47 protein-coding genes (2 of these 47 cut by a window edge) are annotated in these 57,671 nt (G+C 67.3%); 36 read left to right on the top strand and 11 right to left on the bottom strand.

Annotated features, from left to right (window positions below; translation table 11 throughout):
- From AC2A1N_RS09530 to thrC, 5 genes are all read left to right on the top strand, one after another.
- On the top strand, positions 1–26 hold the end of the coding sequence (locus tag AC2A1N_RS09530) for a DMT family transporter (RefSeq protein ID WP_005416320.1). Its footprint begins 925 nt before the window's first position; only the last 26 of its 951 coding nucleotides appear in the window; its start codon lies beyond the left edge, outside the window; it ends in the stop codon at positions 24–26.
- Positions 27–164: 138 nt separating this feature from the next.
- Positions 165–302: a hypothetical protein gene (locus tag AC2A1N_RS09525; protein WP_162911581.1), complete on the top strand. Its 138-nt coding sequence runs from the start codon at positions 165–167 to the stop codon at positions 300–302.
- A gap of 83 nt (positions 303–385) precedes the next feature.
- Positions 386–2,890: a bifunctional aspartate kinase/homoserine dehydrogenase I gene (gene thrA, locus AC2A1N_RS09520; protein WP_134968648.1), complete on the top strand. Its 2,505-nt coding sequence runs from the start codon at positions 386–388 to the stop codon at positions 2,888–2,890.
- Entirely contained in the window at positions 2,887–3,801 is a 915-nt protein-coding gene (locus AC2A1N_RS09515; protein WP_111201725.1) for a homoserine kinase, read from the top strand. The genes thrA and AC2A1N_RS09515 overlap by 4 nt, the downstream gene beginning before the upstream one ends.
- 29 nt (positions 3,802–3,830) lie before the next feature.
- Positions 3,831–5,117, top strand: coding sequence for a threonine synthase (gene thrC, locus AC2A1N_RS09510; RefSeq protein ID WP_242891534.1), 1,287 nt, complete (start codon positions 3,831–3,833; stop codon positions 5,115–5,117).
- Between the two features lie 57 nt (positions 5,118–5,174).
- Here the strand turns inward: thrC and AC2A1N_RS09505 are convergent, their stop codons facing one another.
- Positions 5,175–5,927 (bottom strand): Crp/Fnr family transcriptional regulator, encoded by a 753-nt coding sequence (locus tag AC2A1N_RS09505; RefSeq protein ID WP_005416324.1) that lies wholly within the window; start codon positions 5,925–5,927, stop codon positions 5,175–5,177.
- 126 nt (positions 5,928–6,053) lie between these two features.
- Between AC2A1N_RS09505 and hisS the strand changes: the two genes are divergently transcribed.
- The 18 genes from hisS (at position 6,054) to cueR (ending at position 26,715) form a co-directional block, all read left to right on the top strand.
- Positions 6,054–7,448 (top strand): histidine--tRNA ligase, encoded by a 1,395-nt coding sequence (gene hisS, locus AC2A1N_RS09500; protein ID WP_188248188.1) that lies wholly within the window; start codon positions 6,054–6,056, stop codon positions 7,446–7,448.
- Positions 7,449–7,888: 440 nt separating this feature from the next.
- Positions 7,889–8,197 (top strand): YerC/YecD family TrpR-related protein, encoded by a 309-nt coding sequence (locus AC2A1N_RS09495; protein ID WP_088497315.1) that lies wholly within the window; start codon positions 7,889–7,891, stop codon positions 8,195–8,197.
- A 34-nt stretch (positions 8,198–8,231) separates the two neighbouring features.
- Positions 8,232–9,143, top strand: a complete 912-nt coding sequence (gene hisG, locus AC2A1N_RS09490) for an ATP phosphoribosyltransferase (protein WP_049438529.1) — start codon at positions 8,232–8,234, stop codon at positions 9,141–9,143.
- Entirely contained in the window at positions 9,140–10,435 is a 1,296-nt protein-coding gene (gene hisD, locus AC2A1N_RS09485; protein ID WP_242891536.1) for a histidinol dehydrogenase, read from the top strand. The genes hisG and hisD overlap by 4 nt, the downstream gene beginning before the upstream one ends.
- On the top strand, positions 10,432–11,526 hold the full coding sequence (gene hisC, locus AC2A1N_RS09480; RefSeq protein WP_242891538.1) for a histidinol-phosphate transaminase: 1,095 nt from the start codon (positions 10,432–10,434) through the stop codon (positions 11,524–11,526). The genes hisD and hisC overlap by 4 nt, the downstream gene beginning before the upstream one ends.
- Positions 11,523–12,596, top strand: a complete 1,074-nt coding sequence (gene hisB / locus AC2A1N_RS09475; protein ID WP_242891541.1) for a bifunctional histidinol-phosphatase/imidazoleglycerol-phosphate dehydratase HisB — start codon at positions 11,523–11,525, stop codon at positions 12,594–12,596. The genes hisC and hisB overlap by 4 nt, the downstream gene beginning before the upstream one ends.
- Positions 12,593–13,195, top strand: coding sequence for an imidazole glycerol phosphate synthase subunit HisH (gene hisH, locus AC2A1N_RS09470; protein ID WP_242891556.1), 603 nt, complete (start codon positions 12,593–12,595; stop codon positions 13,193–13,195). Before hisB ends, hisH begins: the two co-directional genes overlap by 4 nt.
- On the top strand, positions 13,192–13,926 hold the full coding sequence (gene hisA / locus AC2A1N_RS09465) for a 1-(5-phosphoribosyl)-5-[(5-phosphoribosylamino)methylideneamino]imidazole-4-carboxamide isomerase (RefSeq protein ID WP_061477830.1): 735 nt from the start codon (positions 13,192–13,194) through the stop codon (positions 13,924–13,926). Before hisH ends, hisA begins: the two co-directional genes overlap by 4 nt.
- Positions 13,920–14,696 carry an imidazole glycerol phosphate synthase subunit HisF gene (hisF, locus tag AC2A1N_RS09460; RefSeq protein ID WP_242891565.1) on the top strand — a complete coding sequence of 259 codons (777 nt, stop codon included), beginning with the start codon at positions 13,920–13,922 and terminating at the stop codon, positions 14,694–14,696. The genes hisA and hisF overlap by 7 nt, the downstream gene beginning before the upstream one ends.
- Positions 14,686–15,306, top strand: coding sequence for a bifunctional phosphoribosyl-AMP cyclohydrolase/phosphoribosyl-ATP diphosphatase HisIE (gene hisIE / locus AC2A1N_RS09455; RefSeq protein ID WP_242891574.1), 621 nt, complete (start codon positions 14,686–14,688; stop codon positions 15,304–15,306). The genes hisF and hisIE overlap by 11 nt, the downstream gene beginning before the upstream one ends.
- Before the next feature lie 127 nt (positions 15,307–15,433).
- On the top strand, positions 15,434–17,023 hold the full coding sequence (locus AC2A1N_RS09450) for a calcineurin-like phosphoesterase C-terminal domain-containing protein (protein WP_242891576.1): 1,590 nt from the start codon (positions 15,434–15,436) through the stop codon (positions 17,021–17,023).
- Between the two features lie 35 nt (positions 17,024–17,058).
- Positions 17,059–17,343 (top strand): hypothetical protein, encoded by a 285-nt coding sequence (locus AC2A1N_RS09445; RefSeq protein WP_005409434.1) that lies wholly within the window; start codon positions 17,059–17,061, stop codon positions 17,341–17,343.
- An 84-nt stretch (positions 17,344–17,427) separates the two neighbouring features.
- On the top strand, positions 17,428–18,450 hold the full coding sequence (locus AC2A1N_RS09440) for a glucokinase (RefSeq protein ID WP_061477826.1): 1,023 nt from the start codon (positions 17,428–17,430) through the stop codon (positions 18,448–18,450).
- 51 nt (positions 18,451–18,501) lie between these two features.
- Positions 18,502–19,500 carry a glycosylasparaginase gene (locus AC2A1N_RS09435; protein WP_242891578.1) on the top strand — a complete coding sequence of 333 codons (999 nt, stop codon included), beginning with the start codon at positions 18,502–18,504 and terminating at the stop codon, positions 19,498–19,500.
- Positions 19,497–20,234 carry a copper homeostasis protein CutC gene (locus tag AC2A1N_RS09430; RefSeq protein ID WP_242891580.1) on the top strand — a complete coding sequence of 246 codons (738 nt, stop codon included), beginning with the start codon at positions 19,497–19,499 and terminating at the stop codon, positions 20,232–20,234. Before AC2A1N_RS09435 ends, AC2A1N_RS09430 begins: the two co-directional genes overlap by 4 nt.
- A gap of 393 nt (positions 20,235–20,627) precedes the next feature.
- Positions 20,628–23,585, top strand: a complete 2,958-nt coding sequence (locus tag AC2A1N_RS09425; protein WP_484372096.1) for a TonB-dependent receptor plug domain-containing protein — start codon at positions 20,628–20,630, stop codon at positions 23,583–23,585.
- A 161-nt stretch (positions 23,586–23,746) separates the two neighbouring features.
- On the top strand, positions 23,747–26,248 hold the full coding sequence (locus AC2A1N_RS09420) for a heavy metal translocating P-type ATPase (protein ID WP_242891584.1): 2,502 nt from the start codon (positions 23,747–23,749) through the stop codon (positions 26,246–26,248).
- Positions 26,249–26,259: 11 nt separating this feature from the next.
- Entirely contained in the window at positions 26,260–26,715 is a 456-nt protein-coding gene (cueR, locus tag AC2A1N_RS09415) for a Cu(I)-responsive transcriptional regulator (RefSeq protein ID WP_242891593.1), read from the top strand.
- Between the two features lie 79 nt (positions 26,716–26,794).
- On the opposite strand, the gene AC2A1N_RS09410 is transcribed toward cueR, so the two are convergent.
- A complete protein-coding gene (locus tag AC2A1N_RS09410; protein ID WP_242891595.1) occupies positions 26,795–26,989 on the bottom strand; it encodes a heavy-metal-associated domain-containing protein in 195 nt (64 codons plus the stop codon).
- A 189-nt stretch (positions 26,990–27,178) separates the two neighbouring features.
- Complete coding sequence (locus tag AC2A1N_RS09405; RefSeq protein WP_242891597.1) at positions 27,179–30,253, bottom strand: TonB-dependent receptor; 3,075 nt, start codon at positions 30,251–30,253, stop codon at positions 27,179–27,181.
- A 1,130-nt stretch (positions 30,254–31,383) separates the two neighbouring features.
- Here AC2A1N_RS09405 and AC2A1N_RS09400 point away from each other — a divergent pair.
- From AC2A1N_RS09400 to AC2A1N_RS09375, 6 genes are all read left to right on the top strand, one after another.
- Complete coding sequence (locus AC2A1N_RS09400; RefSeq protein ID WP_242894319.1) at positions 31,384–33,849, top strand: GH92 family glycosyl hydrolase; 2,466 nt, start codon at positions 31,384–31,386, stop codon at positions 33,847–33,849.
- A 96-nt stretch (positions 33,850–33,945) separates the two neighbouring features.
- Positions 33,946–34,995: a LacI family DNA-binding transcriptional regulator gene (locus AC2A1N_RS09395; RefSeq protein WP_242894322.1), complete on the top strand. Its 1,050-nt coding sequence runs from the start codon at positions 33,946–33,948 to the stop codon at positions 34,993–34,995.
- Between the two features lie 60 nt (positions 34,996–35,055).
- Positions 35,056–36,369, top strand: coding sequence for an L-fucose:H+ symporter permease (fucP, locus tag AC2A1N_RS09390; protein ID WP_005416346.1), 1,314 nt, complete (start codon positions 35,056–35,058; stop codon positions 36,367–36,369).
- 7 nt (positions 36,370–36,376) lie between these two features.
- Positions 36,377–37,372, top strand: coding sequence for a carbohydrate kinase family protein (locus AC2A1N_RS09385; protein WP_061479248.1), 996 nt, complete (start codon positions 36,377–36,379; stop codon positions 37,370–37,372).
- Entirely contained in the window at positions 37,369–38,595 is a 1,227-nt protein-coding gene (locus tag AC2A1N_RS09380) for an AGE family epimerase/isomerase (RefSeq protein ID WP_061479249.1), read from the top strand. The genes AC2A1N_RS09385 and AC2A1N_RS09380 overlap by 4 nt, the downstream gene beginning before the upstream one ends.
- 102 nt (positions 38,596–38,697) lie before the next feature.
- Positions 38,698–41,316 (top strand): beta-mannosidase, encoded by a 2,619-nt coding sequence (locus tag AC2A1N_RS09375; protein ID WP_484372091.1) that lies wholly within the window; start codon positions 38,698–38,700, stop codon positions 41,314–41,316.
- Positions 41,317–41,440: 124 nt separating this feature from the next.
- Here AC2A1N_RS09375 and mtnC read toward each other — a convergent pair whose 3' ends face one another.
- From mtnC to AC2A1N_RS09350, 5 genes are all read right to left on the bottom strand, one after another.
- Positions 41,441–42,136, bottom strand: coding sequence for an acireductone synthase (gene mtnC, locus AC2A1N_RS09370; protein ID WP_231352695.1), 696 nt, complete (start codon positions 42,134–42,136; stop codon positions 41,441–41,443).
- Positions 42,137–42,139: 3 nt separating this feature from the next.
- The gene (locus AC2A1N_RS09365) at positions 42,140–42,697 is read right to left on the bottom strand and encodes a 1,2-dihydroxy-3-keto-5-methylthiopentene dioxygenase (RefSeq protein ID WP_065177596.1); all 558 of its coding nucleotides are present in this window, start codon (positions 42,695–42,697) and stop codon (positions 42,140–42,142) included.
- A gap of 92 nt (positions 42,698–42,789) precedes the next feature.
- Positions 42,790–43,431 carry a methylthioribulose 1-phosphate dehydratase gene (locus AC2A1N_RS09360; RefSeq protein WP_057497058.1) on the bottom strand — a complete coding sequence of 214 codons (642 nt, stop codon included), beginning with the start codon at positions 43,429–43,431 and terminating at the stop codon, positions 42,790–42,792.
- 553 nt (positions 43,432–43,984) lie between these two features.
- A complete protein-coding gene (locus AC2A1N_RS09355) occupies positions 43,985–45,412 on the bottom strand; it encodes an amino acid permease (RefSeq protein WP_053500013.1) in 1,428 nt (475 codons plus the stop codon).
- A gap of 80 nt (positions 45,413–45,492) precedes the next feature.
- Positions 45,493–46,968: an amino acid permease gene (locus tag AC2A1N_RS09350; protein ID WP_242894284.1), complete on the bottom strand. Its 1,476-nt coding sequence runs from the start codon at positions 46,966–46,968 to the stop codon at positions 45,493–45,495.
- 132 nt (positions 46,969–47,100) lie between these two features.
- Here AC2A1N_RS09350 and AC2A1N_RS09345 point away from each other — a divergent pair, with 132 nt between their 5' ends.
- Together AC2A1N_RS09345 and AC2A1N_RS09340 are read left to right on the top strand one after the other, a co-directional pair.
- Positions 47,101–47,715, top strand: coding sequence for an NUDIX hydrolase (locus AC2A1N_RS09345; protein WP_242894287.1), 615 nt, complete (start codon positions 47,101–47,103; stop codon positions 47,713–47,715).
- Positions 47,715–48,107 (top strand): hypothetical protein, encoded by a 393-nt coding sequence (locus AC2A1N_RS09340; protein ID WP_154350692.1) that lies wholly within the window; start codon positions 47,715–47,717, stop codon positions 48,105–48,107. Before AC2A1N_RS09345 ends, AC2A1N_RS09340 begins: the two co-directional genes overlap by 1 nt.
- 125 nt (positions 48,108–48,232) lie before the next feature.
- On the opposite strand, the gene serA is transcribed toward AC2A1N_RS09340, so the two are convergent.
- Positions 48,233–49,474, bottom strand: coding sequence for a phosphoglycerate dehydrogenase (serA, locus tag AC2A1N_RS09335; protein WP_005409458.1), 1,242 nt, complete (start codon positions 49,472–49,474; stop codon positions 48,233–48,235).
- Between the two features lie 169 nt (positions 49,475–49,643).
- Between serA and AC2A1N_RS09330 the strand changes: the two genes are divergently transcribed.
- The 3 genes from AC2A1N_RS09330 to AC2A1N_RS09320 all read left to right on the top strand — a co-directional run bounded on the left by AC2A1N_RS09330 (position 49,644) and on the right by AC2A1N_RS09320 (position 53,302).
- Positions 49,644–51,032 (top strand): FAD-binding oxidoreductase, encoded by a 1,389-nt coding sequence (locus tag AC2A1N_RS09330; RefSeq protein ID WP_061479255.1) that lies wholly within the window; start codon positions 49,644–49,646, stop codon positions 51,030–51,032.
- Between the two features lie 61 nt (positions 51,033–51,093).
- Entirely contained in the window at positions 51,094–51,393 is a 300-nt protein-coding gene (locus AC2A1N_RS09325; protein WP_049447145.1) for a DUF2388 domain-containing protein, read from the top strand.
- A 70-nt stretch (positions 51,394–51,463) separates the two neighbouring features.
- Complete coding sequence (locus tag AC2A1N_RS09320; RefSeq protein WP_278252531.1) at positions 51,464–53,302, top strand: DUF7844 domain-containing protein; 1,839 nt, start codon at positions 51,464–51,466, stop codon at positions 53,300–53,302.
- Here the strand turns inward: AC2A1N_RS09320 and AC2A1N_RS09315 are convergent.
- Positions 53,280–54,356 carry an ATP-binding protein gene (locus AC2A1N_RS09315; RefSeq protein WP_061479257.1) on the bottom strand — a complete coding sequence of 359 codons (1,077 nt, stop codon included), beginning with the start codon at positions 54,354–54,356 and terminating at the stop codon, positions 53,280–53,282. The two genes, AC2A1N_RS09320 and AC2A1N_RS09315, sit on opposite strands and share 23 nt — an antisense overlap.
- Complete coding sequence (locus AC2A1N_RS09310) at positions 54,356–55,072, bottom strand: response regulator (protein ID WP_005416361.1); 717 nt, start codon at positions 55,070–55,072, stop codon at positions 54,356–54,358. The genes AC2A1N_RS09315 and AC2A1N_RS09310 overlap by 1 nt, the downstream gene beginning before the upstream one ends.
- A gap of 129 nt (positions 55,073–55,201) precedes the next feature.
- Between AC2A1N_RS09310 and AC2A1N_RS09305 the strand changes: the two genes are divergently transcribed.
- Together AC2A1N_RS09305 and AC2A1N_RS09300 are read left to right on the top strand one after the other, a co-directional pair.
- Positions 55,202–56,350, top strand: coding sequence for an efflux RND transporter periplasmic adaptor subunit (locus AC2A1N_RS09305; protein ID WP_484372086.1), 1,149 nt, complete (start codon positions 55,202–55,204; stop codon positions 56,348–56,350).
- A gap of 36 nt (positions 56,351–56,386) precedes the next feature.
- Positions 56,387–57,671, top strand: the start of a protein-coding gene (locus AC2A1N_RS09300) for a multidrug efflux RND transporter permease subunit (protein WP_484372084.1). Its footprint extends 1,865 nt past the window's final position; the window shows 1,285 of its 3,150 coding nt (coding positions 1–1,285); the start codon lies at positions 56,387–56,389; its stop codon lies off the right edge, out of view.

Here is a 57,671-nt window from a genome sequence, read left to right as displayed (position 1 = left end):
GGGCGATCGCCGAACATGCCGGCTGAATGCGGTCGTCAAGCGTGCTGATGCCGGCTTGGTCTCAGATGCAACCAAATGCCGGCACGTTGGCCGATGATCGCTGCATCGATTTTCTGCATCGCAGCACTTGACAGCGGCCGGGCGCACGGTGTTTTCTGTGCGCCATGGTCCTTGATGCCGCCCACGCCAGCCTGATCGCCCCCGCCATTGCGGGCCGTTCGACTGCGCCGGTCGCGACCATCACCACCATTACCACCACCACCGTCACCACTGCCCTGGTGCGGCCCGTCGTCTTCGTGTAACTCCCGAAAACCACGGCCCCGCACCTACAGGTGGCGGGGAAACTCGACACCTGCATGCGACGGGGCCTCCTACCGAGGTCTGCATGTCTTCCCACGCTCCCGCTCATTCCGTTGCCCCGGCCGACCTGGCTGCACCGTCCACCGTCGTGCACAAGTTCGGCGGCACCTCGGTGGCCGATGCCGAACGCTATCGCCATGTGGGCGGCCTGCTGCTGGCCCGCCCCGAATCGCTGCAGGTCACTGTTGTCTCGGCGATGAAGGGCGTCACCGACGCGCTGATCGAACTGGCCCAGCTGGCGGCCAAGGGCGATCAAGGCTGGCGTGAGGCCTGGCATGCCCTGCGCGCACGCCATCGCGGCGCTGCCGTGGCGCTGCTGGGCGAGCAGGTGGGCGAGACGGTTGAATGGATCGACGCCCGCTTCGATCAGTTGGCCGAAGTGCTGGCCGCGCTGGCAGTGATCGGCGAGCTGCCGCGCGAGGTGCTGGACCGTGTGCAGGGCTTGGGCGAAGTGTTTTCCGCACAGCTGCTTGGTACCCACCTGCGCGCGCTGGGCGAAGACTGCGCGGTACTCGACGCGCGCGATGTGCTTGTGGTCGGGCATGGCGAACTCGGCGTGGATGTCGACTGGGAAGCCAGTGCCGACCGCCTGGCCAAGTGGCGCCTGCAGCATCCGCAGCCGCGCCTGGTTGCCACCGGATTCGTCGCACGCGATCGCGATGACCGCATCACCACCCTCGGCCGCAACGGCAGCGACTATTCCGGTGCGATCTTTGCCGCGCTGTTCAACGCTGACGAGCTGCACATCTGGACCGATGTCGATGGCGTGCTGTCGGCGGACCCACGGCTGGTGCCCGAGGCGGTGCAGCTGGAAGCGCTGAGCTACGACGAGGCCTGCGAACTGGCGTACTTCGGCGCCAAGGTGGTGCATCCGCAGACCATGTCGCCGGCGATCCGCCTCGGCCTGCCGATTTTCATCCGCAATACGTTCCAGCCGGCGCATCCGGGTACGCGGATCAGCGCCGAGCGCTCGCCGCGCGGGCCGGTGAAGGGCCTGACCCTGAGTCCCGGCCTGGCCCTGCTGAACCTGGAAGGCACCGGCCTGATCGGCGTGCCGGGTACCGCCGAGCGCGTGTTTGCCGCCCTGCGCCAGGCGCAGGTGTCGGTGGTGATGATCTCGCAGGGTTCCTCGGAACATTCAATCTGCTGCGTGGTGCGTGCTGCCGAAGCCGGCCGTGGCCGTGATGCACTGCTGCACGCCTTTGCGCACGAGTTGTCAGCGGGACAGGTGCAGCGCGTGCAGGTCAGTGAGGGCGTCAGCGTACTGGCTGCGGTCGGTGACGGCATGGCCGGGCAGCCAGGTGTGGCGGCGCGCCTGTTCGAGGCACTGGGGCGTGCGCAGGTGAACATCCTGGCGATCGCGCAGGGCTCGTCCGAGCGCAACATCTCGGTCGCCGTGGATAGTGCCGATGCCACCCGTGCGTTGCGCGCGGCGCATGCAGGCTTCTGGCTGTCGCCGCAGACCTTCGCGGTCGGTGTGATCGGGCCCGGCAACGTTGGCGCCGCACTGCTGGATCAGTTGCTGGCCGCGCGCCCGCAGCTGCTGGCCAAGGCCAATGTGGATCTTCGCCTGCGTGCGCTGGCCTCGCGTTCGCGCATGCGCCTGGAAGTGGACGGCCTGCATGCGGACTGGCGTGAGGCCCTGCGGGACGCGGGTGAATCCAGCGACCTTGATCGTTTCACCGAGCACCTGCTGGCTGCGCACCTGCCGCATGCGGTGGTGATCGACTGCAGTGGCAGTGCCGAGGTGGCCGAGCGCTACGAGGGCTGGTTGGCGGCGGGCATCCATGTGGTCACCCCGAACAAACAGGCGGGTGCCGGGCCGCTGCCGCGCTACCAGCGCATCCGCGCCGCCGCAGCGGCCAGTGGTGCGCGCTTCCGCTACGAGGCCACGGTGGGCGCGGGCCTGCCGGTGATCACCACGCTGCGCGACCTGGTCGATACCGGTGACGAGGTGCTGGCCATCGAGGGCATCTTCTCCGGCACGCTGGCCTGGCTGTTCAACCGCTTCGATGGCAGCCAGCCGTTCTCGCAGCTGGTCGCGCAGGCGCGGTCGATGGGCTATACCGAGCCGGACCCGCGCGATGATCTGTCCGGTGTGGACGTGGCACGCAAGCTGGTGATCCTTGCACGCGAGGCCGGCCACGCGCTCAGCCTGGAACAGGTACAGGTGGAAAGCCTGGTGCCGGCACTGCTGCGCGACGGCAGCGTGGATGACTTCATGGCGCGGCTGGGCGAGTCCGACGCCAGCCTGCTGCAGCGCCTGCAGGATGCGCGGGCGCGTGGCGCGGTGCTGCGCTACGTGGCACGGCTGGGCACCGACGGTGCCTCGGTGGGCCTGCAGGAACTGCCGGCCGACCATGCCTTCGCCAACCTGCGGCTGACCGACAACGTGGTGCAGTTCCGTACCCGCCGCTACTGCGACAACCCGCTGGTGGTGCAGGGACCGGGCGCTGGACCGGAAGTGACGGCGGCGGGCGTGTTCGCCGACCTGCTGCGGGTAGCCGCTGGCGAGGGAGCACGCCTGTGATCGCACGTGCATTTGCGCCCGCCTCGGTGGCCAATGTGGCGGTGGGCTTCGACATACTGGGGCATGCCATTGCAGGCGTTGGCGATACGGTGAGCGTGCGGCGTATCGATGAGCCGGTGGTGCGCATCGAGGCCATCCGTGGCAGTGCGGTCGAACTTCCACTGGAGGCGGCCGGAAACACGGCAGGTGCGGCGTTGATGTCGCTGCGCGCAGGGCTGGGCCTGCACTTCGGCTTCGCGGTGGAGATCGACAAGGGCATTCCATTCGGCTCCGGCATGGGGGGCTCGGCAGCCTCGTGCGTCGCTGCGCTGGTTGCTGCCAATGCATTGCTGGATGCGCCGCTCTCGCGCGAGGCGCTGTACCCGTTTGCGCTGGATGGCGAGGCCGTGGCCAGTGGGGGCCGCCATGGTGACAACGTGGGGCCGCTGCTGCTCGGCGGGCTGGCGTTGTGCACGGCTGACCGCCTGCTGCCGATCCCTGTGCCAGCCAGTTGGCACAGCCTGCTGGTGCACCCGCACGCGGTGCTGGAAACCCGTCTGGCACGCCAGGCGCTGCAAGGCAGCTATGCGCTGGGTGAATTCGTGGCGCAGAGTGCGAATCTTGCGCTGGTGCTCAGCGGCTGCCATCGCAGCGACGCGGCGCTGGTGCGCGCTGGCCTGCGCGATGTGCTGGTGGAGCCGCGACGGGCGGGACTGATCGGCGGCTTCGAGGCGGCTCGCGATGCGGCGTTGTCAGCCCGCGCAATGGGCGCAGGCATCTCCGGTGCCGGCCCCAGCGTGTTCGCCTGGTTCGAAGATGCCGACCAGGCCCACGCTGCCGCGGCGCCGGTGCAGGCCGCATTCGCTGCTGCCGGCTTTGACAGCGATGCCTGGGTGTCGCCTCTGGATACGCCGGGAGCCCGGCTGTGCTGAATCCTTCTCCCTCTTTGGATACTGAACCCATGCAATTCGTTTCGACCCGCGGCCGGTCCCCGGCCGTTGGCCTCAGCGCGGCCATTGCTGCAGGCTTGGCACCCGATGGTGGCCTGTACGTGCCCCAGGCACTGCCGGCGCCACGTGAGCTGGAAGCCGGTGCGACCCTGGCCGATACCGCCGCAGATCTACTGGCACCGTTCTTCGCCGGGGATGCGCTGGAGGCCGGATTACCGTCGATCTGCCGCGAGGCGTTCGACTTCCCGGTGCCGCTGCGCGCGCTCGGCGACGGTGACCACGTGCTGGAACTGTTCCATGGACCGACGGCGGCGTTCAAGGACATTGGTGCGCGTTTCCTGGCCGGTACGCTGTCGCGGCTCCAGGCCGGCAAGGACCGCGACCTGACCATTGTTGTCGCCACGTCTGGCGATACCGGCGCCGCCGTTGCTGCGGCGTTCCATCGCCAGCCGGGCGTGCGCGTGGTGGTGCTGTATCCCGATGGCCGCGTGTCACCGCGCCAGGCGCACCAGCTCGGCTGCTTCGGTGACAACATCCAGGCGCTGCGCGTGGCCGGTGCCTTCGACGACTGCCAGGCCATGGTCAAGCAGGCGCTGGCCGACCGCGAACTGCAGGCACAGGTGCCGCTGAGCTCGGCCAACAGCATCAGCCTCGGTCGCCTGCTGCCGCAGATGAGTTACTACGCACATACGGCACTGAGCCACTACGCCTTGCATCGTCGCCGGCTCAACCTGGTGGTGCCGACCGGCAACCTGGGCAACGCAATGGCCGCAGTGCTGGCCCGCGCGCTGGGCGTGCCGATCGGACAGATCGTGCTGGGCACCAATGCCAACGCCGTATTGCCGGCGTACTTCAACGGTGGCGAGTACTACCCGCAGGCCAGCGTGGCGACCGTGGCCAATGCCATGGATGTGGGGGCGCCCAGCAACTTCGAGCGCCTGCGCTGGCTCTACCAGGGCGACGATGCCGAACTGCGTGCTGCCTTCCGGGCGTTTGCGGTGGATGACGTGACCATCCGGGCCACCATTGCCGCCGCGCATGCCAGCAGGGGCGAGCTGTTCTGCCCGCATACGGCTACGGCGGTGAAGGTGCTGCAGGACCTGCGCGCCCGTGGTGCCAAGGGCGACTGGGCGGTGGTGGCCACCGCGCATCCGGCCAAGTTCGAGGCCGTGGTCGAGCCGTTGATCGGCGAACCTGTGGCCGTGCCGCCGGCATTGGATGCGTTGTTGCAACGGCCGGCGCACGCCGAACCGTTGGCCGCCGATTACGCGGCGTTGCGCCAGGTGTTGTTGCGTTGATCGGAGATGGATGTGGTTGCCGGCCGCTGGCCGGCAATCCCAGCAACCGCAGTGCGGTCAGATCAATCCTTCACCGGCCAGTGTGCGCAGCCCGTCCTCGTCGAGGATCTCCACTACGTTCAGGTGGGGCAGGGCAATCAGCCCTTGCTGGCGCAGCTTGGTGAAGGTGCGGCTGACCGTTTCCATGGTCAGGCCCAGATGGTCGGCGATGTCGCCTCGGCCCATCGGCAGCGACACGCGCAGGCCGTCGCCGCCCAGCCTGGCTTCACGCGCGGCCAGGCGCAGCAGGAAATCAGCCAGCTTCTCGGCCGGCTGCAGGCGTGCCAGCGCCAGTGCAGCGTCCTGCGCGGCATCCAGTTCCTGGCAGGCACGCTGCAGCAGCTTGCGCTCCAAGTGCGGGAAGCGGCTGCGGAGCGCCTTCATCTGTGGCAGCGCGACGCGGCAGACACGGCTGTCGGCGATGGCTTCGATGTCGTAACGGTGATGGTCGCTGCCGCTCAGGCCCAGGTAGTCGCCGGGCAGCACGAAGCCGTTGATCTGGCGGCGGCCGTCGGCCAGGGTGCGTACCAGGCGCAGTGCGCCGGCAGTCAATGTATAGACATGGTCGCGTTCTTCACCCGTGCGGGCCAGCGTGCTGCCCATGCTGACCTGCTGCGAAACGGTGACCTGTTCCAGCGCCTGCACTTCATCGGGCGACAGCGCCGAGCACACCGCAAGGTGGCGAACCGAGCAGTGCAGGCAGTCCAGCGTGGTGCAGGACGGCGAGGCGGGATCGTTGGTGGCGGGCGGAGCGCCGGAAGGCCGTGACATGTTGCGGGGGCGTATCGCGGGCGGGGAGGGCCTTATGATACTTCAAGCGGCCGTTCGACCCTGCCCGAGGCGGGGGCGCTAGAATGTCGCCCCCTCCCACGTCCCGTTCCAGCAGGAGTTCCGCCCGTGATCAAGCCCCGTACCCCGCCCGGCACCCTTGAACTGCTGCCGCGCGAGCAGATTGCGTTCCAGCGCATGCTGGACGTGATCCGCCGCAACTACGAGCGCTTCGGGTTCCTGCCGGTGGAGACGCCGGTGTTCGAGCTGTCCGACGTGCTGCTGACCAAGTCCGGCGGCGAGACCGAGCGCCAGGTGTACTTCGTGCAGTCCACCGGTGCGCTGGCCAATGCGGCCGAATCGGGCGACCGTTCGCTGCCGGAGATGGCGCTGCGCTTCGACCTGACCGTGCCGCTGGCACGCTACGTGGCCGAGCACGAACACGAACTCACCTTCCCGTTCCGTCGCTACCAGATGCAGCGCGTGTACCGCGGCGAGCGTGCCCAGCGCGGCCGTTTCCGCGAGTTCTACCAGTGCGACATCGACGTGATCGGCAAGGACAGCCTGAGCGTTCGCTATGATGCCGAAGTGCTGGCGGTCATCCACGCCGTGTTCTCGGAACTGCGCATCGGTGACTTCAGCATCCAGCTGAACAACCGCAAGCTCATGCGCGGCTTCTTCGAGAGCCTCGGCGTGGCCGAAGGCGAGCGCCAGCTGGCGGTGCTGCGTGAAGTGGACAAGCTGGACAAGCGCGGCGCCGATTACGTGCGCGAGACGCTGGTGGGCGAGGGCTTCAACATCCCGGCCGAGCAGGTCGAGAAGATCCTGGCATTCGTGGCCGTGCGTTCGCAGGGCCATGCCGATGCGCTGGCGCAGCTGGCAACGCTTGAAGCCGACGCCGGTTCTTCGGAGATCCTGCGTACCGGCGTGGCCGAACTGCGCGAAGTGCTGCAGCTGGTGCAGGCGCTGGGCGTGCCGGAAACCGCGTACTGCCTGAACTTCTCCATTGCGCGCGGCCTGGACTACTACACCGGCACCGTCTACGAGACAACGTTGACCGACCACCCGCAGATCGGCTCGATCTGCTCGGGCGGCCGCTACGAAGACCTGGCCAGCCACTACAGCAAGTCCAAGTTGCCGGGCGTGGGCATTTCCATCGGCCTGTCGCGCCTGTTCTGGCAGCTGCGCGAGGCCGGCTTGATCGATGGCATCGAGGCCAGCAGCGTGCAGGCGCTGGTGGCGCTGATGGACGAGCAGGGCATGCCGCAGTCGCTGGACATCGCGCGTCGGCTGCGCGCCGGTGGCATCAATACCGAAGTGCAGATGGAGCCGAAGAAGATCGGCAAGCAGTTCCAGTACGCCGCCAAGGCGGGCATCCGCTTCGTGGTGCTGGCCGGTGAGGACGAGCTGGCGCGCGGCGTGGTGGCGGTGAAGGACCTGGTGCGCGAGCAGCAGTTCGAAGTGTCGCGCGATGAACTGGCCAGCACCCTGCAGGTGGAGCTGGAGCAGTCCAAGGTGATGTAACGGCCACTGGCAGCATGCAACGCTTCAAGGAAACGCCCACCAACCGGTGGGCGTTTTCGTTTCCGGGCCCCGGCCGTCCCGACAGCTCGCGGCCAACTGTCGAAGGCGGGGTGGGTCCGGTTGAGGGGGCGTGAGCCGCATAAATGCGGCGACCGAGCTTACATGGGTGAGGGCGCTTTGCTTGCGAAGCACTGCTTCGCAAGCGCCCGAACGCACAGCCGCCAGCGGCTGGGCCGGGCCCCGGAGGGGTACTTGCAGCGCCCCCCTCAAGCGGATCCATCCCGCCAACCCTCGGAAACCAGCTTTGCTGTTGCTCTGGCTCTTGCCTCTGCGGGTGCAGGGCAGCAGCCCTGCCGTACCCCAACTGACGATTTGACGCACTGCGCAAGAATGCGCTAATGTACTAACGCGTTATTACATTGATGCATGGAAACAGCCCCGTGAAAGCCCGCCCCGAGATTGCCGCCAAAGACCCGAAGGCCGACCTGGAAGCCTTGGCCCTGGCCTTTGCCGCCCTGCGCGAGCCGGAGCAGGTGGAAGCCTTCCTGCGCGATCTGTGCACGCCGGCCGAACTGGAAGCCATGGCCGACCGCTGGAAAGTGGTGCCGTTGCTGCAGCAGGGCGTGCCGTATCGCGAGATCCACGAGCGCACCGGCGTGAGCGTGACCACCACCGGACGGGTGGCGCGCACGCTCGAGCATGGCCATCGAGGCTATGCCGCTGCCATCGACCGCCTTGCTTCGCGCTGATCCGCGCCCCGTTCCGAACTTCGAGACCTCCCCCATGAGTGCAACCCAGGCAGCGCCGGCAAGAGACCGGCTGCGTATCGCCATCCAGAAGAGTGGCCGGCTGGCCGAGCCCGCCCGCAACCTGCTCAGCGCCTGTGGCCTGAGCTGGCGCGAAAGCCGTGACAAGTTGTTCTGCTACGGTGAATCGCTGCCGGTAGACCTGCTGCTGGTGCGCGACGACGACATCCCCGGCCTGATCGCTGACGGCGTCTGCGACCTCGGCATCGTCGGCCGCAATGAACTGGACGAGCAGGCCGCGGCACGCCGCCAGATCGGCCTGCCTGACGCCTATCAGGCGCTGCGCGGGCTGGGCTTCGGCCAGTGCCGGCTGATGCTGGCGGTGCCGGAGGAATGGCAGTGGCAGGGTCCGGCGCAGCTGGCCGGTACCCGCATCGCCACCAGCTACCCGGCCATCCTCACGCAGTGGCTGGCGGAGCAGGGCGTGGACGCGCAGGTGGTCGAATTGTCCGGTTCGGTGGAAATCGCCCCACGCCTGGGCACTGCCGACCTGATCTGTGATCTGGTCTCCAGCGGTGCCACGCTGCGCGCCAACCAGTTGACCCCGGTACACAACCTGCTCGACAGCGAGGCGGTGCTGGCCGGTGCAGTAAGGGTGCCGGATGATGCACGGGCTTCGCTGCGCGCGATGCTGCTGCGCCGCCTCGATGGCGTGGTGCAGCGCCAGGACCGCAAGCTGCTGATGTTCCGCGCCAGCGAGGACCGCGTCGACGCGCTGGCGCAGTTGCTGGCCGATGCCGAGCCGCTGGTGCGGTTGCCGGCCGATGGCGGTGCGCTGCGCCTGCAGACCATGTGCCCTGGCCCGCTGAGCTGGCAGCGCATGGAGGAACTCGAGCGCGCGGGTGCGCAGGGCCTGATGGTACTGAGCGTGGAGCGGTCGCTGGCATGAACCGTCTGATCTGGTCCCGACTTGATGAGGCCGCGCGCAGCGCGGCATTGACCCGCCCGGTGCAGACCGTGGCGCAGCAGACCCGCGACGCGGTGGCGACGCTGATCGCACAGGTACGCACGCAGGGCGACGACGCGCTGCGTGCGATCACCGCACGCTTCGATGGTGTCGAACTGTCGTCCTTTGAAGTGAGCGAAGCCGAGTTCGCGGCGGCCGAGGCCGCTGTCCCCGCCGAACTGCGCCAGGCCATGGTGGACGCCGCCGAGCGCATCGCCCGCTTCCACGCCGCCGGCATGGGCAAGGGTTACGCGGTTGAAACTGCGCCGGGCGTAGTCTGCGAACGCATGCTGCGCCCGATCGGTCGGGTGGGCCTGTACGTGCCGGCCGGCAGCGCGCCGCTGCCGTCTACCGCGCTGATGCTGGGCGTTCCGGCACAGCTGGCCGGCTGCCCGCAGGTGGTGCTGTGCACGCCGCCGCGCGCCGATGGCAGCGCAGACCCGGCCGTACTGGTGGCGGCGCGGCTGACCGGCGTGCAGCGCGTGTTCAAGCTGGGCGGCGCGCAGGCGATCGCTGCCATGGCCTATGGCACCGCAAGCATTCCCGCCTGCGACAAGCTGTTCGGGCCGGGCAACAGCTTCGTGACCGAAGCGAAGCAGCAGGTCGCACAGGAGGGCGCCGCCGCCATCGACATGCCGGCCGGCCCGTCGGAAGTGCTGGTGATCGCCGATGCGGGTGCCAATCCGGCGTTCGTGGCTGCCGATCTGCTGTCGCAGGCCGAGCATGGCCCGGATTCGCAGGTGCTGCTGCTGACCGACGATGCCGCGATGCTGGCGGCGGTCGAGGCCGAAGTGGAGCGGCAGGTGGCCCTGCTGCCGCGCGAGCAGATCGCGCGCCAGGCGCTGTCGGCCTCGCGCCTGATCCAGGTCGATTCGCTGGAGGAAGCCTTCGCGATCAGCAACCGCTATGCGCCCGAGCACTTGATCCTGGCGCTGCGCCAGCCGCGCGACTGGCTGGACCAGGTGCAGGCGGCCGGCTCGGTGTTCCTGGGGGACTTCACCCCCGAAGCACTGGGCGACTACTGCAGCGGCACCAACCACGTACTGCCCACCGCCGGTGCCGCACGTGCCTACAGCGGCGTGAGTGTTGCCAGCTTCCAGAACCTGATCAGCGTGCAGAGCGCCAGTGCCGCCGGCCTGGCCGCGATCGGCGGCTGCGCGCGCATCATCGCCAGCGCCGAAGGCCTGGATGCCCACGAGCGTGCGGTTGCATTGCGCATGGAGTCCGCCGCATGAGCGCCGCCATTGATGACGTGCTGGCACTGGTGCGCCCGGATCTGCAGGCCTTCGCCGGCTACAGCTCGGCGCGCAGTGCGGTGGTGCAGGGCGAGGTCTGGTTGAATGCCAACGAGTCGGCCTGGGCCAATCCGGCCGATGCGGCTGGCAGCAGCCGGCGCTATCCGGAGCCGCAACCGTTGGCGTTGCGCGAAGGCTTGGCGGCGCTGTACGGCGTGACGCCGCAGCAGCTGCTGGTCGGCCGCGGCAGCGACGAGGCCATTGATCTGCTGGTACGCGCGCTGTGCGTGCCGGGTCGCGATGGCGTGCTGGTCACGCCGCCGGTGTTCGGCATGTACGCCGTCTGCGCGCGCCTGCAGGGTGCCGCATTGATTGAAGTGCCGCTGGTGGACAGCGAGGATGGCCTGCGCGCCGATCTGGATGCGGTGATCGATGCGGCCAAGGCGCAGGGTGCCAAGCTGGTGTTCCTGTGCGCACCGTCGAACCCGGCCGGCAGTGACATCGCCTTGGAAGAGGTCGAGCGTGTGGCGGTTGCGCTGCGCGGGCAGGCGCTGGTGGTGGTGGACGAGGCCTATGTGGAGTACGCGCAGCGCCCGTCGGCGACCACGCTGCTGGCCGCGAACCCGAATCTGGCGGTGCTGCGCACGCTGTCGAAGGCGCACGCTCTTGCTGCCGCGCGCATTGGAACCCTGATCGCCGCCCCGGAACTGATTGCTGTGCTGCGCCGCTGCCAGGCGCCGTACCCGGTGCCGACGCCGTGCGCGGAACTGGCAGTACAGGCGTTGCAACCCACCGCGCTGGCCCGGACCGCTGAACGCGTAGCCACGGTGATTGCCGAGCGCGAACGCCTGCGCGTGGCGCTGCTGGGCCTGCCCGGCGTGCGTCGCGTCTACGGCTCATCCGGCAACTACCTGCTGGTCCGCTTCGCCGATGCCCAGGCCGCGTTCGATACGCTGCTGGCTGCGGGCGTGGTGGTGCGTGACCAGCGCGCCGCGCCGCAGTTGGGTGATGCGCTGCGCATCAGCATCGGCAGCCCCGAAGAGAATGACCGCGTGCTTGCGACCCTGTCGGCGCGGAGGGCCGCAGCATGACCCCGATCCTGTTCATCGACCGCGACGGCACCCTCATCGAGGAGCCGTCCGATTTCCAGATCGATGCCTACGAGAAGCTGCGCTTCGTGCCGCAGGTGATCCCGGCGCTGCTGAAGCTGCGTGATGCCGGCTACCAGTTCGTGATTGTCACCAACCAGGACGGCCTGGGCAGCGACAGCTACCCGCGCGCCAGCTTCGATGGCCCGAACGACCTGATGCTGCAGATCTTCGAGAGCCAGGGCATCGCCTTCCGTGACGTGCTGATCGACTGCAGCTGGCCGCAGGACAATGCGCCGACCCGCAAGCCGGGCATCGGCCTGATGACTGGCTACCTGCAGGACCGCAGCATCGACTGGGCACGCTCGGCCATGGTTGGCGACCGCATCACCGACCTGCAGTTCGCCGACAACCTCAACATCCGGGGCTTCCAGTTGCGTACCGAACAGTTCGGTGGCGAGTGGGACTGGCCGGGCATCGCGCACGCGCTGGCCGACGCGCCGCGCACCGCCGTGGTCCAGCGCAACACCAAAGAAACGAAAATCCGCGTTGAGCTGGACCTGGATCGCGCCGGTGATGCGCGCATCGCCACCGGCCTGCCGTTCTTCGACCACATGCTCGAACAGATCGGCAAGCACGGCGGCTTCGCCCTCGACATCCAGGCCGAGGGTGACCTGCACATCGACGAGCACCACACCATCGAGGACACCGGGCTGGCCCTGGGCCAGGCCCTGCGCGAGGCGCTGGGCGACAAGCGCGGCATCGGCCGCTACGGCTTCACCCTGCCGATGGACGAGACCCTGGCCAGCGCCGCGCTGGACTTCAGCGGCCGCCCGTACTTCGTGTTCGAGGGCGAGTTCAAGCGCGAGCGGGTGGGCGACATGCCGACCGAGCTGGTGCCGCATTTCTTCCGCTCGCTGTGCGATGCCAGCGGCCTGAACCTCAACCTGCAGGTGCGCGGCGACAACGATCACCACAAGGTGGAGGCCTGCTTCAAGGCGCTGGCGCGCGCACTGCGCCCGGCGCTGGCCCGGCAGGGCACGGCACTGCCGAGCACCAAGGGGGCATTGTGAGCGACGTCGCGCTGATCGATGCCGGAGGTGCCAACCTGGGCTCGGTGCGCTACGCACTGGAGCGCCTGGGCGCGACGGTGCGGCTGGTGCACGACGCGGACGGCCTGATCGGCGCGCAGCGGGTGATCCTGCCCGGTGTCGGCGCCGCCGGTCCCGGCATGCAGCGCCTGCACGCGCAGGGCCTGGTGGAACCGCTGCAGCGACTGGAGGTACCGCTGATGGGCATCTGCCTCGGCATGCAATTGCTGTTCGAGCGCTCCGAGGAAGCGGGTGTGGAGACACTGGGGCTGATTCCCGGCGTGGTGCGCAAGCTGGTGCCGGCCTGCGGCATCCGCGTGCCACACATGGGCTGGAACCGGCTGCTGCCACTGCGCGAATCGCTGCTGCTGCGAGGCGTGCCGGAGCGTGCCAGCGCCTACTTCGTGCACAGCTATGCGGCGCCGCTCAATACCCACACCGTCGCTGCCTGCGACCACGGCGGCCTGTTCACTGCCGTGGTGGAGCAGGGGCGTTACTACGGCGCACAGTTCCACCCCGAGCGTTCCGGCGAAACCGGCTCGCTGATGCTGCGCAATTTCCTCGAGGGCACTGCTGCATGAGTTTCATCGTCTACCCCGCGCTGGATATCCGCGATGGCCGCGTGGTGCGGCTGCGCCAGGGCGACTACGCGCAGGAAACCTCCTACGGCGACGATCCGCTGCCGCGCGCGCAGGCGTTCGCCGCGCAGGGGGCGCAGTGGATGCATCTGGTCGACCTGGATGCTGCACGCGCCGGTGGCTATACGCTGGCGCCGCTGCTGGCGGCGATCCGCGCGCACACGCCGCTGCAGGTGCAGACCGGCGGTGGCGTGCGCGGCCGCGACGACGTGGCGCGCATCCTCGATGCCGGCGCCGGCCGCGTGGTGGTCGGTTCGCTGGCGGTGCGCCGCCCCGATGAAGTGGTGGGCTGGCTGGAGGAATTTGGCGCCGAGCGCATCACGATTGCGCTGGACGCGCGCCAGGACGCACAGGGGCAGTGGCAGCTGCCGGTGCACGGCTGGACCGAGAACGCCGGGGTGACCCTGGATGACCTGGCCCAGCGCTACGCGCGCGCTGGCATGCGCCACCTCTTGTGCACCGACATCGCCCGCGACGGCATGCTGGCCGGGCCCAATATCGGCCTCTACCAGCACCTGTCGGCATTGCTGCCAGGGGTGGCGGTGCAGGCGTCCGGCGGCATCCGTGACGTGGCCGATGTGGCCGAGGCGCGTGCCGCTGGCTGCGGCGGTGCGATCCTCGGCAAGGCGCTGCTGGAACAGCGCATGGACCTGGCGGAGGCACTGGCATGTTGAGCCGGCGCATCATTCCGTGCCTGGACGTGCGCGATGGCCGCGTGGTCAAGGGCGTGCGTTTCCGCGACCATGTCGACATGGGCGATATCGCCGAGCTGGCGCAGCGCTATCGCGACCAAGGGGCGGACGAGCTGGTGTTCTATGACATCGGCGCCAGCCCCGAGGCGCGTTCGGTCGACGTTGCCTGGATCGAGCGCATCGCGCGGCTGATCGACATTCCGTTCTGCGTGGCCGGGGGCATCGACAGCGTGGAAACCGCGCGTCGCGTGTTGTTCGCCGGTGCCGACAAGGTGTCGATCAACTCCCCCGCGCTGGGCCGCCCGGAACTGATCACTGAACTGGCCGACGAGTTCGGCGTGCAATGCGTGGTGGTCGGTGTCGATTCGGTGCGCGAAGCGGATGGCCAATGGCGGGTGCGCCGCTTCAGCGGAGACCCGGACAAGACCCAGGCGGTGCCACTGCGCACCCTGGACTGGATTGTCGAGGTGCAACGTCGGGGCGCCGGTGAGATCGTGCTGAACTGCATGGACAGCGATGGCGTGCGCCGCGGCTACGATGTCGCACAGTTGCAGCAGGCGCGGGCACTGTGCCAGGTGCCACTGATCGCCTCCGGTGGTGCCGGTGCGATGGAGCACTTCGCCGAAGCCTTTGACCAGGCCGACGTCGATGGTGCGCTGGCGGCGAGCGTGTTCCACAGCGGCGCCATCGCCATTCCAGAATTGAAGCGCTACCTGCGCGGACAGCAGATCGAGGTGCGGGATGTCTATTGAAGTCAGGCCTTCGTTGGACGCATTGCAGGCACTGGACTGGGGCAAGGGTGACGGCTTGCTGCCGGCCGTGGTGCAGGATGCCGATACCCTGCAGGTGCTGATGCTGGGTTATGTCAGCGCAGAATCGCTGGCGGCCACGGTGGCCATCGGCCACATGACTTTCTTCAGCCGCAGCAAGCAGCGGTTGTGGACCAAGGGCGAGCAGTCCGGCAACGTGCTGGTGGTGCAATCGATCAGCGTCGACTGTGACGCCGACACGCTGCTGGTGATGGCACGCCCGGCGGGGCCGACCTGCCACACGGGTGCGGAGAGCTGTTTCGACCAGGCGCCGAAGGACTTCCTGGGCGGGCTGGGCCAGTTGGTCGCGATGCGTGAGGCGCAGCGCCCGCCGGGCAGCTATACGACCCGCCTGTTCGAGGGCGGCATCCGCCGCATCGCACAGAAGGTGGGTGAGGAGGGGGTGGAGACCGCGCTGGCGGCGGTTGCGCAGGATGACGAGGCACTGCTCGGTGAGGCTTCGGACCTGCTGTACCACCTGCTGGTATTGCTGCGCGCGCGCGGTCTGTCGCTGGACGATGCGCGGGCGGTGCTGGAAAAACGCCATCGTTGAAGAAGGCGTGCGGAGCAGCGCTCCGCACCTACCTGTAGAGCCGAGCCATGCTCGGCTGTTTTTCTTGAATGCAGCCGGGCATGGTTCGGCTCTACAATACCGCGTCTCTTTCTGCCGGATGCCTCCCATGAAACTGCCTGCCGCCTGGCTGTGCTGCCTGTTGCTGACCTCGCCGGCCTGGGCTGCGGACACCGTGGTCACCGGCAAGGTCTATCTGGAGCGTGACGGCAAGCCGGGCCGCGGTGCGACCGATCCGGGCCTGGCCGGGGTGCAGGTCTCCAACGGCGAGGCCATCGTCAAGACCGCCGCCGACGGCAGCTACAGCCTGCCGGTGCGTGATGGCCAGACCGTGTTCGTGATCAAGCCCGATGCGTATTCGTTCCCGAAGGCGGCAGACGGCCTGCCTTCGTTCTGGCGCCATTTCCGCCCGAACGGCTCGCCGGCGCTGAAGTACGGCGGCATCGCCGCCACCAGCGATGTCACCCGCAACTGGGATTTCGCGCTGCAGCCGGATCGCCGTGACAGCCGTCGCGGCTTCCAGATGCTGGTCTTCACCGACTCCCAGACCGCCAGCCTGAAGGACATCGGCTACTACCAGCAGTCGATCGTGTCGCCGCTGGTCGGCCAGACCAAGGCGCGCATGGGCACCACCCTGGGTGACATCGTCAACGACGATCTGACCCTGTATCCGGCAATCAACAAGGTCACTACGTCGCTGGGCGTGCCGTGGTTCCATGTGCCGGGCAATCACGACCTCGATTTCGATGCAGCCAGCGACGAGCATTCGCTGGACAGCTGGCGCAACATCTACGGCCCGGACACCTACGCGGTGGAAGAGGGCGGTGCCAGTTTCGTGTTCCTCGACGACGTGGTGTATGACCCCAACGCAAGGCCGAAGTATGTCGGTGGCCTGCGCGAAGACCAGTTCGCTTTCCTTGCCAGCTACCTGAAGGGCCTGCACAAGGACCGCCTGCTGGTGCTGGGCATGCACATCCCGCTGTTCGACGCCGCGCCGGGGCGCGAGACCTTCCGTCATGCTGACCGCCAGCGCCTGTTCGACCTGCTGAAGGACTTCCGCAACGTGCTGGTGCTCAGTGGCCACAGCCACACCCAGCAGCACGTCTACCACGGCAAGGCCGACGGCTGGAACGGTGACAAGCCGCTGCACGAATACAACGTCGGTGCCAACTGCGGCGCGTTCTGGTCGGGGGTGAAGGACGCCGCCGGAGTGCCGGACAGCACCATGAGTGATGGCACGCCAAAGGGCTACGCGTTGCTGGACGTCGCCGCCAATGGCAGTTACAAGCTGCAGTACCGCGCTGCGGGCAAGCCGGCCAGCGAGCAGATCGGCCTGCATGCGCCGAAGGTGCTGCGCCAGGGGGCCTATCCGGCGTGGGGTGTCTACGCCAACGTCTACATGGGCGAGGACGCCAGCGTGGTCGAGTACCGCGTCGATGGCGGTGCCTGGCAGCCGATGAAGCAGGTCAGCCAGCCCGATCCGCGCCTGATGGTGGAGAACGTGGCCGATGATCTGGCCAGCAGCCTGCGCGGCTACGACCGTTCGCCGGAGGCCACCGCGTCGCCGCACCTGTGGCGTGGCGCGCTGCCGACCGACCTGGCCGTGGGCAGCCACAAGGTCGAAGTACGCTCTACCCAGCCTGATGGTGCAGTGTTCACCGCCACCACCCGCTACAGCCTGCAGACGGCCCAGCCCTGATCCCCCGCATCTCCGCTCCAGCGAAAGGACCCCGCATGGATATCCGCTTCATGGCCGGCACCACGCCAGTCACCCTCAGCCGCCACTGGTTCACCGGTGCGATGCTGCTGCAGAGCGCCACCGAGAAGGTCTGGGTGCAGCATCCGCTGCATCCGGGCACCCACTTCTCGTTCTCGCTGGTACAGTCGTGGCTGCGCCACATCGCCGGCCATGAGGTGCTGGTCGAGCGCACCCGGCCGCTGTTGTTCGCCGGCTTCCGCCCGCAGCGCCTGCGCGTGCTGGTGGATGGCGTGCAGGTGGCCGAACAGGAAGGCATGTAGGCCAACCTGAACCGCCGGCGCGCTAGGCAAAGCCGTCCCGATGCCTGAGAATCGGGGCGATTCAATCGATCCAAGCAGGCCAGCGTGACCATCGCAGCAGCGTCCCCGGTTTCCACCGACTCCGCCCGCGGCGGTCTTCCGCGCAGTCTCGTTGTCGCCGATGTCGGCGGCACTTTCGCCCGTTTGGCGCTGGCTGAAACGCAACCCGGCCAGGCACCACTGCTGGGCAGCCATCGCACCTATGCCTGCGCCGAGCATCCCAGCCTGGCCGCGATCCTGGCCGATTTCACCGCTGGCCTCGGCCAGCCGGTACAGGCCGCGGTGGTCGCCATCGCCGGCCTGCTCGATGGCGATGTGTTGATCAATTCCAACCTGCCGTGGACGGTCTCGCTGTCGGCCACGCGGCTGCAGTCCGGGCTGCATGAGTTGCAGCTGATCAATGATTTTGAAGCGGTGGCGTTGGCCATTCCCTACCTGCAGCCTGACACCCTGGTGCCGCTCAATGGCGATGCTGACCCGGCGCAGGCGTTCCCGGCGCTGGTGCTGGGCGCCGGTACCGGCCTGGGTGCAGCATTGCGCTTTGCCGACGGCGAGCGTCCGGTGCTGGCCAGCGAGATCGGCCATGCCGCGCTCGGCGCCGGCAACGCGCTGGAGCTGCAGGTGCTGGACAAGCTGCTGCAGCGCTGGCCGCACGTGGACAACGAGCGCGTGCTGTCCGGCAGTGGCCTGATGAACCTGTATCCGTGCCTGTGCGAACTGCGTGGCGTCACTCCGGTGTGGAGCAGTACCGAGGCACTGATCGGTGCCGCACGCAGCGGTGAGGATGCGCTGGCGGTGGAAACGCTGCAGGTGTTCTGTGCCTGGCTGGGCAGCCTGGCCGGCGACGCAGCGATCGCGGTGGGTGCGCGTTCGGTGTACCTGGCCGGGGGCATTTCTGCGCATGTGCAGGATTTCCTGGCCGATGGTCGCTTCCGTGAGCGCTTCCTCAACAAGGGCGTGCTGACCGAGGTGCTGCGCCAGGTGCCGGTATGGCGCGTGGAGCATGGCCAGCTGGGCGTTCTCGGCGCAGCGGTCTGGTACGCCGCACGGCAGCCCACGCACGACTGATCGGCGTGGCCGGCATCGGGCCGGCCGTGCATTGCAGACTGGGAGGGGAAGATGGTGGATCGCAGGCAGTTCCTGCAGGCCGGCGCACTGGCCGCAGGCATGGTGGCCTTGCCGGGCGTGCAGGCGCGCACGCAGGGTGGGGCCAGGGTGGTTTCGACCTGGGACTTCGGCGTGCCGGCCAACCAGGCCGCGTGGAAGGTGCTGGCGCAGGGTGGCAGCGCACTGGATGCAGTTGAAGCCGGTGCACGCTGGGCCGAGAGCGAGCTGTGCAACCCCACCGTCGGCCATTGCGGCAACCCGGATCGCGACGGCGTGCTCAGCCTGGACGCCAGCATCATGGATGGCGATGGCCGTTGTGGCGCGGTGGCCGCGCTGGTCGACATCCTGCATCCGGTGTCGGTGGCCCGCAAAGTGATGGAAAACAGCCCGCACGTGCTGCTGGTGGGCGAGGGCGCGCAGCAGTTCGCGGTGCAGCAGGGTTTCGAGCGCAGGCACCTGCTCACGCCGCAGGCCGAAGCGGCCTGGCGCGAGTGGCTGAAGACCGAGAAGTATCAGCCGCAGATCAATGCCGAGCGCCGTGGTATTCCCGGCAACAGCGACAACCACGACACCATCGGCATGCTGGCGTTGGATGCCAAGGGCCATCTTGCAGGTGCCTGCACCACCAGCGGCATGGCCTGGAAGCTGCACGGCCGGGTCGGCGACAGCCCGATCATCGGTGCCGGCCTGTATGTCGACAACGAAGTGGGTGCGGCCACCGCGTCGGGCGTGGGCGAGGAGATGATCCGCAATGCGGCCTCGTTCCTGGTGGTCGAGCTGATGCGCCAGGGGCGCTCGCCGGCCCAGGCCTGCCGCGAGGCAATCGACCGTGTGGTGCGCAAGCGGCCGGAGGCGAGCAAGACCCTGCAGGTGTGCTTCCTGGCCATGAACAAGCAGGGCGAGGTGGGCGCCTACGCGTTGCATCGCGGCTTCGTCTACGCCGTGTGCGATGCGCAGCGCCATGATGACCTGCGCGATTCGCCGTCGATCTATGCGAGCACTCAGGCGTGAGCACGCGGCTGACCCTGGAGATCGCCAGCAACTCGCTGGCCTCGGCGCTGGCCGCGCAGGCCGGCGGTGCCGACCGCATCGAACTGTTCGAGAACCTGGCCGAGGGTGGCACCACGCCGTCGTTTGCCACCATCGCGATCGCCCGCGAACGCCTGTCGATTCCGCTGTTCGTGCTGGTGCGCCCGCGCCCGGGCGACTTCCACTACGACGCATTGGAAACCGAACTGATGCTGCGTGACATCGCGCAGTGCCGCGCGCTGGGCTGCGATGGCGTGGTGATCGGTGCGCTGGATGTGCAGGGCGGTATCGACCTGGCGTTGTGCCGTGAACTGGTGCAGGCCGCCGGGCCGCTGCAGGTGACTTTCCATCGTGCCTTCGACGCGGCCCGCGACCTGTCGGCGGCGCTGGAGCAGGTGATCGGACTGGGTTGCCAGCGCGTGCTGACCTCGGGCGGCCAGGTCAGCGCCGAGGCCGGCGCCGATGTGCTGGCGGGTCTGGTCACCCAGGCGGCGGGACGTATCACGGTGATGGCCGGCGCCGGGCTGGGCCCGGCCAACATCGCCGCCGTTGCGCGACGGACCGGCTGCACCGAACTGCACGCCTCGGCCAAGGGCCTGCGCCGCTCGGCGATGCAGTTCCAGAACCCGGCCCTGCGCGGCCTGGACCCGGACTGGAGCCAGACCGCCACCGCGACCGTGGCCGCGCTGCGGCAGGCGCTGGACGGCGCAAGGTAGCCCGCTTCTGCTGTAGAGCCGAGCCAACGCTCGGCTGCGCTTTGCGGCAAACGACATCAGCCGAGCACGGGCTCGGCTCTACAGTCGCACGCGACGACGCGGACAAAACCGTTCCGCGCGCGGTTGTCGCGATCGTGTCATTGACGTGTGCGCTGTTCTCTCAGCGATGTTTCGCAACCCTTTGATTGTTCTTGATACCTGCGGCTGATAGCGGCATTGCGTAGGGTGTTGCTGCATCGCCGCATGCCCGGCGCGGTTCAGCTGTGCTTTAGTTTGGATCGATCCACAGGGGAGGGGGCTGGGACGGTCGTGAACCGATCCCGGCACCCGGATCAGCCGTCGTGCTACGCCACCACCTGTCCGCGCGTCCACACTTTCCAAGAGCAACCACCCATGGCTCAGTCCGTTCGCAAGCGTCGTCACCTGCTGTCCCAGGCACTGGTCCTGGCCCTGTTGCCCCTGGCCGCGGGTGCACAGGAAGCGGCCAGTTCGTCCACCAAGGACTTGGATGCGGTCACCGTTACCGGTTCGCGCATCAAGCGCGCCGCGGTCGAAGGCCCGGCCCCGGTCAACGTGATCACCGCGCAGCAGATCCAGAAAGAGGGCTTCGTCAGCGTGTATGACGCGCTGAAGACGCTCACCGAAGCAACCGGTACCGTCGAAGCCGCCTCGCAATGGGGTTCGCACACGCCCAATGCCAGCGGGCTGAACCTGCGCGGGATGGGCCCGAACCGCTCGCTGCTGCTGGTGAACGGCCGTCGCGTGGCCGATTACCCTCTGCCGTATGGCGGTGAAACCAATTTCTCCAACTACGGCAACATTCCGGCCGCAGCGGTCGAGCGCATCGAAGTACTGACCGGCGGCGCCTCGGCCATCTACGGTTCGGATGCGATCGCCGGCGTGGTCAATGTCATCCTCAAGACCAACTACGACGGCGACGAAGTGCGCGTGCGCGGCGGTACTTCCACCGAAGGCGGGCGCGATACCTGGGACCTGTCATGGGCCGGCGGCAAGACGGGTGACAACTGGAGCGTGACCTATGCGCTGCAGTACACCAAGCGCGATCCGTTGTTCGGCCGCGACCGCCCGCAGATGGACGATGCCGATGATGCGCCGTATGCGTCCTGGAACATGGAGCAGCGCAAGGTCGGCTTCCGCCCCACCTCGGGCCTGGCGTTGATCGATCCGACGACGGGCCAGCGCTTGGCGCCACCCACGGGCACCTGCGAGAAGTTCGACGGCGAGTACTACACGGCCGATCGACTGGTCTACAACTACGCCGCCAACCGCATCACCAACACCGGCCGCCTGTGCGGCATGAGCGCCGACTACGCCAACTGGCTGCTGACCGGTGGTGCCGAGAACGTGTCCGGCAACCTGTATGCCACCTTCGATTTCAGCAGCGACCTGCAGGCCTGGACCAACCTGGCGGTGTACCGCTCCGAAGCGATCTGGGGCACCAACCCGCCCAGCGTCTCGCTGATCGACGACGACAACGGCTATTACTGGGATGCCAACCGCAACCGCCCGATCCTGGGCGTGCGCCAGTTCACCCCGAACGAAGTCGGCGGCCTGGATACGCTGCGCAACACCAACCGCGAACTGTCCTGGGACTGGAGCGCCGGCCTGCGTGGCCGCCTCGCCGACCGCTTCGACTGGAGTGCTACGGTGGGGCGCTCGTATTACCGGGTGGAAGAACGGCAGAACGTGGTCGACAAGCAGAAGTCGTACGACTACTTCCTGGGTCCGAAGCTGGGTACCACCGCCGATGGCGAGGCGATCTACGCACTGAACGAATCGCGCTGGTGGAACCCGCTGACGCCTGACCAGTACTGGCAGATGGGCACGGTGGCCAGGAACCGCGCGTCATCGTGGGTCAACCAGGCCTCGGCGGACATCACCGGCGAGCTGTTCCAGGGCTGGGCCGGCCCGATCTCGTTCGCCGCCGTGGCCGAAGTCGCGCAGCAGGGCTATCACCTCAGCCCGGACCCGCGCGCCGGCATCGACTTCGATCTGCAGAACGTCGATCGCGGTGGCGGTGAGCGCACCCGTTACTCGGCCGGCGTCGAGTTCAAGATCCCGCTGCTGGAGAGCGTGACGGCCACCGCCGCCGCCCGCTACGACCGCTATGGCAACTACAAGGCCGATGACAGCAGTGAAGCGCTGGATATCGGCAGTCAGAAGGAGACCACCTGGAACGTCGGCCTGGAATGGCGCCCGGTCGAATCGCTGCTGGTGCGTGGCTCGTACGCCACCAGTTTCCACGCGCCGGACATGCACTACCTCCTGGGCCAGCCGAGCAGTTCCGAAGTGCAGACCTATGACCGCCTGCGCTGCATCCAGAGCGGTGCCTACCTGGTCAACAACTGTGGCGTGGGCAACACCGATGTCTGGTACACCTTCGACGTGAACCGGCGTGGCACGCCGCTGCTGCGTTCGGAGACCGGCGATTCGTGGACGGTCGGCTTCGTCTGGGACGTGATGCCCAACCTGTCGGTCAGCGCCGACTACTGGGCGATCAAGCTGGAAGACATGATCGTCGACGTCGGCGCCGACGAGGTGCTGGCCAGCGAGGCCGGCTGCCTGACCGGCAAGAACATCGATGGCACGCCGTGGGCCAATCCGGCCGGTGGCGACTATTGCGCCGGCATCCTGGCCCGCGTGAACCGCGACAGCAGCGGCCGCCTGGTATCGATCGAGCGCGGCCCGTTCAACCTGGCCAGCCGGGAAGTGCGCGGCATCGACCTGACTGCACGCTATCGCCTGGAAACCGCGCAGTGGGGCAGCTTCCAGCTGGGCCTGAACTACACCAACCAGATCTCGACCAAAGAACAGCGCTACGCCAACGACCCGAACCCGGAACGGCGCGACCGAGACCTGCGCAGCAAGCTGCGCGCGAGCCTGGCCTGGCAGCGCGGCAACTGGAACGCCAACGTCTATGCCGACCGCGTGGGCTCGGTGCCGGGCGTGCGCTATCACTGGGGCACCGATCGCCTGGACAACCCCGGCGGCTGCCTGCCGTTCGCCGACGGCTACGTGCCCAGTGACAGCCCGTCGCTGAACTGCCTGGAACCGGCACAGTTGCCGGATGGCTCGGTGAACCCGAACCCCAACGCGGGCCAGCAGACCTCGCGCTACTTCGGCCGGGTCGGGCCGTTCATCACCTGGAACGTCAACGTGGGTTACCAGGTGACCGAGCACGCCAAGGTCAATGTCTACGTCAACAACGTGTTCAATTCGGCCAGCTGGAACCACAAGGACCCGTACAAGCTGGACTACGACTTCGCCCCGACCCGGTTGCTGAGCGCGGTCGGCCGCGAGTTCGCATTGGAGTATGTGTTCACCTTCTGAGGAGACCGACCTCCGCCGGTAGATCCACGCCATGCGTGGATGCGGAAACGGGACGCCGGGGGCGGCGCTCCCTTCAGGCATGCGGACAGGCTGGATTTGACCTTCCCACGATGGCAAGGTTTAGCCTGTCCGCATCCAGAAGGAAACCCGGGAATCCGATCATGAGCACGCCGCGCGCCGCTGCCGCCCCCGCCAGCCCCTCCACCATCAGCCTGCCCATCGAGGGCATGACCTGCGCCAGCTGCGTGGGCCGGGTCGAGGCAGCACTGTCCAAGGTCGAGGGCGTGGGCAGTGTCTCGGTGAACCTGGCCACCGAGCGGGCGGACATTCGTCCGTCGGGCCCGGTGGATCGCGCGGCGCTTGTCCAGGCAGTGGAGCGGGTGGGCTATGACGTGCCCGCGGCGACCACCGAGCTGGCGGTCGAAGGCATGACCTGCGCTTCCTGCGTGGGCCGTGTCGAACGCGCGCTGTTGGCCGTGCCCGGCGTCAGCCAGGCCAGCGTCAACCTGGCCACCGAGCGCGCCACGGTGCGTGGCATGGCGGACGTGGCTGCGCTGGTCGCCGCGATCGACAAGGCCGGCTATGACGCACGTGTGATCGAGGCGGGTGTGCAGTCCGATGATCAGGCTGCGGAAAAGAAGGATGCCGAGCGCGCCGGGCTGAAGCGCGACCTGATCGTGGCCACCGCGCTGGCACTGCCGGTGTTCGTACTGGAAATGGGCTCGCACCTGATTCCCGGCATGCACGCATGGGTGATGTCCACCCTCGGCATGCAGGCCAGCGGGTACCTGCAGTTCGTGCTGACGCTCCTGGTGCTGGCCATCCCCGGGCGCCGCTTCTATCAGAAGGGCGTCCCCGCATTGCTGCGCCGTGCGCCGGACATGAATTCGCTGGTGGCGGTGGGCACCGCCGCGGCGTTCGGCTATTCGATGGTAGCGACCTTTGCACCGCGGCTGCTGCCGCCGGGCACGGTGAACGTCTACTACGAAGCGGCGGCGGTGATCGTCGCGCTGATCCTGCTCGGTCGCTTCCTGGAGGCCCGGGCCAAGGGCCGCACCTCCGAAGCGATCAAGCGCCTGGTCAACCTGCAGGCCAAGGTGGCCCATGTGGTCCGTGACGGCCGCGCGGTCGACATGCCGGTCAATGAAGTGCAGAGCGGCGACCTGGTGGAAGTGCGCCCGGGCGAGCGCGTGCCGGTGGATGGCGAGGTGGTTGGAGGCCGCAGCTACATCGATGAATCGATGATCAGCGGCGAGCCGATTCCGGTCGAGAAGCTGCCGGGCAGCAGCGTGGTGGGTGGCACGGTCAACCAGAAGGGCGCACTGACGGTGCGGGCCACGGCCGTGGGCGCGCAGACCCTGCTGGCGCAGATCATCCGCATGGTCGAACAGGCGCAGGGCTCGAAGCTGCCGATCCAGGCGGTGGTCGACAAGGTCACGTTGTGGTTTGTGCCGGCGGTGATGCTGGCCGCGCTGGCGACCTTCGCAGTCTGGCTGATCTTCGGTCCATCGCCGGCACTGAGCTTCGCACTGGTCAATGCGGTGGCGGTGCTGATCATTGCCTGCCCGTGCGCGATGGGCCTGGCCACGCCGACCTCGATCATGGTCGGAACCGGTCGTGGCGCCGAAATGGGCGTGCTGTTCCGCAAGGGCGAGGCCCTGCAGCTGCTGAAGGACGCGCAGGTGGTGGCGGTGGACAAGACCGGCACGCTGACCGAAGGCCGCCCGCGCCTGACCGATCTGGAGATTGCCGCTGGCTTCGATCGCAACAGGGTTCTGGCGGCAGTGGCCGCGGTGGAGTCGCGCTCGGAGCATCCCATCGCCCGCGCGATTGTTGATGCCGCGACCGGGCAGGGCATCACGTTGCCGGGCATGGTCGGCTTCGAATCGGTCACCGGCATGGGCGTGCGGGCCAGTGTCGAGGGTGCACGCGTGGAGGTCGGTGCCGATCGCTTCATGCGCGACCTGGGCGTGGACATCACTGAATTCGCAGCATTGGCGGCGGAACTCGGCACGCAGGGCAAGTCACCGATGTACGTGGCCATCGATGGACGCCTGGCCGCGATCATCGCGGTATCCGATCCGATCAAGCCGAGCACCCCGGCAGCGATCGCGGCACTGCATCGGTTGGGCCTGAAGGTGGCGATGATCACCGGCGACAACGCCGGGACCGCACAGGCGATCGCGCGCCAGCTCGGCATCGATGAAGTGGTGGCCGAGGTGCTGCCGGAAGGCAAGGTCGAGGCAGTGCGCCGGCTGAAGGCCACGCATGGGCACCTCGCCTTCGTCGGCGACGGCATCAACGATGCCCCTGCGTTGGCTGAAGCCGATGTCGGCCTGGCCATTGGTACCGGCACCGACATCGCGGTGGAGTCGGCCGACGTGGTGCTGATGTCGGGTAACCTGCAGGGCGTGCCCAATGCCATTGCGCTGTCCAAGGCGACGCTGGGCAACATCCGGCAGAACCTGTTCTGGGCGTTCGCCTACAACACCGCATTGATTCCCGTCGCTGCCGGCGTGCTGTACCCGGCTTGGGGCGTGCTGCTGTCGCCGGTGTTCGCGGCCGGTGCGATGGCGCTGTCCAGTGTGTTCGTGCTGGGCAACGCGCTGCGCCTGCGCCGCTTCCAGCCGCCGATGGCCGATGCCGCCGCTGCCGCCCACTGAAGGAGATCCGCATGAACATCGGTGACGCCGCCAAGGCCTCCAGCGTGTCGGCGAAGATGATCCGCTACTACGAACAGATCGGCCTGATCCCCGCGGCCGATCGCACCGAATCGGGCTACCGGGCGTATTCGCAGGCGGACATCCATCGCCTGCGCTTCATCCGCCGCGCGCGCGATCTCGGCTTCCAGGTGGCCGAAATCAGTGACCTGCTGGGCCTTTGGAACGACACCGCGCGGCACAGTGCCGACGTCAAGCACCTGGCCGAGCAGCACATTGCCGACCTGGAACAACGCATCGAGAGCATGCGGCAGATGGCCGACACGTTGAAATCGCTGATCCGTTGCTGTGCGGGCGACGAGCGCCCGGCGTGCCCGATCCTGGAGCGGTTGGGTGAAGACGATGAGGCCCCGCTGCCGGTCGATGCAGCGAAGACCGGCGCGGTGCGGCGGCGCGCGCGCAAGCGCTGAGTTTCCATGTCGCATGCAAAAAAGCCCGCTCGGTGACAGTGTGCACGGGGCGGGCTCCGCGGTGGCAGAAGGCAGGGGATCAGGCAGTGCGCGGCGGGAAACCCGCATCGTTCAGCGCGGCGAGCACCTGCTCCTGTGATGCGGTGGTCTGCACCTTGACCAGGCCGGTCGGCGGATCGGCCACCACACTGGCGTTCGGATCGATCTGTTGGATCGCGCGGGTCACGCTGCGCGCGCAGCCGCCGCAGGTCATGCCGTCAACATGGAATTCCATCTGTAGCTCCTTCGGTGCTCGTGAGGTGAAACCAGTGTGCACCTTCCAACGATGGCAGGGTCAAGCAGGTGGCTGAACGGCGGCGCAGGCACCCATGAAAACGGCAGCCGCCTGTACCAGCGCGGCTGCCGTGGAGGACCATTCCCGCCGGGGCGGGCAAGACGGCGCCGGGCCAGGCCCGGCGCTGCCTCAGAACTTCCAGTTCACGCCGAAGTACAGCTGGCGGCCGGCGTACAGGTTGGACAGCAGGCGGGCCTGGCTGTCGTTGCCGATGTAGCTGCGCAGCTCGGACTTGGTGGCGTTCAGTACGGCGGCGGTCACCGTCCAGTCCGGAGTGAGGTTGTAGGCCACGTTCAGGTCAAGCTGGCTGTATGGCTTGGTGTAGGTGGTCATGCCATTGTTCAGGCCGCCGACCACTTCACCACGACGGTTGTACGAGGCGCGCGCCAGGAACTTGTCGTTCTCGTAGAACACCGTAACGTTGGCCTGGTTCTTGGCACTGCCGACCAGCGGCGAGGAGCCGATTTCCTCGCCATCCAGCACGATCGAGGCCAGGTTGGTGTCGTTGTAGGTGTAGTTGGCCTGCACGCCCAGTCCGAAGTCGAACGTGTACTGGCCATACAGTTCCACGCCCTGCGACACGCCATCGCGGCCGTTGGCCTGAGTCTCGTACTTCTGCACGGTGACCGACTGCCCGCCGACGTTCATCTGCTGGTCGCGCACCACCGGCACGGTGAAGTTGTCCACGTTCTTGCGGAACAGCGAAACACCTGCGACCGCGCCCGGCTTGAAGTACCACTCCAGGCCCAGGTCGAACTGCACCGCCTTGAACGGTTCCAGCGCCTTGTTGCTGCCCGAGCCGTACCAGCCGGGCGTGTCGGTGCCGCCGGTGACGCGGCGGTCGTTGGCGTACTCTTCGCTGATGTAACGCAGGCCACCGGGATAGGCGATGCTGGTGTAGCTCGGGCGCGCGACCACCTTCGATGCCGCGCCACGCAGCACCAGGTTGTCGGTGATGTCCCAGGCAATGTTGAAGCTGGGCAGCACGTCGGTATAGGTCTTTTCCAGCGACGACAGGGCATACACCTTGTCGCGCACCTGCGGGTCGGGCAGGCGGACGAAGCCACCCTGGCAGCGCAGGTTCGGGTCGGCGGCCGGATCATCGCAGCTCATCGGCGCGCCGCTGGCGTTGTCGACGAAATAGTCGTTGAAGCGCTCGACCGAATCGCTGGACTGGGCGAACTGCTTGGTCCGCACCACGCGCACGCCGATGTTGCCGCGTACCCGCTCAGTGCGGAAGTTGGCCTGGAAGTAGCCGGAATGGATCTTCTCGTTGACGTCGTAGACGAAGTCTTCTTCGGTGCGGTTGTGCGAGCCACCGTAGGTCTTGTTCAGGTAGTCGATGTAGGCCGGGTAGTTGATGCCCGGGAACACGTTGGCGTTGAACGCGCCGGTGATGTTGCTGATCGGGTTGGACAGGAAGAAGCCCGGTTGCGCATCGCCTGCGGTCGGATCGCAACCGGCCTGGTAGCGATTGTTGTCATAGTCGGACGGATCCAGGCCCGGGCACACCCAATAGGTGTTGCCGGTGTTGCGGTGGACCTTGCCATCGCGGTACTTGGCGCCGAACTGGATCGAATCCAGCCAGCCGGCCTCGAACAGCTTGGTGACGTCGGCCTGGAAGTAGTTCTGCTTGACCTCGGTCTGCATCCACGACGAATCGGTCGAGCCGGTATCGACTTCGGCCACGCCCGCCATCAACTGCTGCTGCAGGTCCGGCGAGAACTGCACCGACGGCGTGCCGGTCAGGTCCCAGGCGGTGTACTGGTTGCCGGACTGCCACTGGTTGCCCACCTTGCGGCGCGGCTTGGCCGACATGCGGAAATTCATCGACGGACCACCTTCGGACCAGGTGCGGCCGCCGGTGAACGAGGCCTTCCACAGCGGGCTGATATCCCAGTCGATGGTCAGGTCGGCGGTCTGCGACAGTGCCTTTTCCTTGCTGTATCCACCGGTGAGCTGCGGAGTGGGGATGGTGCAGTCGTCCGGGCCCCAGCCACCGGGTTCCAGGCCGGCTGCCGCTGCTTCTTCCTCACTGCAGTAATAGGTCTTTCCGGCCAGCTTCTGGTACTGCGCACCGGTGACGATGCTGCCACTCGGGTCGAAATCCAGGCCGTTGAGCAGGCGGCCGCCGGCCCAGTTGCCGTCCTGGTTGTAGCGGGCCAGGTTCCACTCCGGCACCTTCAGCATGTTCTGGGTGTAGTCACCCTGCAGCTCGAAGCGGAAGTAGTTCGCGGTCATCGTGACGTTGTCGACCGGCTTGAACTGGAAGGTCAGCTGGCCGCCCTTGCGCTCGCGCTTCTCTTCCTTCACCGCGAAGTTCACCGAGGTCGGCATGAAGAATTCGCTGTAGTTCTTGCCAGCCTGGTTGTTGAAGCCGGACTGGCCCCACCAGTAGTGGATGCCATCCTGCTCCAGCAGGTTGCCGTTGGCATCGCGGGCCGTGGTGCCATTGCCGTACCACTGGTAGTCCTCGGTGCTGGCTTCCATGGTGCGGGTGGTGCGCTTCTGCTGGGTCACGCCGACGAGGACGCCGAAGCGCTCATCCTTGCTGTGCCACGAGTACAGCGCGGACGCCTGCGGATCGACATCGTGGCTGGTATCGGAGGTGGTGCCCTCCAGGTTCACGTAGCCGGAGTTGGATTCCATGTCCAGCGGGCGACGGGTATGCAGGATGACCGTGCCGCCGATGCCGCCTTCGTCGATGCGTGCTTCCGGCGACTTGAACAGCTCCGCGCTGGACAGCATGTTCGATGGCAGCAGGGTGTAGTTGAAGGAGCGCGTCGCTTCGTTGTTGGTCTCTGACGAGGCGACGAAGTTGCCGTTCAACTGGGTCAGGGTCAGGTCCGGCGCAAGGCCGCGCACACTGACACTCTTGCCTTCGCCACCGCTGCGGGTGATGACCACGCCGGGCACGCGCTGCAGTGCGTCGGCCACGTTCTTGTCGGGGAACTTGCCGACGTCCTCGGCGGTGATCACCTCGACCACCGCGTTGGCGTCGCGCTTCTGCTCGAGGCTCTTTTCAATGGCGTAGCGGTAGCCGGTGACCTGGACGCTGTCCAGGGTGGTGGCGTCCTGCGCGCCGGTGGACGTGGTCTGTTGCGCGGCGGCGCCAGCCGGAATGACGGCGGCGGCCAAGGCCAGCGCGATGGCCAGCGACAATGCGTCCTGGCCGTGCGTACGTGTTGAATGCTTCATTCCCATCTCTCCCTCTCTCCTGGATTGATCCGGTGACGTGGCTCGGACAACTTGAATCGATCTAATTTGAAGTGACATTACGGGTGTCGCCATGTGGGTGGCAGAGCACCGCGCGTGGTGGCCTGGTACGTCCTGTTGCTGCTCCCCCAACTCCCGGCCATCGCAGTGTCGTTCTTGGATCGATCTAAGCGATGGGCGGGCGATTTTTAGCATGGGTCGCCCTTGGGCGCATGCTGCTCCGCAATATGGTACTGGCGTGGCGAAGGGATGACGGTTTGCTGAAAACAGTGAAATCGTTTTCGTGCGCAGGGGAGGGGGGCCGGCAGGGCTGCGCCCTGCACCTGCTTGAAGCCAGGGCAACGGCCAAAGCTAAAGCCAAAGCCAAAGCCAAAGCCAAAGCGGCTCTGGTTTTCTGCTGGTTTGGCGGGACGGTGTCGGATTGCGGGGACGCCGTAAACCCCCAGGCCGGCCCAGCCGCTAGCGGCTGGGCGTTCGGGCGCTTACGAAGCAGTGCTTCGCAAGCAAAGCGCCCTCACCCCTGGGGGCTCGATGGCGCCATCCATGGCGCCAACGGTCCTGCCAGCCCACACCGCCCCGCCTTTGACAGTTTCCCGGTGACGGTTGGATGGGGCCTGGAATTGCGTGGGGTCATGGAGTCAGATCCGTTTTCCAACGGAAAACGGATCTGACTCCAATCGATTTCGTTATCCGACAGAGATTCATCCACGCATGGCGTGGATCTACAGATCGCGGGACTCTGTCGAAGGCGGGGTGGGTCCGGTTGCGGGGGCGTGAGCCGCATGGATGCGGCGACCGAGCTTACATGGACGTACTTGCAGCGTCCCCCGCAACCGGACCCACCCCGCCATCCCACGGACAGCCGGCTTTTGCTGTTGCTGTTGCTCCAGCTCGAAGCAGGTGCAGGGCGCAGCCCTGCCGAACACCCCTCTCATGCTGCGCCGCAGAATGCATTCGGCCGAACCTGCATGCTCTACTTGAATCGATCTAAATTCACGGTCTGGTGGGTCGGGCGTCATTCCAGGGGGAGCTCTCTGCAGGTCAGGGCAGGGCTCAGCGGAACGGTGCCGAACGCCCCCGGCCGTCTGCCTCCGCGTCATCGACTACAGGAACCCGACATGCGCCCAGTGCCGTCCGCTCCCGCCGTCCCATTGTCCTCGCGCCCGCTGGTGCGCCTGGCCTGCCTGCTCGCGCTGTCGTCAGTGCCGGTGCTGCTGCAGGCTGCCCCGGCAGCGCTGGAGCGCGAGGTCAACACCTTCATCGGCAGCAAGGACGACGGCAACACGTTCCCAGGTGCGTCGGCACCGTTCGGCCTGATCCAGGTCAGTCCGATCGGCAGCCACTACTCGGGCTGGCGCTATGACGACGAGAAGATTCGCGGGTTCGGCCACTCCTTCCTGTCCGGCGCAGGTTGCTGGGAACAGGGCGGGCAGGTGTCGGTGCTGCCGGTGACCGGCTCGATCGGTCCGGGCGGTGATTTCGATACCGGCAACGCCAAGCAGTTCGACCACAAGGCCTATGCCTCGGCTTACACCCACGATGGCGAGGTCGGCCAGGCCGGCTACTACAAGGTGCGCCTGACCAGCTACGGCGGCATCGATGCCGAGGCGACCGCACGTACCCGTGCCGCGGCCGAGCGCTACACCTTCAGCCAGCGCAGCGGCGATGGCCACGTCCTCGTCAATGTCGGCCAAGCCAACGAGCGCCATTCGGTGATCGGCAGCGTGGTCGATGTGGTCGGCGATCGTGTGGTGGAAGGCAAGCTGGTCACCAAGAGCTTCTGTGGTGGCCACCAGTACACCACCTGGTTCCGCATCGAGTTCGACCGTCCCTTCAAGGCGCATGGCACCTGGGGGGAGGGCGGTGGCCTGCCGGGCGCGCGCCACAGCATGGAAGGCGAGCAGAAGCCCAACGGCGCCTGGCTCAGTTTCGACCTGGCCAAGGGCCAGTCGGTGACGGCGGTCAGCGCGATCTCGCATGTGGACGCCGAAGGCGCGCGCACCAACCTGCGCGCAGAAGGCATGCAGAATGGGGCGCTGCTCGGCTTCGACCGCATGCGCGCGCTGTCCCAGCAGGCCTGGCGTGAGCAGTTGGGCCGGGTGCGCGTGCAGGGAGGCACCGCCGATGACCGCACCGTGTTCTACAGCGCGGTCTACCACGCGCTGCTGCAGCCGATGACCGGCAACGACGCCGATGGCCGCTACCGCGGCTATGACGATGGCATCCACCGTGCCGATGGCTGGACCTACTACGAGTACTTCTCGCTCTGGGATACCTACCGCGCGCAGAACCAGTGGCTGGCACTGACCCGCCCGGACGTGGCGCGCGATATCGGTCGTACCCTGCTGGCGATCAATGAGCAGGTCGGTTGGCTGCCGCGTTGGGGCTATGCCAACTTCGAGACCAACATCATGACCGGCGATCCGGTCACCCCGTTCATGGTCGACCTGTGGCGCTTCGGCGCGCTCAAGGGCCGTGAATCGCAAGCCTGGGATGCACTGCGCCGCAATGCCTTCGGCACGCCGCCGCTGAACTCGCGCATGGCCGGTCGCTCCGGCAACCCGACCTATCTGGACAAGGGTTACGTGGCCTATGACCGTGCATTCCCGTCCAAGGGCATGGACGTCGATCCGCACCACGGTGGTTCGGCCACGCTGGAGTACGCGCTGGCCGACTGCGCGCTCTCGCAGATGGCCGATGGCCTGGGCCACGCCCAGGATGCGGCGACGCTGCGTGAGCGCGGCCGCAACTGGCGCAAGGTGTGGGACCCGCAGGTGCGCGATGCCGAGACCGGCTTCACCGGGTTCCCGCGCCCGCGCACCGAGGATGGCCAGTGGTACACCCCGTCCGACGGCCATTACAGCCCGCGTTCGCACCACGGATTCCATGAGGGCACGGCGTGGCAGTACCAGTGGCTGGCGCAGCAGGACGTGCCGGGCCTGGTCGAAGCGATGGATGGCCGCGAACAGGCGGGCCGCCGCCTCGATGCGTTCTTCGCGATGGACGCACTGCAGGCCGATCCGCTCAATGCCGCCCGCAAGGCGTGGGTGGTCGGGCCGTACAGCTACTACAACCAGTTCCGCTACAACCCCAACAACGAGCCGGACCTGCACTCGCCGTGGCTGTACACGCTGATCGGCCAGCCGTGGAAGACCGCCGCCGTGGTGCGTGCCGCGCAGCAGTTGTTCACCAATGCCCCCAATGGCGTGACCGGCAACGATGACCTCGGCACGATGTCGGCCTGGTACCTGTTCAGCGCCATCGGCGTGTACCCGGCGGTGCCGGGCAGCGGCCAGTTCCTGCTGCACACGCCGCGCTTCAGCAAGGTCGAAGTGGACATGGGCAATGGCCGGACCCTGCGCATCGACGCGCCGGCTGCCGATGGCCGCCGCCTGCAGTACGTGCAGGGTGTGCGGGTCGACGGCCAGCCGCATGCACCGGTGTGGCTGGACTGGGACCGCCTGCAGCAGGGCCCGCGCCTGCAGTTCGCACTCGACGCGAAGGCGCCGGAGCAGGGCTGGGGCACGGCGGTGAAGGACCTGCCGGTGTCCTGGTGCGCGGCACCGGGCAGCCAGCTGCGCTGAGCCGGACTGTGCCGTTCGCGCTGACCCAGCGAACGGCACGGCACGACACGGCCCTGATCCATTAGGCTTGAGCCTCCAGCGGAGTCCGGGAAGACGATGAACTACAACGGCAACAGTCCCAGCAAGCGCGCCGGCAAGGCGGTGACGGTGACCGACATCGCGCGCGCGATCGGCGTGTCACGGGCAACCGTGTCGCTGGTGCTGCGTGGCAGCCCGCTGGTCAATGTCGATACCCGGGCCAAGGTCGAGGCCGAACTGCGCCGCCAGCGCTACGTCTACAACCGCGCGGCGGCCAACCTGCGTCGGCGGACCTCGTCGAGCATCGCGCTGGTGATCAACGATCTTTCGAACCCGTTCTTCGCCGAGTTCGCATCGGGCGTGGACGAGGCGTTGGGCGGGCGTGGCTACGTGACCCTGCTCGGCAGCACGGGTGAATCGCCGGAGCGGCAGCAGGCGGTGCTGTCCACGCTGATGGAGCACACCCCGGCCGGCCTGATCCTGTCGCCGGCCGAGGGCAGCGATACCGCACAGCTGCGGCAGGCACTGGGTGCCAATGCCAACGTGCTGCTGTTCAACCGCGAACTGGCCGGGGCCGACTGGGACTTCCTGACCCTGGACAACCAGCACGGCGCCTATCTGGCCACGCGCCACCTGATCGAGCGCGGCCACCGCCAGATCGCCTTCTTCGGCGGCCACGCCGCATCCAGTTCCTGCCACCAGCGCCGTGCGGGTTTCCAGCAGGCGCTGGCCGAGGCCGGCCTGTCGCTGCCGCCGGGCTGGATGATCGAATCGGCGCCGAACCGGCTGGAAGCCGCTGCGCGCACCGATGAGCTGTTCGCCGATGGCCATCGCCCAAGTGCGGCGGTCTGCTACAACGACACCGTCGCGCTGGGCCTGATGCTGGGCTTGAACTCGCGCGGTATCCGTCCGGGCGGTGATTTTGCCGTGACCGGCTTCGACGATATTTCCGAGGCGTCGGTCGCGGTGCCGCCGTTGACCACGCTCACCGCCGACCCGCGCGAGCGTGGCCGCCAGGCTGCCGCGCTGCTGCTGCAGCGGCTGGACGAACCGGACGCGCCGCCACGGCGCACGGTCGCGCCGGTGCAGTTGCGCATCCGCGAAAGCAGCGCCGCACGACCGAACTGATTTCTTCCATATACCCCTTCCACGCAACAACGACCTTCCGCGCATCGAGGCGCGTACCGCATGCCGATCTCCGCAACGCCCCGTCCATCGGGTTCTTCGGGCAACGCACCCGCCGTCACCAACGGCAAGGCGTTGGCTGTCGTCACCACGATCTTCTTCATGTGGGGCTTCCTGACCTGCCTCAATGACATCCTGATCCCGCACCTGAAGGCGGTGTTCGAACTGAACTACGCCAAGGCGATGCTGGTGCAGTTCACCTTCTTCGGTACTTACTTCCTGATGTCGCTTCCGGCGGGCCGCCTGGTGGCGGCGCTGGGCTACAAGAAGGGCATCGTGGCTGGCCTGGTGATCGCCGGCATTGGCGCGCTGGGCTTCTGGCCGGCGGCCGAGCTGCGCGTTTACGGCGCCTTCCTCGGTGCGTTGTTCGTGCTGGCCACGGGCATTACCGTGCTGCAGGTCGCCGCCAACCCGTACGTTGCGTTGCTGGGCCCGGAACAGACCAGTTCCAGCCGCCTGACCCTGGCGCAGGCGCTGAACTCGCTGGGCACGGCCATCGCGCCGATCTTCGGCGGCATGCTGATCCTGTCCAACACGGTCAAGAGTGCCGATGACATCGCGGCGCTGCCGGCCGCCGAGCAGCTGGCCTACCGTGCCGCCGAGGCGCAGGCCGTGCAGGGCCCGTACGTGGGCCTGGCCGTGGCGCTGGTGCTGCTGGCGCTGTTCGTGTTCCTGTTCCGCCTGCCGGCGCTGAGCGACGCCACCGAGCAGGCCGACCAGGGCCACCATCACAGCTACCTGGACGCGCTGCGCAAGCGCCACCTGCTGCTGGGCGTGCTGGGCATCTTCTTCTACGTCGGCGCTGAGGTGTCGATTGGCAGCTTCCTGGTCAACTACCTGTCGATGCCCAACATCGGTGGCTTCAGCGAACAGGAAGCCACGCACTACGTGTCGGCCTACTGGACGATGGCGATGATCGGCCGCTTCGCGGGCTCCGCGCTGCTGGCGCGCTTCTCGCCCAGCCGCCTGCTGGCGATCTTCGCGCTGGTCAACGTGGCGCTGCTGGTCACGACCATGCTGAGCTCCGGCAACATCGCGCTGTACTCGGTGGTGGCGATCGGCCTGTTCAACTCGATCATGTTCCCGACCATCTTCGCGCTGAGCATCGAGCGCCTGGGGCCGCTGACCAACAAGGGCTCCAGCCTGCTGATCATGGCCATCGTCGGCGGTGCCGTGGTGCCGTACCTGCAGGGCGTCCTGGCCGACCACATCGGTGTGCAGGCCAGCTTCATCCTGCCGCTGCTGTGCTACGGCTACATCATTTTCTACGGACTGGTCGGCGCGCGTACGCCGGCCTCCGCAACGCAGGGAGGCTGAGTCCGGAATGGGTGCCATCGTTTGCTTCGGCGAAATTTTGATCGATCTACTAGCGCAGCCGCCGGCCTCGGCCGACACCCCGCGCGCCTTCCTGCAGTACGCCGGTGGTGCACCGGCAAACGTTGCCGTGGCGGCTGCACGGCTGGGCGCTAAGACCCAGTTCGTGGGCATGCTGGGCCGCGACATGTTCGGCGACTTCCTGGCCGACAGCCTGGTCGAGCACGGCGTGGGTACCGATTACATCGTGCGTACCGATGCGGCCAAGACCGCACTGGCCTTCGTCGCACTGGATGCCAGCGGCGAACGCAGCTTCAGCTTCTATCGTCCGCCGGCAGCCGACCTGCTGTTCCGTGACAGCGACTTCCAGGCCGCGTGCTTCGACAGCGCGCAGTGCTTCCACGTCTGCTCCAACAGCCTGACCGAGCCGGCCATCGCCGAGGCCACCTTCGCCGGCATGGCCCGTGCTCGCGCCGCCGGTGCGACGGTCAGCCTCGACCTCAATCTGCGTCCTGCGCTGTGGCCGGCGAACGAGGACCCGACACCGCGCCTGTGGCAGGCGCTGGAACGCGCCGACCTGGTCAAGCTGTCGCGCGAGGAGCTGGACTACCTGGCCGCGCCGCTGGGTGCCGATGGCGAGGCAGCGGTACTGCGGCGCCTGCTCGCTGCGCGCGCGCGCTGGGTGATCGTCACCGACGGTGCGGCCACGCTGCACTGGTACACGCGCGACAACCACGGCACGGTCACCAGCTTCCGCGTGGCTGCCGTCGATACCACTGCGGCCGGTGATGCCTTCGTCGGTGGCGTGCTGGTCGGCTTGCTGGAGCGCGGCGGCGCCGGTGCCGGTTTTGCCGCCTTCTGCCAGGACCCGGAGGCGATCACCGCCACGCTGCGCTTCGGCGCCGCGGTCGGCGCGCTGGCTGTTACCCGCAAGGGCGCGTTCGCCGCGATGCCCTCGCTCGATGAAGTGCAGCACCTGCTGCAGGCCCAGGACATTACCGCATGAGCACCTCCCCCGACTTCCGTTCGCCCGCGTTCCTGCGCGCGCATATCGCCGACACGATGGCGTTCTACCACCCGCGCTGCATCGACCCGAACGGTGGCTTCTTCCACTACTTCCGTGACGACGGCAGCATCTACGACGCCAACCATCGCCATCTGGTGAGCAGCACGCGTTTCGTCTTCAACTATGCGATGGCCTACCGCGAATTCGGCAACGTCGAATACCGTGAGGCAGTCGAGCACGGCGTGCGCTACCTGCGCGAGGTGCACCGCAACCCGGCCACCGGCGGTTACGCCTGGACCCTGCGCGATGGCAAGGTCGAGGACGACATGAACCACTGCTACGGCGTGGCGTTCGTGCTGTTGGCCTACAGCTGCGCACTGAAGGCCGGTCTCGAACAGGCCCGCGCATGGATGGACGAGACCTGGCAGCTGCTGGAAGCGCGCTTCTGGGAGCCGCAGCACGGCCTCTACAAGGACGAAGCCGATGGGCAGTGGAATTTCACCGGCTACCGTGGCCAGAACGCCAACATGCACATGTGCGAGGCGATGCTGGCCGCCTTCGAGGCCAGCGGCGAACAGCGCTATGTGGAGCGCGCGCTGCAGCTGGCCGACAACATGACCCGCCGCCAGGCCGCCAAGGCCGGTGGCCTGGTGTGGGAGCACTACGATTCCAACTGGGAGATCGACTGGGATTACAACCTGGATGACCCCAAGCACCTGTTCCGCCCGTGGGGCTTCCAGCCGGGCCACCAGACCGAATGGGCCAAGCTGCTGTTGATCCTGGACCGCCATGTGCAGGCCGATTGGCTGGTGCCGACCGCGCAGCACCTGTTCGACGTGGCCGTGGCGCGCAGCTGGGACGAGGCGCGGGGTGGCCTGTACTACGGTTTCGCGCCGGAGTCGCGCCGGCAGCCGGGCATGGATGGCGCCCCGATCGGTGGCGACAGTTTCGTCTGCGACGATGACAAGTATTTCTGGGTGCAGGCTGAGACGCTGGCGACCGCCGCACTGATGGCCAAGCGTACCGGCGACGACCGCTATTGGCAGTGGTATGAGCGTATCTGGGCGTATTCGTGGGAACACTTCGTCGATCACCGGTACGGCGCCTGGTTCCGCATCCTCGATGCCGACAATCGCAAGTACAGCGACGAGAAGAGCCCGGCCGGCAAGGTGGATTACCACACCATGGGTGCGTGCTACGAAGTGTTGAACGTGGTGCGTTGAGGTCTGCCGCGCTGCGCGCTCGCCGGACGTGGTCCGGCGCTACCGTGGCGTGTTGAATTGGTAGCGCCGGGCCATGCCCGGCAGAAAAAACAGGAGCATCCCGTGCATCGCCTTCCCCTCGTTGTCCGCCTGCTCCTGCTGCTGATCGCGGCGTCCGCCTTCCCGGTCGCTGCCACGCCGCTGCAGGCACAGTGGGAGTTCCGTATGCTGCCCGGCGACGCGCAGGGCGCCGCTCACCCAGGTCTGCGGCAATGGCGGGCGGCGACGGTGCCGGGCAGCGTGCACACCGACCTGCTCGCTCACGAACTGATCCGTGATCCGTATGTCGGCGCACCAGAGGCCGAACTGCAATGGATTGGCCTGGCCGCCTGGGAGTACCGCGCCCGCTTCGACGTGGATGCGGCGACGCTGGCCAAGCCCAATGCCGAGCTGCGCTTCGACGGTCTGGATACCTACGCCGACGTCAGCCTCAACGGCAAGCCACTGCTGCGTGCGGACAACGCGCACCGGACCTGGCGCGCGCGCGTGAATGGGCGCCTGCGGGCCAGGGACAATGAACTGCAGATCGTGTTCCGTTCGCCGATCCGCACCCTGCTGCCGGGCGTGCAGGCAATGCCGCACAAGATCGCTGGCAACTACCCGTCGCCGTATGGCGATGAGCCGAAGGACGCGATGGTCGGCAACTTCGCGCGCAAGCCGGCCTACCACTTCGGCTGGGACTGGGGTCCGCGCTATGTCACCGCCGGCGTCTGGCGCGGAATCGATCTGCAGGCTTGGGATGCGCACCGCCTGACCGATCTTGCGGTGCGCACGGATGCATTGAGCGCGGAGCAGGCGAAGCTGGCCGTGCTGCTGCAGGTGGAGCAGGGCGCGGCGGCGGGCTCGGCCGTGGTGACCGTGGATGTGCGCGATCCGCAGGGCCGCAACGTGGCCCAGGTGCAGCGCACGGTGCTGCTGAAGCCCGGCCAGAACAGCATCGAGGTTCCGGTTGAACTGGCCGATCCAAGGCGCTGGTGGCCAGTCGGCCACGGCGCGCAGGACCGCTACACGGTGCAGGCCCGCCTGGACCAAGGTGGCACGCCGGAGCTGGCGCGCGAGCAGCGCATCGGCCTGCGCACGGTCGAACTGCGCCGCGAGGAAGACCGCAAGGGCGGGCAGGGCTTTGCCTTCGTCATCAACGGCGTGGAGATCTTCGCCAAGGGCGCGAACGTCATTCCGTTCGATGCCTTCCCCGCGCGCGTCGATACCGCACGCCTGCGCCAGGTGCTGACGGCCGCGCGCGACGCCAACATGAACATGCTGCGCAACTGGGGCGGCGGCTACTACGAGGAGGACGCGTTCTTCGACATCGCCGACGAACTGGGCCTGCTGGTGTGGCAGGACTTCATGTTCGGCGGCGGCATGCAGCCGGGCTACGATCCGGCGTTTCGTGCCAACGTGGTGGCCGAAGCACGCGACAACGTGCGCCGTCTGCGCCATCACCCCAGCATCGTGCTGTGGTGTGGCAACAACGAGGAAGAAACCGCCTGGAAGGACTGGGGCCACGGCCGCGACCTGAAGGCGGCCAACCCGGCATTTGCGGCGAAGGTCTGGCAGGGCTACGTCGACCTGTTCGGCAACGACCTGCGCCAGGTAGTGGGCGAGGAGGGGCTGGGCGTGCCGTACTGGTCCAGCTCACCGAGCAACGACCTTGACGAGAAGGCCAACGATTCAACGCGTGGCGACAAGCACTACTGGCAGGTCTGGGGTAATCCGGCGTTGCCGGTGCAGGCCTACCTGCGCGAGACGCCGCGCTTCATGTCCGAGTACGGGCTGCAGGCGTGGCCGTCGGTGGCGACAGTGGACCAGATCGCCACCCGCGCCGAACAGCGCATCGACAGCCCGGTGATCCGCGCGCACCAGAAATTCATGGCCGGCGAGGGCAACAGCCGCCTGCTGCACTACATCGAACTGGGTTACGGCACGCCGAAGGACTTCGAGGACTTCGTCTATCTCAGCCAAGTGATGCAGGCCGATGGCATCGCACTGGCGGCGCTGCATCATCGCGCCTCGCGGCCATACACGATGGGTTCGCTGTACTGGCAGCTCAACGATGTCTGGCCCGGCGCCTCGTGGTCCAGCGTGGACTATTTCGGCCGCTGGAAGGCGCTGCACTTCGCCGCGCGGCGTTTCTTCGCGCCAGTGACGGTGGCAGCGCTGCGCGACGAGGGCAGCACGCGGGTGCGCCTGATCAACGACGGTGCCGCACTGGATGCGCGCTGGCGTCTGCGGGTGATGGACGTGGAGGGGAAGGTGCTGCGTCGTCGCGAGGAAACGGTGACGTTGGCGGCGGCGGGTGTCACCCCGATGGGCGATTTCAGCGATGCGGAGCTGCTGGCCGGTGCCGACCCGATGCGTACGGTGGCGGTGTTCGAGTTGCTGCAGGACGGCAACGTGAGTGCGCGGCAGGTGGTCGGTTTCGTTGAAGCCAAGGACCAGGTGTTGCCGCGGCAGAAACTCAAGGCCACGTTGTCCATCGAAGGGGACCACTATCGTCTGCGGCTGGAAAGCGCGGCGTATGTGCGCGCGGCGTGGATCGACTTCGGCGCGCTGGATGTGCAGGTCGAAGACAACCTGCTGGACCTGCTGCCGGGTGAAACCCGCGATATCGCGGTGCGCGGCCCGGTGGATCTGGTTACCCTGCGCGAAGCGCTGCAGGTGAAGACCCTCAACGACCGTTGAGGGGTATCCCGCTTTGGTAGGTGCCAACCTTGGTCGGCACCCCCGGAACATGCCAACCAAGGTTGGCATCTACCAGAAGCGGAGCCGGGTAGGTGCGGACCGCTGGTCCGCACACCTTTCTTTTTTACAGCTGGATCTGCTGGAAATTCTCGACCCGTTCGTGGCCGTTGGCGGCCTGCCCGGTACGCGGCATCGGGTAATCATCCAGGCGATCGATCAGGCGGGTCTGCAGCCCGGCTTCGCGGGCGGCATCCAGTTCTTCCACCACATCGGACAGGAACAGGATCTCGCCGGCCGGTACGCCGATGGCCTGCACGATGCGCCGGTAGCTGTCGGCCTCGCGCTTGCCGCCGACTTCGGTGTCGAACCAGCCCGACACCAGCGGGCTGAGGTCGCCGGCGTCGCTGAAGCCGAAGAACAGCTTCTGCGCCGGCACCGAACCGGAGGAGTACACGTACAGCGGCAGCCCGGCGGCGTGCCAGCCCTTCAGCACCGGCGCTACTTCCGGGTAGAAGTGCGCGGTGTAGTCGCCACGGCGGTAGCCTTCGTCCCAGATCAGCCCCTGCAGCGCTTTCAGTGCGGTGTGCTTGCGGTCCTGGTCGATCCAGCCCTGCAGCGTCTCGGCCACGAGGCTGTCCTGGCAGGCACCGCCGATCTCGGTTGCCACCGCATCCAGCCAGCGGCGGACGTCCGGCTGCTGGCCATGCTCGGCGACAAAGGCGGGCAACGCCTTGCGCGCATAGGGGAACAGCACGTTCTTGACGAACGAGATGCTGCTGGTGGTGCCTTCGATGTCGGTCAGGATGACGCGGGCTTGCATGGATCAGGACGCCTGGGTGGGTACGTAACGAGGGAACTTCTGCGCGATGTCGGTGCCGGTGAAGTGACCGACCCAGCCGTCCGGCTCGGTGAAGAAGCGGATCGCCACGAAGCTGGGTTCCTCGCCCATGTCGAACCAGTGGGTGGTGCCATCGGGCACGGCGATCAGGTCGTCCTTCACGCACTCGATCTCATAGACCTTGTCACCCACGTGCAGGGTGAACAGGCCGGAGCCGGCGACGAAGAAGCGCACTTCGTCTTCCTTGTGGAAGTGCTCGTCGAGGAACTTCTTGCGCAGCTCGGCGCGATTCGGGTTGTCCGGGGCGATCGAGGCTACGTCCACGCTCTTGAAGCCGCGCTCGGCGACCAGGCGGTCGATGTCAGCGCGGTAGGCGGCGAATACTTCCTCTTGGCTGGCGCCCGGTGCGACCGGCGCGGTGGCCTGCCAGCGCTCGAAGGTGACGCCGATCTTCTGCAGCTCGGCAGTGATGACCGCGCCGTCCTGGGTGTCCAGCAGCGGCGAATCGGGGCGGGTGTCGTCGTAGATGCGCAGTCGGCTCATGGCGGCAGCTTGAACGTCTCGGGGGGAAGACAGGGTAGCAGGGTGGGTGTAGGGCGCAGATTCCGGATCGGCATCTGCACCTGCGCGCCGGTTCAGCCGCGCAGCCTGCGCAGCTCCAGTTCGCAGTGGAACAGGAACTCGAACGCTTCCAGGTGGCGGCGTGCCTCGGCCATGTCGCGGCCCCAGGCGTACAGGCCGTGGCCATCGATCAGATAGCCCCACAGGTTCTGCCGGTCGAGCAGGTCATCGACCTGCTTCGACAGCACGTTCATGTCCTGGGTGTTGGCGAACACCGGCACATCGATGGCCATTTCGTGGGTACTGTTGCCGGCGAAGGCCTTCAACAGCTCGTAGCCTTCCAGGCGGATATGACCCTGCGGCGCGTACAGGCGCGAGGCGATGGTCTGTACCGGAGAGTGCGTATGCAGCACGCAGCCGACCTCCGGGAAGCGGCGGTACAACTGGGTGTGCAGCAGGGTCTCGGCGGACGGGCGCAGCGGACGGCCGACGGCCTGGCCGTCGAAGTCCACCACCATGATGTCGTCCTCGATCAGGCGGCCCTTGTCCTTGCCGGACACCGTGATCGCCGCGTGGCGATCGTCCAGGCGGTGGGAGAAGTTGCTGCTGGTGGCCGGGGTCCAGCCGGCGTGGGCCAGTTCGCGGACGTTGTCGATCAGCAGCTGGGCCAGTTCGCTCAGGCGCGCGGTGTCGTAGGGGAAGGTGGGGGCGTTCATGCCGACGATTTTACTGGATTCGGCCAACGGCTGAGCCCCTCGTGGCGGGTCGTGTAGAGCGGTTCATGGGTGGGGGGGCGGGTGGGCCGTGCAGGGGACGTTGCAAGTACCTCCCTGTAAGCTCGGTCGCCGCATCCGTGCGGCTCACGCCCCTGCACGGCCCACCCGCCCCGCCTCGGACAGGTTCCGGCGTGCGGCCGGCCACGGAGTGAAGAAGGAAAAGCGAAAGCGGGTCGCTTCGCTGCGCTTGCTCGGAGCGGAGCATGGCTCCGCTCTACAGAATCATTCATTCCGGAACATTCGTTCATGAGAACGTTTCATCCACGCATGGCGTGGATCCACCGGACGCACCGGGATACTGTCAGGGGCGGGGAGGCATGGGTTCGCGGGGGTGTCCGCGGCATGGATGCCGCGGCCAAGCCTCCAGGGATGGATTCACGGCGTCCCCCGCGAACCCATGCCTCCCCGCCAGGCCCTCAGCCCAGCTGTTGCCGTTGCCGTTGCTCCGGCTTCAAAGGCGGGTGCAGGGCCGCAGGCCCTGCAATGCAAAACCTTACTTACCCCGCAGACGGCTGTGCCTGAAGCCGTAGCAGAAATAGATCACGAAACCGACGAAGGTCCAGACGCCCATCAGCATCCAGTTGTGCATCGTCATCGCCGACAGCAGCGCCAGGCAGCTCAGCACGCCCAGGCTGCAGATCAGCCACGCCATCGGCATGCGGAACGGGCGCGGCAGGTCCGGCTGGGTGCGGCGCAGGATCAGCACGCCGGCACACACCGCCGCGAACGCGATCAGCGTGCCCATCGAGGTCAGCTCGCCAAGGATGTCCAGCGGGAACAGCGCCGCCAGCAGCGCGATGCCGATGCCGGTGATCACCGTGTTGATGTGCGGGGTGCGGTATTTGGGGTGGATCCTGGTGAAAACCGGCGGCAGCAGGCCGTCGCGGCCCATGATCATGAAGATGCGCGGCTGGCCGATGATCATCACCAGTACCACCGAGGACAGGCCGACCAGCGCGCCGACCTCGACCACCCAGCGCAGCCAGCCCAGCTGCGGATGCGCCGCGACCGCGGTCACCACCGGCTCGTCGGTGCCCAGCAGCTGGAATGGCACCAGGCCGGTCATCACCGCCGCCATCGCGATGTAGAGCACGGTGCAGACCACCAGCGACAGCATCATGCCGATCGGCATGTCGCGCTGCGGATTCTTCGATTCCTGCGCCGCCACCGACACCGCCTCGAAGCCGATGTAGGCGAAGAACACCATGGCCGCGCCACGCAGCACGCCTTCCATGCCGTACTTGCCGGGGCCTTCGTTGGCGGGAATGAACGGGGTCCAGTTGCTGGTGTCCACATACTTCCAGCCGACCACGATGACCAGCAGGATCAGGCCGGTCTTCAGCACGACCATCGCCATGTTCATCGCCGATGACTTGCTGATGCCGACGTAGCACAGCCAGGTCAGCAGCAGTACCAGCGCAGCGGCCGGCAGGTTGGCGATCGCACCGGTGGGGCGCAGCTGTGCATCGAGTGGCGCACTGACCAGCGCCGCCGGTAGATGGATGTCGAACTGGCTGAGCAGGCTGAGGAAATAGCCGGTCCAGCTGACCGCCACCGCCGACGCAGAGACGCCGTATTCGAGCACCAGCATCCAGCCGATGAACCAGGCCGACAGTTCGCCGAAGGTGGCATAGGTATAGGTATAGGCGCTGCCGGAGACCGGCACCATCGAGGCGAACTCGGCGTAGGCCAGCGCGCAGAAGGCGCAGCAGATGGCGGCCAGCACGAACGACAGCATGATCGCGGGGCCGGCGTGGTTGGCGGCGGCCTGGCCGGTGATGACGAAGATGCCGCCGCCGATCACGGCACCGATGCCGAGGGCGGTCAGGCCCCAGGGGCCGAGGTGGCGGCGCAGGCTCAGGCCGTTGGCGTCTTCATGGGCGGCATGCGGGTGCTTGGTGGCCCACAGTTGCTTGAACATGTCTGGTGGTCTTGTCGAAGCGCGCCATGTCTGGCGCGGGGAAAACGGACGGGCCGGCACAGGGCCGGCCCGTAGGCGGATCAGGGTGACTTGGCCAGCTTGCTGTTGCGCATGCCATAGCCGAGATAGATCAGCATGCCCAGCACGGTCCAGCCGACGAACAGGTGCCAGTGCACCACGAACGCCTGCCAGAACAGGAACAGGCAGGCCGCAGCGCCAAGCGGGCAGATGATCCACACCGCTGGCACGCGGAACGGGCGGTGGATCTCCGGCTTGGTATAGCGCAGCACCAGCACGCCGATGCAGACCGTGGCGAAGGCCAACAGGGTGCCCATCGACACCAGTTCGCCCAGCACGTTCAGCGGCACCAGGCCGGCCAGTGCGGCGGCGATCACCCCGACCACGATCGTGGCCCAATAGGGGGTGCGGAAACGAGCGTGGACCTTGCCGAAGAACTTCGGCAGCAGGCCGTCGCGGGAAATGGTGTAGGCGATGCGGGTCTGGCCCATCATCATCACCAGCACCACCGAGGACAGGCCGGCGATGGCGCCGATCTCGACCAGGGTCTTCAGCCAGGACAGGGTCGGGTAGGGCTCCAGCGCGGTCGCCACCGGCTTGTCGGTGCCCAGCAGGTGGTACGGCATCATGCCGGTCAGCACCGCGCAGACGATGATATAGACGATGGTGCACACGGCCAGCGAGCCGAGCAGGCCGATCGGCATGTTGCGCTGCGGGTCCTTGGTTTCGCCGGCGGCGGTGGAGACCGCATCGAAACCAATGTAGGCGAAGAACACGATGGTGGCCGCGCGGAAGATGCCGCTCCAGCCGAACTCACCCGGCACGCCGGTGTTTTCCGGAATGAAGGGCTGCCAGTTGGCCGGATCGATGTGGGCCGCGCCGATGCCGATGAACAGGCAGATGACGGTGACCTTGATCGCCACGATGATGGCGTTGACGAACGCCGACTGGGTCACGCCCACGTACAGCAGGCCGGACACCGCCGCCACGATCAGCACCGCCGGCAGGTTGAACAGTTTGCCGGAAGAGACGAACTCGCTGCCGGTCCAGGCGATGGGTGCGGCGCTGAGCAGGTCCGGGAAGGGCATGTGCAGCGTGGTGGTGATGAAACTGATCAGGTAGGCCGACCAGCCCACCGCGACCGACGCCGAGGCGAACAGGTACTCCAGCACCAGGCACCAGCCGATGAACCAGGCCATGCCTTCGCCGAGGGTGGCATACGAATAGGAGTAGGCACTGCCGGAGACCGGCATCATCGCCGCGAACTCGGCGTAGCACAGGCCCGCCAGGGCACAGGCGAAACCGGCCAGCACGAACGACAGCATCACCGCCGGGCCGGCGTGGTTGGCCGCGGCCTGGCCGGTCAGCACGAAGATACCAGCGCCGATCACCGCACCCACGCCAAGCAGGATGAGGTGTTTAGCCGTGAGGGTCCGTTTCAGCGTGGCTTCGCCTTCCAGGCTGCCTTCGATGGGTTCGCCGGCATCGACGTGCCCGGCCGGCTGGACCGGCTTGACCCTCAACAGAGCTTTCAGCATGCAGTACTTCCTAGTGATCGGATGGGGTGGGCCGCCGATACGTTGCCGGCAACCTTGAATGGTGAAGGCCGTGCGAACGGCCCGCTGTACCTTAGCCAAAGCTGAAGCCAACGCACAAGCGCAATCGCAACAATGAACGGCGATAATGAGCAGTGTTTTTCCGAACTGCCCCCATTCATGCGCCAGACCGCCGAAACCCTTGCCGTGCTTGACGATCGCCTGCGCGGCCTGTTGCGGGACTATGCCCGCCGCGAGCCCTCCCACGACGCACTGGCTGCCGAATTCGGCACATTGCTGGACGATCCAGAAAATCCGTTCCGTCGCGAACGGCTGGCCGGGCATTTCACCGCCAGCTGCTGGCTGGTCAGTGCCGACGGCCAGCGCCTGCTGCTCACCCATCACCGAAAGCTGCAACGCTGGCTGCAGCTGGGCGGTCACGCCGACGGCGACCGCGACCTGGCGCAGGTGGCGCTGAAGGAAGCCGAGGAGGAGTCCGGCCTGAGCGGCCTGGTGCTGGAAGACCCGGCCATCTTCGACATCGACAAGCATTGGATTCCGGAGCGCAAGGACGTGCCGGGGCACTGGCACTACGACGTGCGTTTCGTGATCCGGGCGCTGGGGGGCGAGGTCTTCGTGCTCAGCGAGGAATCGCTGGACCTGGCCTGGCGGCCGGTGACCGAAGTCGCGGCCGACCCCGAATCGGATGAATCCATGCAGCGCATGGCGCGCCGCTGGCTGGCACGTTGATGCTCTCGGACGGCTGTGCCGCGTTTGTTGCGGCTCATGCGTGTGGCGAGGCGAAGCAGGATGCTGCCCTTGCGATGATCAAGGCTGCATTGCCAGTCATCACATCCATCGACTGGGAACGCGTGCCATCACGCCTGGAGGTCCCCGGGGTGGGGCGGGAGCGGCTGGCGCAGGAGTTGAGCGCCATTGCAGATGCTGTTGGCTTGCCAAGCGAGGCTGCGTTGACGGTTGTCCAGGTGGATGGGGCGGTACCTTCGCTGGGCAGCCGCTTGCAGGACTGGCTGATTCATGCCGAAGAGCTGGATTTCGTCGATACGCTGTTCCTGTCGATGGAAGACAGGGTTCTGATCCATTGGGACTTTTACAAGAACCTCCACGCCGTAAGGTTCTGAGGTGTCCCATCCACGCATGGCGTGGATCTACTGCGGGATCGCGCGAAACGCCAGTAGATCCACGCCATGCGTGGATGGCGCGATGCCGGAAGCACTCCGCCGGGGCATGCCCGGCGACGCCTTGCTCAATACAGGATGCGCGTACGCAACGTCCCTGGAATGGCGGCCAGTTCGTCGCGCACGGCGGCGGCCTGTGCCTCGCTGGCGGTGATGTCGATCACCACGTAGCCCACCTTCGGGTCGGTGCGCAGGAACTGGCCGTCGATGTTGACGTTGTGGCGCGAGAAGATCTCGTTGACCTTGGACAGCACGCCCGGCACGTTCTGGTGGATGTGCAGCAGGCGCAGGCTGTCTTCGTGTTCGGGCAGGGTCACTTCCGGGAAGTTGACCGCCGACAGGGTGCTGCCGTTGTCGCTGTAGCGCACCAGCTTGGCCGCCACTTCCACGCCAATGTTGTCCTGTGCTTCCAGCGTGCTGCCGCCCACGTGCGGGGTCAGGATCACGTTGTCGTGGCGGGTCAGCGGCGATTCGAAGATATCGCCGTTGCCCTTCGGCTCGACCGGGAACACGTCCAGCGCGGCACCACCGACGTGGCCGCTGGCCAGCGCCGCGTCCAGTGCATCGATGTCGACCACGGTGCCGCGTGCGGCATTGATCAGGTGCGCACCCTTGCGCATCTTCGCCAGCTCGGTGCTGCCGATCATCCACTGCGTGGCCGGCGTCTCCGGCACGTGCAGGGTGACGATGTCGGCGCGTGCCAGCAGGTCGTCCAGGCTGGCGGCAGCGCGGGCATTACCCAGTGCCAGCTTGGTTTCCACGTCGTGGAAGATCACCTGCATGCCCAGCGATTCGGCCAGCACGCCGACCTGGGTACCGATGTGGCCATAACCGATGATGCCCAGCGTCTTGCCGCGCACTTCATGGCTGCCGCTGGCCGACTTCGACCAGCCGCCGCGATGGCATTCGGCGTTCTTCTGCGGGATGCCGCGGGTCAGCATGATCGCCTCGGCGATCACCAGCTCGGCCACGCTGCGGGTGTTGGAATAGGGCGCATTGAACACCGGGATGCCGGCCAGTTCGGCCGCATCCAGGTCGACCTGGTTGGTGCCGATGCAGAAGCAGCCCACCGCGATCAGACGCTTGGCCTCGGCCAGCACCTCGGCGCTGAGCTGGGTGCGCGAACGGATGCCGACAATATGTGCCTCGGCGATGCGCGCCTTCAATTCGTCCTCGGGCAGCGCCTTGGTGTGCGCTTCGATCTGGCTGTAGCCGGCGGCGCTGAACACCTCCACGGCGGTCTGGCTGACCCCCTCCAGCAACAGCACGCGGATATCCTGCTTCGGGAACGAGGTCTTCTTCGGCGACATGGGGCAACACGGCCAGTGGGACAGGGGCCAACCACTATGCCAGATCGCGGCGCTCATGGTGCAGTGCGCAATTGGTTGCATCCGTAGCTATCGGCCCGGCTGCGGGGCTGGACGCTGGCGCGTACCGCTGGCACGCTTGCCCGTTCTTCACGCCCCGCGCTGGACCGTCATGACCGATTCCCGCATTGCCTCGCTGCAGCAGGCCTGTCCCGGCCTGAAGCTGAAGACCGACCCGGCCGACCTGGAGCATTACGGGCGCGACTGGACCCGGCGCTGGACGCCGGCGCCGCTGGCGATCGCACTGCCGGCCACGGTCGAGGAGGTACAGGCGGTGATGCGCTGGAGTGCCGCCGAGGGCGTAGCGGTGGTGCCGTCGGGCGGCCGCACCGGCCTCTCGGGTGGCGCGGTGGCGGCCAACGGCGAGCTGGTGCTCAGCCTGGAGAGGATGAACAAGGCGCTGGACTACGACGCGGTCGATCGCACCCTGGTGGTGCAGGCCGGCATGCCGCTGGAGGCCGTGCACAACGCCGCGCTGGACCACGGCCTGATCTATCCGGTGGATTTCGCTGCACGCGGGTCGTGCACGATCGGCGGCAACATCGCCACCAATGCCGGCGGCATCCGTGTGATCCGCTACGGCAACACCCGCGAGTGGATCGCCGGGCTGAAGGTGGTCACCGCCAGTGGCGAACTGCTCGAGCTCAACAAGGGCCTGATCAAGAACTCCAGCGGCTATGACTTCCGCCAGCTGCTGATTGGTTCGGAAGGTACGTTGGGGGTGATCGTCGAGGCGACGGTGAAGCTGACCGATCCGCCGCCGGCCAGCAACGTGATGCTGCTGGCCGTACCCAGCTTCGAAGTGCTGATGCAGGTGTTCGCCGCGTTCCGCGCGCGCCTGCAACTGCAGGCCTTCGAGTTCTTCACCGACCGCGCGCTGGAACATGTGCTGGCGCACGGTGCGCAGGCGCCGTTCGACGAGGTGCACCCGTACTACGTGGTCACCGAGTTCGCCGCCAACGACGAGGCGCAGGAAGCGGCAGCGATGGCGGCCTTCGAAGACTGCATGGGCAACGGTTGGGTCAGCGACGGTGTGATCAGTGCCAGCGACGCCCAGGCCGCCCAGCTGTGGCGCCTGCGCGAAGGCATCACCGAATCGCTGGCGCGCTACAAACCCTACAAGAACGACGTCTCGGTACGGATCTCGGCGATGCCGGCGTTCCTGGCCGAGACCCAGGCGCTGATCGGGCAAGCCTACCCGCACTTCGACGTGGTCTGGTTCGGCCATATCGGCGACGGCAACCTGCACATCAACGTGCTCAAGCCCGACGACACCAGTGACGCCGATTTCGTGGCGCAGTGCGAGCACGTCACCAAGCTGCTGGCGCAGGTGCTGGCGCGTTTCGATGGCAGCATCTCGGCCGAGCATGGCATCGGCCTGGTCAAGAAGGGCTATCTGGACAGCACCCGCGGCCCGGCCGAAATCGCGCTGATGAAGGCGGTCAAACGCGCGTTCGATCCCCAAGCGCGGCTGAATCCCGGCAAGCTGTTCGACGCCTGAGCCGGGCAAATCCTTCACGCACCCGTTACGCTCCACGCATCCTTACAACCGGCTTCGAACGATGACCCGTCCGCTTCTGCTGCTCGCCCTGCTGTCCCTGCCGCTGGCCGGCTTCGCTTCCAGCTTTGCCGGCACCTCGGCCGGTTCGGCCACCGGTGCTTCCTCCGGCTCCTCGGGCAGCAGCTCGGGTGATGACAAGGTGGTACTGGCGGCGCGCGACGATGCCGCTGCGTTCGTCGCCAGCGACGGCCAGATCCGTGGCGCCCGCCTGCAGGCCGCGCTGGTCCACCTGCGTGAGCAGAGTGCCGCCGCACAGCAGCAGAGCGACCTGGAACTGGCCCGCGCGCTGCTGGCGCGTTGATCCGGACTGCATGACCCCGGCGACATCGCGTTCTGTAGAGCCGAGCCATGCTCGGCTGAATGCCTGGCGCATGCGGATCGCAACAGTAGCCGAGCATGGCTCGGCTCTACAGAGGCTTGGTCGGTGGAACGCAGCCACGCATGGCGTGGCTCTACTGCTGGTCGCCCACGTCGCGCACGCAGCTGATCGCCTGCAGCTGGACCCGGCAGGGTTAAGCCCTGCACAGCAGCAGGTGGCGACGCAGACCCTGGCCGACGTGCAGTCACTATTGCCGAACGGCCTGCTGGCTGCGTTGCCGGCGCAGGTACGGGTGCGCTGGACGGATGACCTGCCGGCCGATGTGCATGGCCGCACCTTCGCTGGCCGTATCGCGTTGCGCCGGAGTCTGCTGGGCGACAGTGCGCCGGGCGCACGTCGCGCACGCCGCAGCGCGCTGGTACACGAACTGACCCATGTTGCTGACCGTACGGGGGCGAACTGGTCACGCAGTGCGCGCTGGCGCGACCTGGCGGGATGGCAGCGCAAGCCCTGGCATCTCGGCCGTGGCGACAACGACTTCCGTGACCGCAGTCCCGATGCGTATGAACTGAAGGACCCGGCCGAGTACCTGGCAGTGAACGCCGAGCATTTCGTGCTCGACAGCGAGTTCGCCTGCCGGCGCCCGGCACTGGCGCAGTGGTACCAGGCCCATTTCGGAACGCCGCCATCGCTGCCGCAGTCGCACTGCGCGACCGCGTTGCCCTTGCTGCAGGCCGAATCGGAAGAGGGGGCGGCATCGCTGCTGCAGCTCGACCCCGCGCGTGTCTACGCCGTGGATTACCTGTTCGCCGAAGGCAGCGCACAGCCGATGAGCCGCTGGGGCCACAGCATGCTGCGATTGGTGATCTGCAGGCCCGGGCGCGCGCCGGGACCGGACTGCCGGCTGGATCTTGAATACCATCGCGTGCTGTCCTTCCGCGCGTTCGTGGGCGACGTACAGATATCCAACTGGCGCGGCTTGACCGGCGGCTACCCGTCGCGGCTGTTCGTGCTGCCGCTGCAGCAGGTGGTGGACGAGTACACCAAGGTCGAACTGCGCGGCCTGCAGTCGCTGCCATTGCGGCTGCAGCGCGATGAGATCGCCAGCCTGCTCGAGCGCACCGCCCAGGTGCACTGGAGCTATGACGGGCGCTATTACTTCGTCAGCAACAACTGTGCGGTGGAGACCGCCAAGCTGCTGCAGGCCGGAGTGCCGCGGCTGGGCGAGGCCGGGCTGGCCCAGCTGAGCCCGCGCGGCCTCAAGCGCCGGCTGGCGCGGCTGGGCATGCTCGACGAGCGGGTACTCACGGACCGCAACGCCGCGCAGTCACAGGGCTATTACTTCGCTTCCGCGCGCGAGCACTACCAGCAGTTGTTCACAGTGGCGGCGACCCAGCTGAGCTTGCCCGCGCGCGATGTGCGCGGCTGGTTGAAGCTGCCGGCAGAACAACGGGCACCGTGGCTGCTGAAGGGCGACCTGCGCGCCAGTGCCGGCCTGCTGTTGCTGGAACAGGCCGCGCAGCGGCGTGCCGAGCTGCGGGCACGCGATGTGCTCAAGCGGCAGCTGCTGGCTGCTGCCAACAGCGCGGAAACCCGCAGCCTGCGCGGCCTGCTGGCGCAGAGTGGGCAGTGGTTGCGCCCGGGGACGCTGCTGCAGGACGGCGGCTATGGGTTGCCGCTGGGCGACGAGCAGGTACTGCTGTCTGCGGCCGTGGCCACTGCCAGTGCGCAGGCGGTACCGGCATGGCAGGCATTGCGTGTGCAGCTTCGCCAGCAGTTGCCGGCGCAGCAGCGTAAGGAAATGGATGCGATCGACGCCAATCTGGCCGCGCTGGGAGCACACCTGCGCACGCAGGCCGCTGGTCCGGCTACTGGCGCGGCAGTTCGATGACGAAACGGCTGCCGCCGCAGCTGCCGGCCGTGCAGCAGGCACGGCCACCATGTGCATCGGCGATGGCCTTGACCACCGCCAGGCCAAGCCCGCTGCCACCGCCCTGGCGCGAACGTGAGCCGTCGGCGCGCATGAACGGAGTGAAGATGTCGGCATGCAGTCCGGGATCGATGCCCGGGCCTTCATCCTCGATGGCCACCTGCACATGGCCCGGCGTGTCATGCACGGCGATCCGCACCTTGCCTGGGCTGGCATAGCGACGCGCGTTTTCCAGCAGCGCCAGCAGCGCCTGGCGCAGGCGCGTGGGATCACAGTGCGCGTTGTGTTCCTCGCGGCTGGTTTCCAGTTCCAGCACGAAGCCCGCAGCGCGGAACTGCGGGTCGACCAGCGTCATCACCGAATGCACCTCGGCCACCACGTCGGTGCGTGCGCGACGCACGTCCAGCCGCGCATTGTCGGACAGGCTCAGCACGCGCAGATCTTCGATCAGTCGCGACAGCCCTTCGACCTGGGCGAGCAGGCTGCGGAACTGCGACTCGTCCGGCTGGAACACGCCCTCAGCCAGTCCCTGCAGGCGGCCGCGCAGGATCGTCACCGGAGTACGCAGCTCATGTGCGATGGCCGCATGCCACATCGCGCGCTCGCTCTCCATGTGCTGCAGGCGGCGCGCCATCGCGTTGAAGTCCTCAACCAGCGTTGCCACTTCGCCCGGCGAATTCTCCTCGACGCTGGCGCGCGCCCCAAGGTCACCGCTGGCGAGAGCACGCACGCTGTCCACCAGCGAATTCAACGGCGACAGGATGCGGTGGGCGAGGCGGAACGAGGCGGCGATGGCCAGCGCCAGGCCGGTCAGGATCACGCCCACCATCCATGCCAGCTCCGGCCCGGTCGGCAGCCAGCTTTCCGGCTCTTCGGTACTTCCGGGGAAGAACTCGACCAGCACCGCGTACAGCAGCCACGACGACAGGATCATCATCACGATGACGCCGATCACCATCAGCGACATCGAGACGATGATGTGGCGGCTGAGCCCGGAACGGCGCAGTCGGGCCATCAGCGGTCAGCCATCAACCGGTAGCCGACGCCGCGCACACTGGCCGGAACATTGACCATGCCCACTTCGTCCAGCTTGCGGCGCAGCTTGCTGACATGGCTGTCGACAGTGCGCTCCAGCGCTTCGCTTTCCGGCAGGCATTCGTGCATCAGCTCGCTGCGGCTGAAGATGCGGGTCGGTGCCAGCGCCATGCAGTGCAGCAGCTTGAACTCGGTGAGCGTGAGCAGCACTTCGTGACTATAGCCTTCGCCCTCCACGTGCACGGCGTGGGTGGCCGAGTCGATCAGCAGCGGGCCGACGCGCAGCGCAGTGGGCGCGTCCACGCGCGAGGCGCGCAGCGTACGCCGCAGCACCGCGCGCACGCGCGCCGCCACCTCGGCCGGGTTGAACGGCTTGACCACGTAGTCGTCGGCACCCATGCGCAGCGCGGTCAGCTTGTCGAGGTCCTGGTCCAGCGCGGTCAGCATGATCACCGGCGTCTCACCACGCTGGCGCAGCTGGGTCAGCACGCTCCAGCCATCCAGGCGTGGCAGCTGTACATCGAGCAGGACCAGGTCGGGGCGGGCGCTGCGATGCAGGTCCAGTGCGCTATGGCCATCGGCCGCGCGCAGCGTGCGCAGTCCTTCGCGTTCCAGGTAGGCGCTGAGAATATCGGCGATCTCGGCCTCATCCTCGACGATCAGGACGAGGGCGGCGAGGGCGGGGGAGGCATGCATGCAGGGGCGGGGCCGTAAGGTGCTTGCCTCCATCGTATCTCCACAGTTCCTCCATCGAAACCCCATCATTGCCACGCACACTGCGCGCTTCAGAACCTATCCGCCGCCTGCGCGGCATTGTGCACAGCAATGAGAACCTTCAGGACACCGGTCGCGTTGATCGCGGCCCTCGCCCTGGCCATGACGGCCTGCTCCACCCCCGAAGCCACTCCCGAAGCCGCACCGCGTGTCAGCGTGGTCACCGTCGGCCCGCAGGTGGTGCAGCGTGACGACGAACTGCCCGGCCGCGTGGCCGCCGTGCGCACCGCGCAGATCCGTGCGCAGGTGGGCGGCATCGTGCAGCGCCGGCTGTTCGACCAGGGGGCCGAAGTGAGCGCCGGCCAGGCCCTGTTCCAGATCGACCCGGCCGCGTTCCGGGCCGATGTCGATTCGGCACTGGCTGCCCTGCAGCGCAGTGAGGCCGCGCTTGGTCGCAGCCGGGTGCAGTCGCAGCGCCTGCATGCGCTGGCCGCCGTGCAGGCGGTCAGCCAACAGCATCGCGACGACGCCAGTGCCGAGTACGAACAGGCCCGTGCCGCGGTGAACGAGGCGCGCGCGATCCTGGCCCGTCGCCAGCTCGACCTGCGCTATGCGACGGTCAGTGCGCCGATTGCCGGCCGTATCGACCAGGCGCTGGTGACCGAAGGTGCGCTGGTCGGCGTGGCCGATGCCGAGCCGATGGCGGTGGTGCAGCAGATCGACCAGGTCTATGTCGATGTGCGCCAACCGGCGGCGCAGCTGGAGTCGCTGCAGCGCAGTGCTGCCGGTGGCGGCGAGCTGCCGGTGACGATCATCGTTGCGGCCGGCAAGCCGCTGTCCGAGCGTGGCCAGCTGCTGTTCTCCGGCATCAATGTCGATGCGCGTACCGGTGATGTGATCCTGCGCATCCTGGTCGACAACCCGCAGCGGCAGCTGCTGCCCGGCATGTACGTGCGCGCGAGGGTGCCACGTGGCGCGCCCGCCAGTGCATTGACCGTGCCACAGCAGGCGGTGCTGCGCAGCGCCGGTGGCCAGGCCTATGCCTGGGTGATCGGCGCCGACGGCAAGGCGGTGATCCGCACGCTGGAAGTGGACGGCAGTGTCGATCACCAGTGGCTGGTGCGCACGGGCCTGAAGGCCGGCGAGAAGGTGGTGGTCGAAGGCCAGGAGCGCCTGCAGGAAGGCGTGGTGGTCGATGCGCGCGACTGGCAGCTGCCGGTCGCCAGCGCCGGTGCAGTGCAGGCCGGCAGCAAGGGCTGAGCCTTTCCGGGGCCGGTCCCTCCAGGGAAATCCAACATGGCACGTTTCTTCATCGATCGCCCGGTGTTCGCCTGGGTGCTGGCGATCTTCATCATCCTGGCCGGCGTGCTGGCGATCCCGCGGCTGGCGGTGGAGCGCTATCCAGCAGTCGCCCCGCCCAGCGTCAGCATCTATGCCAGCTACCCGGGTGCCAGCCCGCAGACGCTGAATGACGCCGTGGTTGGCCTGATCGAGCGCGAGCTGTCCAGCGTCAAGCACCTGCTGTACTTCGAGTCGTCGGTGGACACGTCCGGCGAAGCGTCAATCACTGCCACCTTCAAGCCCGGCACCAATCCGGAGCTGGCGCAGGTGGACGTGCAGAACCGGATCAAGGCGATCGAACCGCGGCTGCCGCGCAGCGTGCGCCAGAACGGCCTGGCCGTGGAGGCCGCTGATTCCGGCTTCCTGATGCTGGTCGGCCTGCGTTCGCCCGATGCCAGCGTCAGCGAGGCCGCGCTGGGCGATTTCATGGCGCGCAACATCATCGAAGAGCTGCGCCGTATCGATGGCGTCGGCCGCGTGCAGTTGTTCGGTGCCGAGCAGGCGATGCGCGTGTGGCTGGACCCGACCCGGTTGACCGGCTACGGCTTGACCATGGGCGATGTGGCCGCCGCCATCGAGCAGCAGAACCTGGAGATTTCGCCAGGACGCATTGGTGATTCGCCGGGTGTTCCAGGCCAGCGCATCACCGTGCCGCTCAGTGCCGACGGCCAGTTGTCCACGCCGGAACAGTTCGCGGCGATCGTACTGCGTGCCGGCGCCGACGGTTCACGGGTGGTGCTGGGTGATGTCGCCCGCGTTGAGCTGGGCGCGCAGAGCTATGCCTGGGGCACCCGCGAGGACGGCCATCCAGCCACCGCCGCCGGCGTGCAGCTGCGCCCGGGCGCGAACGCGGTGCGTACCGCCGCGGCGGTGCGTGAGCGCATGGCTGAGCTGGCGCCGCTGCTGCCACGCGGGGTGGAAGCGAGCATCCCGTTCGACACCGCGCCGTTCGTGAAGATCTCGATCCAGAAGGTAGTGCAGACCCTGCTGGAGGCGATGCTGCTGGTGTTCGCGGTGATGTACCTGTTCCTGCAGAACTGGCGTTACACGCTGATCCCGGCGCTGGTCGCACCGATCGCGCTGCTGGGTACGTTCGCGGTGATGCTGGCGCTGGGCTTCTCGATCAACGTGCTGACCATGTTCGGCATGGTGCTGGCCATCGGCATCATTGTCGACGACGCGATCGTGGTGGTCGAGGGCGTGGAACGGATCATGGCCGAGGAGGGCCTGCCGCCGCGCG

Source organism: Stenotrophomonas maltophilia group sp. SKK55 (genome assembly GCF_057179845.1).
Note: the sequence above shows the minus strand (reverse complement) of the source record. Positions and strands in the feature narration are given on the sequence as shown.

Excerpts from the sequence above, each read along its gene's own strand:
- AC2A1N_RS09525 (WP_162911581.1), top strand. The coding sequence starts at position 165 with ATGGTCCTTGATGCCGCCCACGCCAGCCTGATCGCCCCCGCCATTGCG.
- thrA (WP_134968648.1), top strand. The coding sequence starts at position 386 with ATGTCTTCCCACGCTCCCGCTCATTCCGTTGCCCCGGCCGACCTGGCT.
- thrC (WP_242891534.1), top strand. The coding sequence starts at position 3,831 with ATGCAATTCGTTTCGACCCGCGGCCGGTCCCCGGCCGTTGGCCTCAGC.
- AC2A1N_RS09505 (WP_005416324.1), bottom strand. The coding sequence starts at position 5,927 with ATGTCACGGCCTTCCGGCGCTCCGCCCGCCACCAACGATCCCGCCTCG.
- hisG (WP_049438529.1), top strand. The coding sequence starts at position 8,232 with ATGAGTGCAACCCAGGCAGCGCCGGCAAGAGACCGGCTGCGTATCGCC.
- hisD (WP_242891536.1), top strand. The coding sequence starts at position 9,140 with ATGAACCGTCTGATCTGGTCCCGACTTGATGAGGCCGCGCGCAGCGCG.
- hisC (WP_242891538.1), top strand. The coding sequence starts at position 10,432 with ATGAGCGCCGCCATTGATGACGTGCTGGCACTGGTGCGCCCGGATCTG.
- hisB (WP_242891541.1), top strand. The coding sequence starts at position 11,523 with ATGACCCCGATCCTGTTCATCGACCGCGACGGCACCCTCATCGAGGAG.
- hisA (WP_061477830.1), top strand. The coding sequence starts at position 13,192 with ATGAGTTTCATCGTCTACCCCGCGCTGGATATCCGCGATGGCCGCGTG.
- hisF (WP_242891565.1), top strand. The coding sequence starts at position 13,920 with ATGTTGAGCCGGCGCATCATTCCGTGCCTGGACGTGCGCGATGGCCGC.
- hisIE (WP_242891574.1), top strand. The coding sequence starts at position 14,686 with ATGTCTATTGAAGTCAGGCCTTCGTTGGACGCATTGCAGGCACTGGAC.
- AC2A1N_RS09450 (WP_242891576.1), top strand. The coding sequence starts at position 15,434 with ATGAAACTGCCTGCCGCCTGGCTGTGCTGCCTGTTGCTGACCTCGCCG.
- AC2A1N_RS09445 (WP_005409434.1), top strand. The coding sequence starts at position 17,059 with ATGGATATCCGCTTCATGGCCGGCACCACGCCAGTCACCCTCAGCCGC.
- AC2A1N_RS09435 (WP_242891578.1), top strand. The coding sequence starts at position 18,502 with ATGGTGGATCGCAGGCAGTTCCTGCAGGCCGGCGCACTGGCCGCAGGC.
- AC2A1N_RS09425 (WP_484372096.1), top strand. The coding sequence starts at position 20,628 with ATGGCTCAGTCCGTTCGCAAGCGTCGTCACCTGCTGTCCCAGGCACTG.
- AC2A1N_RS09420 (WP_242891584.1), top strand. The coding sequence starts at position 23,747 with ATGAGCACGCCGCGCGCCGCTGCCGCCCCCGCCAGCCCCTCCACCATC.
- cueR (WP_242891593.1), top strand. The coding sequence starts at position 26,260 with ATGAACATCGGTGACGCCGCCAAGGCCTCCAGCGTGTCGGCGAAGATG.
- AC2A1N_RS09410 (WP_242891595.1), bottom strand. The coding sequence starts at position 26,989 with ATGGAATTCCATGTTGACGGCATGACCTGCGGCGGCTGCGCGCGCAGC.
- AC2A1N_RS09405 (WP_242891597.1), bottom strand. The coding sequence starts at position 30,253 with ATGGGAATGAAGCATTCAACACGTACGCACGGCCAGGACGCATTGTCG.
- AC2A1N_RS09400 (WP_242894319.1), top strand. The coding sequence starts at position 31,384 with ATGCGCCCAGTGCCGTCCGCTCCCGCCGTCCCATTGTCCTCGCGCCCG.
- AC2A1N_RS09395 (WP_242894322.1), top strand. The coding sequence starts at position 33,946 with ATGAACTACAACGGCAACAGTCCCAGCAAGCGCGCCGGCAAGGCGGTG.
- fucP (WP_005416346.1), top strand. The coding sequence starts at position 35,056 with ATGCCGATCTCCGCAACGCCCCGTCCATCGGGTTCTTCGGGCAACGCA.
- AC2A1N_RS09385 (WP_061479248.1), top strand. The coding sequence starts at position 36,377 with ATGGGTGCCATCGTTTGCTTCGGCGAAATTTTGATCGATCTACTAGCG.
- AC2A1N_RS09380 (WP_061479249.1), top strand. The coding sequence starts at position 37,369 with ATGAGCACCTCCCCCGACTTCCGTTCGCCCGCGTTCCTGCGCGCGCAT.
- mtnC (WP_231352695.1), bottom strand. The coding sequence starts at position 42,136 with ATGCAAGCCCGCGTCATCCTGACCGACATCGAAGGCACCACCAGCAGC.
- AC2A1N_RS09365 (WP_065177596.1), bottom strand. The coding sequence starts at position 42,697 with ATGAGCCGACTGCGCATCTACGACGACACCCGCCCCGATTCGCCGCTG.
- AC2A1N_RS09360 (WP_057497058.1), bottom strand. The coding sequence starts at position 43,431 with ATGAACGCCCCCACCTTCCCCTACGACACCGCGCGCCTGAGCGAACTG.
- AC2A1N_RS09355 (WP_053500013.1), bottom strand. The coding sequence starts at position 45,412 with ATGTTCAAGCAACTGTGGGCCACCAAGCACCCGCATGCCGCCCATGAA.
- AC2A1N_RS09350 (WP_242894284.1), bottom strand. The coding sequence starts at position 46,968 with ATGCTGAAAGCTCTGTTGAGGGTCAAGCCGGTCCAGCCGGCCGGGCAC.
- AC2A1N_RS09345 (WP_242894287.1), top strand. The coding sequence starts at position 47,101 with ATGAACGGCGATAATGAGCAGTGTTTTTCCGAACTGCCCCCATTCATG.
- AC2A1N_RS09340 (WP_154350692.1), top strand. The coding sequence starts at position 47,715 with ATGCTCTCGGACGGCTGTGCCGCGTTTGTTGCGGCTCATGCGTGTGGC.
- serA (WP_005409458.1), bottom strand. The coding sequence starts at position 49,474 with ATGTCGCCGAAGAAGACCTCGTTCCCGAAGCAGGATATCCGCGTGCTG.
- AC2A1N_RS09330 (WP_061479255.1), top strand. The coding sequence starts at position 49,644 with ATGACCGATTCCCGCATTGCCTCGCTGCAGCAGGCCTGTCCCGGCCTG.
- AC2A1N_RS09325 (WP_049447145.1), top strand. The coding sequence starts at position 51,094 with ATGACCCGTCCGCTTCTGCTGCTCGCCCTGCTGTCCCTGCCGCTGGCC.
- AC2A1N_RS09320 (WP_278252531.1), top strand. The coding sequence starts at position 51,464 with ATGCGGATCGCAACAGTAGCCGAGCATGGCTCGGCTCTACAGAGGCTT.
- AC2A1N_RS09315 (WP_061479257.1), bottom strand. The coding sequence starts at position 54,356 with ATGGCCCGACTGCGCCGTTCCGGGCTCAGCCGCCACATCATCGTCTCG.
- AC2A1N_RS09310 (WP_005416361.1), bottom strand. The coding sequence starts at position 55,072 with ATGCATGCCTCCCCCGCCCTCGCCGCCCTCGTCCTGATCGTCGAGGAT.
- AC2A1N_RS09305 (WP_484372086.1), top strand. The coding sequence starts at position 55,202 with ATGAGAACCTTCAGGACACCGGTCGCGTTGATCGCGGCCCTCGCCCTG.